The sequence below is a fragment of the Photobacterium aquimaris genome, assembly GCF_002954455.1.
In the GTDB taxonomy this organism is placed as follows: Bacteria; Pseudomonadota; Gammaproteobacteria; order Enterobacterales; family Vibrionaceae; genus Photobacterium; species Photobacterium aquimaris.
Genome location: NZ_MSCC01000001.1, coordinates 238,293 through 284,496, shown reverse-complemented (window position 1 = coordinate 284,496; position 46,204 = coordinate 238,293). Strand labels below are relative to the sequence as shown.

39 protein-coding genes (1 of these 39 running past the window's edge) are annotated in these 46,204 nt (G+C 40.2%); 18 read left to right on the top strand and 21 right to left on the bottom strand.

Annotation, left to right across the window (positions count from 1 at the left end):
* From BTN98_RS01135 to yjjX, 9 genes are all read left to right on the top strand, one after another.
* Positions 1-204, top strand: a 204-nt coding sequence (locus BTN98_RS01135) for a hypothetical protein (protein ID WP_167390196.1), incomplete at its 5' end; no start/stop codon positions are given.
* 664 nt (positions 205-868) lie between these two features.
* Entirely contained in the window at positions 869-1,111 is a 243-nt protein-coding gene (locus BTN98_RS01130; RefSeq protein ID WP_060996880.1) for a hypothetical protein, read from the top strand.
* Between the two features lie 254 nt (positions 1,112-1,365).
* Entirely contained in the window at positions 1,366-2,517 is a 1,152-nt protein-coding gene (locus tag BTN98_RS01125; protein WP_060997699.1) for an iron-containing alcohol dehydrogenase, read from the top strand.
* A 230-nt stretch (positions 2,518-2,747) separates the two neighbouring features.
* On the top strand, positions 2,748-3,284 hold the full coding sequence (locus tag BTN98_RS01120) for an HPP family protein (protein ID WP_060997698.1): 537 nt from the start codon (positions 2,748-2,750) through the stop codon (positions 3,282-3,284).
* Complete coding sequence (locus BTN98_RS01115; RefSeq protein WP_060997697.1) at positions 3,277-3,693, top strand: universal stress protein; 417 nt, start codon at positions 3,277-3,279, stop codon at positions 3,691-3,693. The genes BTN98_RS01120 and BTN98_RS01115 overlap by 8 nt, the downstream gene beginning before the upstream one ends.
* Positions 3,694-4,014: 321 nt before the next feature.
* Positions 4,015-4,572, top strand: coding sequence for an alkyl hydroperoxide reductase subunit C (ahpC, locus tag BTN98_RS01110; protein ID WP_060997696.1), 558 nt, complete (start codon positions 4,015-4,017; stop codon positions 4,570-4,572).
* A gap of 252 nt (positions 4,573-4,824) precedes the next feature.
* Positions 4,825-6,405, top strand: a complete 1,581-nt coding sequence (gene ahpF, locus BTN98_RS01105) for an alkyl hydroperoxide reductase subunit F (RefSeq protein ID WP_060997695.1) — start codon at positions 4,825-4,827, stop codon at positions 6,403-6,405.
* 660 nt (positions 6,406-7,065) lie between these two features.
* Entirely contained in the window at positions 7,066-7,704 is a 639-nt protein-coding gene (locus BTN98_RS01100; protein WP_060997694.1) for a helix-turn-helix domain-containing protein, read from the top strand.
* 137 nt (positions 7,705-7,841) lie between these two features.
* Positions 7,842-8,357 (top strand): inosine/xanthosine triphosphatase, encoded by a 516-nt coding sequence (gene yjjX, locus BTN98_RS01095; RefSeq protein ID WP_060997693.1) that lies wholly within the window; start codon positions 7,842-7,844, stop codon positions 8,355-8,357.
* A gap of 67 nt (positions 8,358-8,424) precedes the next feature.
* On the opposite strand, the gene trpR is transcribed toward yjjX, so the two are convergent.
* Positions 8,425-8,739 (bottom strand): trp operon repressor, encoded by a 315-nt coding sequence (gene trpR / locus BTN98_RS01090; protein WP_060997692.1) that lies wholly within the window; start codon positions 8,737-8,739, stop codon positions 8,425-8,427.
* Positions 8,740-9,297: 558 nt separating this feature from the next.
* Here trpR and BTN98_RS01085 point away from each other — a divergent pair.
* Entirely contained in the window at positions 9,298-10,182 is an 885-nt protein-coding gene (locus tag BTN98_RS01085) for an ATP-grasp fold amidoligase family protein (RefSeq protein ID WP_060997691.1), read from the top strand.
* Positions 10,183-10,347: 165 nt separating this feature from the next.
* On the opposite strand, the gene sltY is transcribed toward BTN98_RS01085, so the two are convergent.
* A complete protein-coding gene (gene sltY, locus BTN98_RS01080) occupies positions 10,348-12,285 on the bottom strand; it encodes a murein transglycosylase (RefSeq protein WP_231730673.1) in 1,938 nt (645 codons plus the stop codon).
* A 274-nt stretch (positions 12,286-12,559) separates the two neighbouring features.
* Here sltY and ettA point away from each other — a divergent pair, with 274 nt between their 5' ends.
* Both ettA and BTN98_RS01070 read left to right on the top strand, forming a co-directional pair.
* Positions 12,560-14,227 (top strand): energy-dependent translational throttle protein EttA, encoded by a 1,668-nt coding sequence (gene ettA / locus BTN98_RS01075; RefSeq protein ID WP_060997690.1) that lies wholly within the window; start codon positions 12,560-12,562, stop codon positions 14,225-14,227.
* Positions 14,228-14,498: 271 nt separating this feature from the next.
* The gene (locus BTN98_RS01070) at positions 14,499-15,482 is read left to right on the top strand and encodes a M23 family metallopeptidase (RefSeq protein WP_082732129.1); all 984 of its coding nucleotides are present in this window, start codon (positions 14,499-14,501) and stop codon (positions 15,480-15,482) included.
* 97 nt (positions 15,483-15,579) lie between these two features.
* On the opposite strand, the gene radA is transcribed toward BTN98_RS01070, so the two are convergent.
* Positions 15,580-16,971: a DNA repair protein RadA gene (gene radA / locus BTN98_RS01065; RefSeq protein ID WP_060997688.1), complete on the bottom strand. Its 1,392-nt coding sequence runs from the start codon at positions 16,969-16,971 to the stop codon at positions 15,580-15,582.
* Between the two features lie 150 nt (positions 16,972-17,121).
* On the opposite strand from radA, the gene BTN98_RS01060 reads away from it, so the two are divergent.
* Complete coding sequence (locus BTN98_RS01060; RefSeq protein WP_060997687.1) at positions 17,122-19,470, top strand: PilZ domain-containing protein; 2,349 nt, start codon at positions 17,122-17,124, stop codon at positions 19,468-19,470.
* 49 nt (positions 19,471-19,519) lie between these two features.
* On the opposite strand, the gene serB is transcribed toward BTN98_RS01060, so the two are convergent.
* On the bottom strand, positions 19,520-20,485 hold the full coding sequence (serB, locus tag BTN98_RS01055; RefSeq protein WP_060997686.1) for a phosphoserine phosphatase: 966 nt from the start codon (positions 20,483-20,485) through the stop codon (positions 19,520-19,522).
* Positions 20,486-20,748: 263 nt separating this feature from the next.
* On the opposite strand from serB, the gene BTN98_RS01050 reads away from it, so the two are divergent.
* Positions 20,749-21,363: a YtjB family periplasmic protein gene (locus BTN98_RS01050; protein WP_060997685.1), complete on the top strand. Its 615-nt coding sequence runs from the start codon at positions 20,749-20,751 to the stop codon at positions 21,361-21,363.
* 110 nt (positions 21,364-21,473) lie between these two features.
* Here the strand turns inward: BTN98_RS01050 and deoD are convergent, their stop codons facing one another.
* From deoD to BTN98_RS01020, 6 genes are all read right to left on the bottom strand, one after another.
* The gene (gene deoD / locus BTN98_RS01045; RefSeq protein ID WP_060997684.1) at positions 21,474-22,193 is read right to left on the bottom strand and encodes a purine-nucleoside phosphorylase; all 720 of its coding nucleotides are present in this window, start codon (positions 22,191-22,193) and stop codon (positions 21,474-21,476) included.
* A gap of 179 nt (positions 22,194-22,372) precedes the next feature.
* Positions 22,373-23,593, bottom strand: a complete 1,221-nt coding sequence (locus tag BTN98_RS01040; protein ID WP_060997709.1) for a phosphopentomutase — start codon at positions 23,591-23,593, stop codon at positions 22,373-22,375.
* Between the two features lie 10 nt (positions 23,594-23,603).
* Positions 23,604-24,935, bottom strand: coding sequence for a thymidine phosphorylase (gene deoA, locus BTN98_RS01035; RefSeq protein ID WP_060997683.1), 1,332 nt, complete (start codon positions 24,933-24,935; stop codon positions 23,604-23,606).
* A gap of 219 nt (positions 24,936-25,154) precedes the next feature.
* Positions 25,155-25,931: a deoxyribose-phosphate aldolase gene (gene deoC, locus BTN98_RS01030; RefSeq protein ID WP_060997682.1), complete on the bottom strand. Its 777-nt coding sequence runs from the start codon at positions 25,929-25,931 to the stop codon at positions 25,155-25,157.
* Positions 25,932-26,545: 614 nt separating this feature from the next.
* On the bottom strand, positions 26,546-27,835 hold the full coding sequence (locus tag BTN98_RS01025; protein ID WP_060997681.1) for a NupC/NupG family nucleoside CNT transporter: 1,290 nt from the start codon (positions 27,833-27,835) through the stop codon (positions 26,546-26,548).
* 215 nt (positions 27,836-28,050) lie between these two features.
* Complete coding sequence (locus BTN98_RS01020; protein WP_231730672.1) at positions 28,051-28,854, bottom strand: TatD family hydrolase; 804 nt, start codon at positions 28,852-28,854, stop codon at positions 28,051-28,053.
* Positions 28,855-29,021: 167 nt separating this feature from the next.
* Here BTN98_RS01020 and prfC point away from each other — a divergent pair, with 167 nt between their 5' ends.
* Positions 29,022-30,611 carry a peptide chain release factor 3 gene (gene prfC / locus BTN98_RS01015; RefSeq protein ID WP_060997680.1) on the top strand — a complete coding sequence of 530 codons (1,590 nt, stop codon included), beginning with the start codon at positions 29,022-29,024 and terminating at the stop codon, positions 30,609-30,611.
* 78 nt (positions 30,612-30,689) lie between these two features.
* On the opposite strand, the gene rimI is transcribed toward prfC, so the two are convergent.
* From rimI to ubiT, 5 genes are all read right to left on the bottom strand, one after another.
* Positions 30,690-31,145 (bottom strand): ribosomal protein S18-alanine N-acetyltransferase, encoded by a 456-nt coding sequence (gene rimI, locus BTN98_RS01010; RefSeq protein WP_060997679.1) that lies wholly within the window; start codon positions 31,143-31,145, stop codon positions 30,690-30,692.
* A complete protein-coding gene (locus tag BTN98_RS01005) occupies positions 31,135-31,536 on the bottom strand; it encodes a DNA polymerase III subunit psi (RefSeq protein ID WP_060997678.1) in 402 nt (133 codons plus the stop codon). The genes rimI and BTN98_RS01005 overlap by 11 nt, the downstream gene beginning before the upstream one ends.
* A 157-nt stretch (positions 31,537-31,693) precedes the next feature.
* Positions 31,694-32,791: a glycerol dehydrogenase gene (locus BTN98_RS01000; RefSeq protein WP_060997677.1), complete on the bottom strand. Its 1,098-nt coding sequence runs from the start codon at positions 32,789-32,791 to the stop codon at positions 31,694-31,696.
* Between the two features lie 202 nt (positions 32,792-32,993).
* Positions 32,994-33,500, bottom strand: coding sequence for a GNAT family N-acetyltransferase (locus tag BTN98_RS00995; RefSeq protein ID WP_060997676.1), 507 nt, complete (start codon positions 33,498-33,500; stop codon positions 32,994-32,996).
* On the bottom strand, positions 33,490-34,011 hold the full coding sequence (ubiT, locus tag BTN98_RS00990) for a ubiquinone anaerobic biosynthesis accessory factor UbiT (RefSeq protein ID WP_060997675.1): 522 nt from the start codon (positions 34,009-34,011) through the stop codon (positions 33,490-33,492). The genes BTN98_RS00995 and ubiT overlap by 11 nt, the downstream gene beginning before the upstream one ends.
* Before the next feature lie 220 nt (positions 34,012-34,231).
* Between ubiT and BTN98_RS00985 the strand changes: the two genes are divergently transcribed.
* The 3 genes from BTN98_RS00985 to BTN98_RS00975 all read left to right on the top strand — a co-directional run bounded on the left by BTN98_RS00985 (position 34,232) and on the right by BTN98_RS00975 (position 38,306).
* A complete protein-coding gene (locus BTN98_RS00985) occupies positions 34,232-36,271 on the top strand; it encodes a sensor domain-containing protein (RefSeq protein WP_060997674.1) in 2,040 nt (679 codons plus the stop codon).
* Positions 36,272-36,412: 141 nt separating this feature from the next.
* Positions 36,413-37,420 carry a ubiquinone anaerobic biosynthesis protein UbiU gene (ubiU, locus tag BTN98_RS00980; protein ID WP_060997673.1) on the top strand — a complete coding sequence of 336 codons (1,008 nt, stop codon included), beginning with the start codon at positions 36,413-36,415 and terminating at the stop codon, positions 37,418-37,420.
* Between the two features lie 10 nt (positions 37,421-37,430).
* Positions 37,431-38,306, top strand: coding sequence for a U32 family peptidase (locus BTN98_RS00975; protein WP_060997672.1), 876 nt, complete (start codon positions 37,431-37,433; stop codon positions 38,304-38,306).
* A gap of 93 nt (positions 38,307-38,399) precedes the next feature.
* Here BTN98_RS00975 and nlpI read toward each other — a convergent pair whose 3' ends face one another.
* The 6 genes from nlpI to infB form a co-directional block, all read right to left on the bottom strand.
* A complete protein-coding gene (gene nlpI, locus BTN98_RS00970; protein ID WP_174545305.1) occupies positions 38,400-39,302 on the bottom strand; it encodes a lipoprotein NlpI in 903 nt (300 codons plus the stop codon).
* Between the two features lie 104 nt (positions 39,303-39,406).
* Complete coding sequence (gene pnp, locus BTN98_RS00965) at positions 39,407-41,530, bottom strand: polyribonucleotide nucleotidyltransferase (RefSeq protein WP_060997671.1); 2,124 nt, start codon at positions 41,528-41,530, stop codon at positions 39,407-39,409.
* Between the two features lie 394 nt (positions 41,531-41,924).
* A complete protein-coding gene (gene rpsO / locus BTN98_RS00960; protein ID WP_006646210.1) occupies positions 41,925-42,194 on the bottom strand; it encodes a 30S ribosomal protein S15 in 270 nt (89 codons plus the stop codon).
* 201 nt (positions 42,195-42,395) lie between these two features.
* The gene (gene truB / locus BTN98_RS00955; protein WP_060997670.1) at positions 42,396-43,340 is read right to left on the bottom strand and encodes a tRNA pseudouridine(55) synthase TruB; all 945 of its coding nucleotides are present in this window, start codon (positions 43,338-43,340) and stop codon (positions 42,396-42,398) included.
* 2 nt (positions 43,341-43,342) lie between these two features.
* Positions 43,343-43,744, bottom strand: a complete 402-nt coding sequence (gene rbfA / locus BTN98_RS00950) for a 30S ribosome-binding factor RbfA (protein WP_060997669.1) — start codon at positions 43,742-43,744, stop codon at positions 43,343-43,345.
* Positions 43,745-43,842: 98 nt separating this feature from the next.
* A protein-coding gene (gene infB, locus BTN98_RS00945; RefSeq protein ID WP_060997668.1) for a translation initiation factor IF-2 crosses the window boundary here: on the bottom strand, positions 43,843-46,204 show its 3' portion. It continues 371 nt past the right edge of the window; only the last 2,362 of its 2,733 coding nucleotides appear in the window; its start codon lies beyond the right edge, outside the window; the stop codon is at positions 43,843-43,845.

Sequence of the window (46,204 nt, the reverse complement as noted above, 5' to 3'; positions counted from 1 at the left end):
CTGTCTTTGTATACACCGACATTGAAAGGTGAACAAGTTAAAACAACAGCAGAGCAAGCATTATGTACAATTAATGCTTCAGGTTTTTATGGGATTGGTTTTGTAAACAATAATAATCAATGTGTTCAACAACCTGAAGTCTATTGGTCAAATGGTAATCGGTGGGTATTTTCATCAAAATGGAGTGATTATAAATACCGTTAATTAATATGTAAGTTATCTGATTTTAAGGTTCTGTCGCAAATCTAGTTAGAGGTGTGACAGACCTATCCTACAGATCACACTTCTCGTCCATGTAAGCTGGCTAAGGCGCCTTCCATTGACTTCCAACCTAGAAAAGAACATTGGACAGCCATGTATTTTTTCAAATAAACCCTTTCACTAACAACAAAATGTAATAACTGCAAATAATGAGTACTTGATGATGCCTTAGTTGAAATTGAGACTTTCGTTTAATGGTATTCACGAATGCGCTGCTGAATCGAGATAACATCTGATTTTAAATCGCTATTATCAAAACGATCACCACATAAATATGCCCGCCATACATAGCAATTAATCACATGATAAATTCGGTAATTTGAGGATCTATCAATTTGCCTCTTGAGGTTTTAGGTTCACCTCAAACAACTCTTAAGTTGTACCAGCCACCACATACAACTTAAGAGTTGTATTTAATGTAACTGCTCTTTCTCGCACCTGCTTCTAAAACCTCATTCCTAAAAACCCCTTTTTCCAATTACAATCAAATTAGTAATAATCTTTTGCAATTTAACGAAATTGTTTTGTTTTCAGTAATTTTTAATATAACCCCATCGAAACGCAGACGGTGTTGACAAACAATGATAAAGATAAGGTTATACAACTCATGAAAACAGTTATTAAAGCAATTATCGCTACCGCTATTATCGCCACTTCTTACACTGCATCAGCACGTGATGGCGCATTCACAGGTAACGTTAGTTTCAATAACCAAGCAAATAATGCAGTTGTTGCTAGCCACTACGCTGTCAACGGCACAGCTGATAAATCACATTCAGGGATTGTGGTAACCAACAAAAACAGCCACATGAGCTTTAATGACAAACTATTATCAGCGGCTGATAAATAATAATAGAGCACTAGATTTCCCCTACTTTAGTTAAAAAACAATTATTACCTATAATTAAAAGTGTTTTTGTTTTTCTCTCTATTGTTACCAAAATAACGAGGTGTAGAATAGCTGCATCGACACAAACAATAACCACTAAGTTCGATATAACAGCAGCCGTTATTCGTTTTTGAAACGCGCAATCAAACAAATTCAGACTTATGGCTAACGCGGTAAGTCACTATAAATTAATAAATAATTATCGGAGCTTTACTATGAGCAATGTATTTTACATGCCACCTGTAACCTTAATGGGTCCTAACGCTATTCAATCTCTAGGTGCTGAACTTGCATCAAAAGAATTGAAAAAAGCACTTATCGTGACTGATAGTGTATTGGTTGAAGTGGGTCTGGTTAGCAAGCTAACAGATGAGCTAAAAGCACATAACTTAGATTTTGTTATTTACGATGGTGTGCAGCCAAACCCAACAGAGAAAAACATTGAAGATGGTCTAGCGCTACTAGCTGAAAGCAAAGCAGATTTTGTGATTTCATTTGGTGGTGGTTCATCTCACGATACAGCTAAAGGTATCGCATTGGTGGCAGCTAACGGTGGTCATATTCGTGATTACTCAAAAGGTGTGCATCTATCTAAGAAACCACAACTTCCATTGGTAACCGTGAACACAACTGCGGGTACAGCATCAGAAATGACTGTATTTGCAATCATCACTAACCAACAAGATGAAACTAAATACCCAGTAGTTGATAAGCACTTCACGCCGATTATTGCAGTTAACGATTCAGAACTAATGGTAGCAATGCCTACGTTCCTAACGGCAACAACAGGTATGGACGCATTAACTCACGCAGTTGAAGCGTATGTTTCAACAGCAGCAACGCCAATCACTGATGCATCTGCAATCAAAGCGATTGAGTTAATTGTTAACAACTTAGAAGCAGTAGTGAATAACGGTCAAGACCGAGCCGCACGTGATGCAATGCAGTACGGTGAGTACTTAGCAGGGATGGCATTCTCTAATGCTTCTCTAGGTTACGTTCACTCAATGGCGCACCAATTGGGTGGTGTTTACGACCTGTCACACGGTCTATGTAACGCAATCCTATTGGCTGAAGTTTCACGCTTTAACGCCAAACAAGTACCAGAACGTTTTGTGGATATTGCTAAAGCAATGGGTATCGACACCGCCGCAATGACGCAAGAGCAAGCAGTAAATGCCGCCCTTGAAGCGATTGATGCACTATCTGAAAAAGTAGGCACTAAGCAACGTTTAACTGATTTGGGTGTAACAGAAGACAAGTTAGCATTCATGGCACAAAATGCCCTAAATGATGCCTGTTCTTTAACTAACCCACGCAAAGCGAGCTTAGAAGAAATCGTAAATATTTTTAAAACACGGATGTAATTATCCTGACTATCGGTAATTAATCTGTCGAAAAGGTCGCTGATTTATCAGCTGTTTTTTTATATCTACAGCTTTGGCCTGAAATATAGTTACACATAATATCGGGCTAAATTAAAATAGGGATCATGACCGCATTCTTAGATAATACTAATAAAGCATTAATACCCCTCTCATTTAATTATACTTGTCATATAATATTAATAAATTGAACTAATAAGTAAGTATTACGAATGGATGATATACCAAAGGGGATCCATTATAAGATCACCCACCCAGCTCATAAACTTTGGATGATTGCATTAGTTGCCGCAGCTGGTTCTGCATTGTGTATTGGTATTCTTGCCTTTGTCGATGGTGTAGCCAAAGGAGACTATTTATTAGTCGCACCTTTTGGAGCCACCATGGTATTGGTCTTTGGTTTACCGCAAAGTCCTTTAGCCCACCCTAAAAACGTCGTATTCGGTCACCTAACGACAGCGATCACTGGCATTATATTTGCCAACTTTTTACCTGTCACATTTTGGTCTCTCGGCTTAGCGGTTGGTGTTGGAATATTTCTAATGATCATTCTCAATGTTACCCACCCACCAGCAGGGGGCAACCCGTTATTGATCATGTTAGGAGCCCATACCAGCATTCTGTTTGCGTTTTATCCCATTTTTGCAGGTAGCTGCATCATTGTTCTAATTGCACTGTTGTACCATGCATTAGTCTCTCGTTTAGAATATGCATGGGTTAATAAACCTAAAGAAGGCAAAGATGTATAAAAAAGTATTGTATGCGCTAGATATCGATTCAAAGCCCTATCTTCTCAAAGCGATTGCGTTAGCTGATCAACTTAATGCAGAACTGTTTGTGGGTTATGCCACCAATCTTGATGAACAGCTTTTTTCTGATGATGCATATTTAGGAAATACTGTTGGGAATGATATTGTTAATACCGAAAAAGAGGCGTTAGAAAAGAAAATAAAGGCCTTAATTACAGACACAAGCTTAAATAGAGATCATGTCTATATTGTTAATGGACCTATCGGTATGGCTATTGAACGATTGGCGACAAATTTATCGGTTGATTTAGTGGTTATGGCTAATTCTCACCATTATTTTAGCTTTTTATCAAAAAATGCCCTGCTAATAAAACTAGCAACTCATCATGATTTCTTAAGTTTATCTTGATGATAGCCGTATTAGCTCTGTTAAAAATGTCCTATTTTGTTATCAAATAAAATAGGACATTTTCATTAAGCTGAAACGTTCAAAACTCAATTAATAGCAATTCACTCTCCAGCATCACTACTTACCTATTCCCCACATTCCATTCTACGTAATAAAAACAAACCTCAAAAATATACCAACCCAACAATAATAGGTTTTGGCTATTGAATGTATCAGCTGTAACGATTTCCTTAATATTCCCATTTTGACGATAATGACTTCAGAGATTTGATTTGCACTACAGCATAAAAATTAAAATTATATTCAAAAGGATTCCATATTATGATCAACACAGAAATCAAGCCATTTAGTGCTACAGCATACAAAGAAGGCAACTTCGTAGAAATCACTGAAAAAGACGTTCTAGGTAAGTGGGCAGTATTCTTCTTCTACCCAGCTGACTTTACTTTCGTATGTCCAACTGAGCTTGGCGACCTAGCTGACCATTACGCAGAGCTACAATCTCGCGGTGTTGAAGTATTCTCAGTATCAACTGATACTCACTTCACTCACAAAGCATGGCACGACAGCTCTGACACTATCGGCAAAATCAACTACTACATGGTAGGTGACCAAACTGGTAACATTACTAATAACTTCAACGTTATGCGTGAAGGTCAAGGTCTTGCAGACCGCGCTACTTTCCTAATCGACCCACAAGGTGTTATTCAAGCAATGGAAATCACTGCAGAAGGCATCGGCCGTGAAGCTGAAGACCTAATGCGTAAAGTGAAAGCTGCACAATATATTGCTGCACACCCTGGTGAAGTTTGTCCTGCAAAATGGAAAGAAGGCGAAGCAACACTAACTCCTTCTCTAGACCTAGTTGGTAAGATCTAATCTTATTAACCTTTGATGATAATGTTTATTTTTGACATAGCGTCGAATTGAAATACTACTCATCCTGCTTTTAAGTAACTCATTTATTTAAAAGTAATAAGGCATCAAACATAAACATCATGTTTGGTGCCTTATTCATTCAAAGACCTTCAAACATATTTACGCCTTTTTATATAGGCAATATGTCGTATTACAGTAGACCCACATTGATTATCTGCTGTTAGGCCATGAACAAATTAAAAAGGCAAGATTATGTTAGAACAAAACATCAAGCAGCAGCTAAAAGCGTATTTAGAAAATTTAAAAACTGACGTACAACTGGTATTAAGTTTAGATGATAGTGACACTGCACAAAAACTGCATGAGTTAGCTTACGAAATTGCAGAACTAAACGATAAAGTTAGTGTTATTGAGAATAATAATGCCAGCGCACGTAAACCTGTTATGCAAGTGGTTCACCCAACCAAACAGACCTCAATCAGCTTTGCAGGTCTGCCAATGGGACACGAATTTACTTCATTGGTATTAGCGCTACTGCACAGCGGTGGTCACCCAATGAAATTAGAACAAGCGGTTATCGATCAAATCGCAGCATTAGATCAAGACATCGTTGTTGAAACCTTCATTTCACTATCTTGCCAAAACTGTCCTGATGTTGTGCAAGCGTTCAACATGATGGCAGCGATTAACCCACGTATTAAAGCAAGTATGATTGATGGTGCGGCTTTCCAAGCGGAAGTAACAGAACGCAATATCATGGCTGTACCTACTGTTTATGTAAACGGTGAAGTATTTGGTCAAGGCCGTATGTCACTAACTGAAATTTTAAATAAGTTAGACACTGGCGCAGCTAAAAAAGCAGCAGCAAGCCTTAATGATAAAGCCCCGTTTGACGTATTAGTGGTTGGTGGTGGCCCAGCTGGCGCATCAGCGGCTATTTACTCTGCACGTAAAGGTATTCGTACTGGTGTTGTTGCCGAGCGTTTTGGCGGTCAAGTAATGGATACCATGTCTATCGAGAACTTTATTTCTGTTCAAGAAACAACGGGGCCTCGCTTAGCAGCAAGCCTTGAAGAGCACGTAAAACAATACAACGTTGATATCATGAGTGAGCAACGTGTTAAGAATATTGTTGAAGCAACTGAAACTGAAGATGGTTATGCCCATATCAATCTTGAAAGTGGCGCAATTTTAAAATCTCGCAGTGTGATCATCAGTACTGGTGCTCGCTGGCGTGAAATGAACGTCCCAGGTGAACAAGAATACCGTAATAAAGGTGTTGCTTACTGCCCACACTGTGATGGTCCGTTATTTAAAGGTAAACGTACTGCGGTTATCGGTGGTGGTAACTCAGGTATTGAAGCGGCAATTGACCTTGCTGGTATTGTTGAGCATGTGACTGTACTTGAGTTTGCTGACACATTACGTGCCGACCAAGTGTTGATTAATAAAGCAGAAAGTATGCCTAACATCGACATTATTAAAATGGCACAAACCACAGAAGTGGTTGGCGATGGCACCCGTGTTACAGGTATTAGCTACAAAGATCGTAATACAGATGAAATTAAACACATCGAACTTGCAGGTATTTTTGTTCAAATCGGTTTAGTGCCAAACACTGAGTGGCTAAAAGAATCAGCAGTGGCATTAACACCACGCGGTGAAATTGAAATTGGTGCTCACGGTAATACTAACGTTAACGGTATTTTTGCTGCCGGTGATGTTACTACCGTACCTTATAAGCAAATTATTATTGCAATGGGTGAAGGTGCAAAAGCAAGTTTAGGTGCTTTTGATTACTTAATTCGTACTCCTGCACCAACTGCTAAATAATAACCTACCAAATAAAAACCTAAGTTATTAATACTTAGGTTTTTATATCTAAACTTTTCTTGTCATTCGATTTAGTAGCAATTTAGTCAATAAAAGCTTTATTTAACACTGTAGCCATAATTTCACGAAATTCATGGCCACAAAAAACATACCAAATAGACATACTGGCTTGTATTCAGCATCAATAAATCATGGCTATCATCAATCTTATCAATAACAACATTAATACCCATAAAAACTATTTAATTTTATTACTGAGCTAAGTATCACTAGGTTAGTCTATTTTACAAAATAAATTACAATTTACAAAAATAAAAAAACAAATAAACACATTTTATTTAACACTTCAAGGTTTACTTTTAAAGCATTAAAAATCATAACGTTACAAATATAGTTATTTTTTTTATCGAAAATTATCGTTTCTATACTCTTTTTTTTTACGTCTAATGATTACGTTTCCCGCCCTCAAACTTATTTTTTTTCGCGTATTTTGTTCCCTTTTTTACCCATCTTTCCTATGGGGTATATTTCTTTAACCAAATCAATCCCACTTTTTAAGTAACTCTGATTCCTTTTCTACACTTTTAAGTAATATGTTTTATAACTATTGAGAATGAATTTTTCATTCACACTCCCTATTTGAAGCAGGAAGCTAGTTACATGGAATATTTAGAAAGAATTAAGCGCTTGGCTAAAGTTCAAGGCATTAGTCAAAAACAACTTGGTGAAGCACTTAGTCTTCAGCAAGGTACAATGAGTCGTAAACTATCAGGTAAGTACGGTATTGAAGTACGCGAACTAGAAAAAATTGCTGAAACTCTAAATACATCAATTGGCTATATTCTGACTGGTCAAATTGATACTGGAACACAAGCAACAACGACTATCAGCACCCAACATGATAGTTCTGCGACCTGCACTTATATTCCGGTTATTCACCGTAAAGACTTTTCAGCTTATAATTTAGGTGACTCTGTTGAAGTAATCAGCAAACGTGCGATCCCACAACACTTAGAACGTGATGCATGTCTAGGCTTATTCATTGATAATGAAAACATTGCCCATTGCGCACCTGTAGGTAGCTACGCGTTAGCAACTAAAGAAGCTGCTTATCGTCCAAAGCAACCAGTATTTGCTTCTGTTCGTGGTAGTGAGCCTGATTTTTACCACATGACCCAACTTGCTGATGGTGTTGTGTTCTCGACCTCACAGCCAGATTTTCCTAACTTATTTGTTAATAACGGTGAGTTCCAAATTCACGGTTATATTATTCAATCAGACTGGGCTTACGACCGTTAATCACTACGGAATGCTCAACTAGGGATAAATACAAGCTCATCTTAATTAGGTGGGCTTTTTTATTTGCTGTAATTTTGTTCTTAAATACGCTACTTTCGTACTGTTTATTCATATTTTACTTTGACGAATAGTTAATTATGCCAACCATTATTGTCGCATCAGCTAACCCAGCCAAAATTACCGCTGTCAGTAATGCATTTAAGGATGCGTTTCCTCAGCAACAGTTTACGATCACAGGAGTGAGTACAGTCAGTGGCGTTCGAGATCAACCTTTAACCAGCGAAGAAACATTATTAGGTGCGAATAATCGAGTTGCTTATTGCCGTGAACGTTACCCAAGTGCTGATTACATCGTTGGTTTAGAAGCCGGCTTAGATTGTAATTTTACCTTTGCATGGATGGTAATTGAACATCAAGGCAAGAAATCGACAGCTCGCTCAGCATCATTACCATTACCACCACTCGCGTTAGCGAAAATAGCGCAAGGCATAGAGCTTGGAGATGTGATGGATGAAATGTTTGCTCAACAGAATATTAAGCAAAAAGGTGGTGCGATTGCGATGCTAACTCAACACTTATTAACTCGTAGTAGTGTTTATCAACAAGCGTTAATCTTAGCATTGATTCCTTTTTTAAATCCGGAATTATACTAAATATCACACAGCGTTTATTTATAATAGCGCTGTGCATAAACGGCTAAAATGATTGAATGACTAAATATTACAAACTGGATGAGCCATTTTTAGCCAGAAAATCAGCTAACCATGCTTTGGTGTCATCATCTTGATGCTTTAGCTCATTTGAACCTCGAGTAATTGTCGCAACACCCACACCAAGTAACTCACTAATTTTACGCTGACTACGTTCGCCATTAAGTAACTCGTGGACAATATTCACGCGAGCGATCAAAGCTTCTCTTTCATCATGAGTTAATAATACTTTAAACAGTAATTGATCTCTTTGTTGTGCAGATGCTTGCTGAAGCAAATCCAAAACCTGTTGCCAATCAGTATACTTCGGTGAGTCTACAGCCATTTTTATTTATCCCATCAGGTATTATCTCGGGGTTGCAGTGTACCGCGATTCCCACATCTGACCAAGCAAGTGTTATTTTTATATTTCATAACCTTATAAATAAATACTCATACTAATAGTGCTTATATTTATTGATAACGTCTTGGATTGATAACAATAACGATGCATATCACTCTTAATAAACATAGTTAATCATAATATATAACAAAATAGATCATGATTTTATTTGTAGTTATTATATCGATTTGCTAAAAATAGATTAATCTATGAAATTTTTCGTTAATGTTAAAAAAAAAAATCAAACGAAACATATACATTATTACTGTAACAATTACCTTTAAAAACAGCAGTTAATACACAAAATGTATACTAACTACCAGAAACATACAATATTATAATTGAAAAATGACATAGAGATAACATAGCAAATAGGATCAAAAGTTGTAATTTAGTTATACTAAGCTATTCATGAATAATACTGATGATCAGTTGATATATAAAGTATAAATAAATCTATTAAATTTGATTGTCAAATAAATAACAGGCAGAGAACCTAAGATGGAAAGCTTACAATATCGATTGTTTTCAGGAATAGTATCTAAACTTCCAATAAAATTACGCTTACAGCTTTTATATTACCGTAAATATAAAAAATTCATTAATTACTCACACCCAAAAACCTTTAATGAAAAAATACAATTAAAAAAGATTCATGATCGCAGTGAGTATTTAACAATTGGTGCTGATAAATTGGCAGCAAAAGAATTTATAAAAACAATTGCGCCAGAATTGTACATTCCAAAAACATTATGGGTTGCCAAATATATCGCTGATTTTGATATGTTCCCATTTAATAAAATGCCAAATGATTACGTATTAAAAGCTAACCATACTAGTCAAACGATTGAATTTGTACGTAACGGTAAACATTTTTCAAAGCAAGAGATGAAAGCGTTTGCTGGGCGTTGGTTTAAAAAAGATCAATCAGGTTCACTTGGTGAGTGGGGATACCAAAATATTCCACCACGTGTATTTGCCGAAGAGTTTCTTGATTTCAATGGCACAACTCCTGATGATTACAAACTGCATGTTATTGATGGTAAAGTAGAATTCATTCAATTAGACCAAGGTCGATTTGAAGAGCACTTCCGTAATCATTATGACCGTGATTGGAACGAATTAGGCATCACTGTGGTTTACCCTCGTCGTGTACCTGTGCCTGAAAAACCTGAATTTATTGATAAAATGATCGAAATAGCAGAGCGCATTGGTCAACATTATGACATGGTGCGGGTTGATTTATATTTCCATAATAATCAAATTACTTTTAGTGAGCTAACTATGTACCCTGCGGCGGGTTTTGCTCCTTTCCCTCAAGAGTGGGATGAAAAATTTGGTAAGCGTTGGATTTTAGATTACCCAACATATTCACAGAAAAAATAAACTCATAATTTATTTCATATCGGACTTTATCTATATTTTTGCTGCTGTATAGCTAACCGCTACTGTTATCTCTCTGCACAACAGTAGCGGTTTTATTTTTATAATTACAATAAATTTATTAAATAGATTGAACCGCAGCAATTGTCAATAAAACACCTAATACTATTAATAATGCGCATTTAATTCTTCAGGACTAAATAAAATCCCTTTATGTCCCATCAATTCATTGTAGTAAATATCAAACATTAATACATTTTGAACATAACCACGTGTTTCATTAAACGGTATTTGTTCAATGAATGAATAAACATCTAATTTGCCTGCGGTTATTTTTTTCCACTGCGCAACTCGACCAGGCCCAGCATTATAAGATGCAAAAGCATAAATACGATTACCATCGTTACGCTCTAACATCATCTTTAAATAAGCACTGCCTAAACGAATATTAACACTTGGATCAAATAAACTTTGTTTACCTTGGTATTTATAATCAAGTTTTTTAGCCGTTTCAGCAGCTGTAGCTGGCATCAATTGCATTAAGCCACTTGCGCCAACATGTGATCGCGCGTGAATGTTTAACGCACTTTCTTGACGCGCTAATGCCATCATGGTCGATGCTGGAATATTGCGTTGTTCACTGAAGAAATCAAATAACCATTTGTGCGCTAAAGGAAATCTTAAGGTCATATGATCCCATAACTTACCAGAAATAGTCGCCTGCACTGCCAAGTAATGCCATTGATGCTTTTCAGCATATACCGCTAACTGGCGCTTAGTTTGCACGTTGGTAATTTTAGAGAGCAAATACCCCCACTCACGATTAACCGCAGTCACTTTATCAAGTGCGATTAACTCTTTAACACGTGCTAGGCTCTTGTTATAAGGTGTTAATAAAGCAGTCGCCGTTGGCGCTTTCGTTAACGGGTACATAATTGGCTTATGTAATATCGTTGCCGCAGCCGCACTATAGAAATCTCGCTCGCCTAATAGTGAAGTATAAATTTTATCCGCTTGTTTTTTCTTGCCATTTTGCGCTAATAACTTCGCTTTCCAAAATGTCCAACGCGGCGTCTGTTGTGCTTCTTTTGGTAAGCGGTTAATCCATAATTGAATTTGTTTCCAATTAGCTTCACGGATCGCATTACGTATACGGCGCTCTAAAAGAGTGGCGTTATCGCTGTGGGCTAATTTACTGTCACGCCATTGGGCTAACGCAGTATCATTGGTCGACATTAATCGAGAGGCTACCGCATCAGCCAGTGTTTGCTTGGTCGCTTTATCAAAATGTTGCCCGCGCATTACTCGATCGTATTCAGCCACAGCTTGTGGCGTATCTTTACGGGCTAGAAATAAAAAAGCATTCTTGGTAAGTAACTGATTAAAAGGTGTTACTTTACTTTTCTTAGCAAATTCACCCACCTTTTGAGGCTGATTATATAGCGCTAATATGGTTTCACCAGTTGCTTTAGCGTCACCGGTTAACAACTTATCAAGGTAGCTTAATAAACTATTATTACCTTTAGCATAGGCTAATACCATTCGATCTAACACCATGGCATTGGTGCGTTTACCTGTGGCGCTCCAACTATTTAATAACGCATCACAACTGGCTGGTAACGAGCTTCCCGTTTGCCATAATTTTTCAGCTCCCTGCCATGCTAATGTCGCCTTACCTGTTTGGGCTTTTGCATAATAAAAAGCGCACTGTAGATCTATCTGTCTTGGTACAGCTGGTTGAATCGATAAAAAATCATGCCAACGTTCAGTTTTAACCAACTGATTTAAATAACGTGTTTTAAGTGTTTGGCTAAAAGGTAGCATTTTATACTTATTGATAAATACCTTTACTTGGCTAGCATTTTTAGTCGCTAGCTGGGCGTTAAATTCACGATATTCTAAATAAGGGTATAATGGATATCCTCCTAACTTAGTTTTTTGCTGATGAAATAATGCCATATCATTGGCTGAAAACGCATTTTGCGCTTGTTCATACCATGTACGCTGCTGATCTAATGTTGCCGCTTGAACACTCACAGCAGTGGTTAATCCGACGGTCAACAAAGCAAGTGAAAAAACTCGAGAATAACTAAATAGACGTGCCACGATTAACTCCATATAAAAAACGCCAAAACTTATCGATAAGCCTTGCTCAATGATAGCAAAAAAAGGCAATATCGTATCAATATAAGTCGTTACATACCTTAACGAATATATAATTTCCATTACGTATGATTGTGATGGTAAGCATTACAATAAACAATCACTTTTATCGCTAAAATACTTTACTGAGCCAACGAATAACCAACAATTCGAGTGAACTTTTAAAGATTATAGGTACTATATAAGCTTCATTTTAGAGTAGAGATCACACACGGATATGGCTGATTACGTCTATACCATGTCGCGAGTGGGCAAAATCGTCCCACCTAAGCGTCAAATCTTAAAAGATATTTCATTAAGTTTCTTTCCTGGTGCAAAAATTGGTGTTTTAGGCCTTAATGGCTCAGGTAAGTCAACTTTACTGCGTATTATGGCTGGCATTGATACCGATATTGAAGGTGAAGCTCGTCCACAAGCTGGATTAAAAATCGGTTACCTGCCCCAAGAACCTGTACTAGACGAAAGCAAAACAGTACGTGAAATTGTTGAAGAATCAGTGTCTGATGTTAAAGAGGCATTAATTCGTCTTGATCAAGTTTATGCAGCCTATGCTGAACCTGACGCTGATTTTGACGCTTTGGCAAAAGAACAAGGCGATTTAGAGTCGCTGATTGAAACCAAAGATGGTCATAACCTCGGTATGCAACTTGAGCGTGCTGCCGATGCACTACGCCTACCGGATTGGGATGCACCTATCAAGAATCTATCGGGTGGTGAGCGTCGTCGTGTTGCTATTTGTCGATTATTACTTGATAAGCCAGACATGCTGCTACTTGATGAGCCAACTAACCACTTAGATGCTGAGTCGGTAGCATGGCTTGAGCACTTCTTAGTTGATTACAGCGGTACTGTGGTAGCGATTACCCACGACCGTTACTTCTTAGACAATGCCGCTGGCTGGATTTTAGAACTTGACCGTGGTGAAGGTATTCCATGGCAAGGTAACTACACCTCATGGCTAGAGCAAAAAGATGCGCGTCTAAAACAAGAATCATCGCAAGAACGTGCTTTGCAAAAAACCATCGAGAAAGAACTTGAATGGGTTCGTCAAAACCCTAAAGGCCGTCAAGCGAAATCAAAAGCACGTATGGCGCGCTTTGAAGAGCTAAACACTAACGAACACCAAAAACGTAATGAAACCAACGAGCTATTCATTCCACCAGGTGAGCGTTTAGGCGACAAAGTTATTGAGGTTAATAACCTTACTAAATCGTTTGGTGATCGCGTACTGATTGATGATTTATCATTCAGCATGCCAAAAGGTGCAATCGTCGGTATTATCGGTGCTAACGGTGCGGGTAAGTCAACACTGTTTAAGATGCTAAGTGGTGAAGAGCAACCGGATTCTGGTTCAATTGAATTAGGTGAAACGGTGAAGTTAGCCTCGGTGGATCAATTCCGCGATAGCATGAATGACAACAACACGGTTTATCAAGAAATTTCTGAAGGTGCTGATATTATTAAGATCAACAACTTTGAAATTCCAGCACGTGCCTATGTATCACGCTTTAACTTTAAAGGCAGTGATCATCAAAAACGCATTGGCGACTTGTCAGGTGGTGAGCGTAACCGTGTTCACTTAGCGAAACTGCTAAAATCGGGCGGTAACGTATTACTACTCGATGAACCAACCAACGACCTTGACGTAGAAACACTACGTGCGTTGGAAGAAGCACTACTTGAGTTCCCAGGTTGCGCTATGGTTATCTCGCATGACCGTTGGTTCCTTGACCGTGTTGCGACTCATATTCTTGACTATCGCGATGAAGGTAAAGTGAGCTTCTTTGAAGGTAACTTTACTGAATACACTGATTGGTTGAAGAAAACATTGGGCTCAGATGCTGCTGAACCACACCGCATTAAGTACAAACGTATTGCAAAATAATTATACTACTGCGCTGTAATCAAAAAAGAGCTGTTTAAACAGCTCTTTTTTACTGAAAAAAAAACGACTTTAAAATCAAATAGTTTCAAAAATAACAGCAGAACAACATACTGTATTTCCTCATTTATGTGACGTCATGGCTAGCAATAATAAAAGCAACAACCTAGACTGAAAGACTTATTACTTATCGCTAGTTGATTCGATACGGACCACTCTCAACGGTCTTAATCTCTGTCAGCTTTCACTTATTTCTTAATAATAGCTATAGATTATGTCTCATATAGAACCATCATCGTCAGAGCCATCATTAACCAATAAATCGCCACACCCGCTACAACGCTATTATCGTGCCGCGATGATCATTACGGTCTGTGGTATTTTTAGCTATGGCAGTTATTCAATGTTTCACCTTTATCAAAATGCTAAAATTTCTCAAATCAAAGCTCAAAAATTAAGTGCCCAAGCATTAGCATTAAGTGCTTCACTATCTGAAGAAACGGCAATGAATCATGATCTTAACCAAGAATTAGCGAGTAAGAAAAAATCATTAGTTACCCTGAACCAGCGTATTGATGACATGGAAACAGTGCTGGGAATTGAGCCAGTTGATGAAACTCAAACCATCGCTCAACGGGTTGATACTGCTGCAATTAACTCCGCAGTCAGAGCAACGTTACTTCAGCTGATACCAAATGGCCCTCCGACACCAAATGTTCAATTAACATCTGGCTTTGGAACCCGCGTTCATCCGATCACCAAAAAGCGAAAACGCCATGATGGCCTTGATTTTGCAGCTAAAATTGGCACTCCGATCTATGCCCCCGCAGATGCTGTTATTGAGCGAGCTCGCAGCAGTAATTATGGTTATGGTAATCAATTAACCTTAAATCATACGATGGGGTTTATTTCGACTTACTCTCACATGAGTAAATTTAAAGTTAAGCAAGGTGAGTTTGTTAAAAAAGGCCAACTTATTGGTTGGACGGGTAATTCGGGACTATCAACCGGACCTCACTTACATTATGAAATTCGCTTTTTAGGCAAACCACTTAATCCACGGCCATTTGTTAAATGGAACATTGAAAACTTTGATGAGCTGTTTAAACAAGAAAAGAATGTTCAATGGACATCGTTGCTAGACACCATCAATGGCATGGTTGCAATGCAGGTACAATTGACCGGCGATGAAAACCACGATATCGGCATCACTACTGTTAATTATACCAAGCCTATAAACAACCAAGACGATCTTTAATAACAGCCCTATCTATTTAGCATCCATTAAAAAGGCCAATCATATGATGATGATTGGCCTTGCATAATCTAATCGTAACTCACTTATACCATTGGTGTTAGTTAATGAGCTCAATCAGTTCATGGATGGTTTTCACTGCGACAATTTTAGCCCCAAGCCCTTCCATTGATTTATGATAATTACGATAAGGAATAAAGATTTCAGTGAATCCATGTTGCGCCGCTTCTTTAACTCGCGGTACGCCACTATCAATCGGACGCACATCACCATTAAGACTTAACTCACCCATGATGCACGTTGTGCGTGGCACCACAAATTCATTTAAACTACTCAGTAATGCTGCCACTAATGCCAAATCAATACAGGTTTCTGATTCGTCAATTTTTAAACCACCCACAATATTAAAAAATGTATCGTGAAAGATTTTGGTCTTGGCGTGCTTACGTAGAATTCCGGTTAACATCTTAATTCTATTCATATTTAATCCAACACAGACCCGCTGTGGAAACTCACCTTCAGTTTCTGTGGTTAGACATTGAATTTCTAATAAAATATTTCGATTACCTTTACGAATACAGGTGATCGCAGAGCCTGATGATTCGGTGGTAGAACCCGATAAGAATATTTCACTTGGGTTATCAACACTGAGCATACCGCGCTCTGTCATACGAAAAATACCCACTGTATCAACGTCACCAAAGCGGTTTTTATTGGCGCGTAAGGTACGCACTTGGCCATCATTGGTGTCGATATGCAGTAACGCATCAACAATGTGAACCAGTGTTTGAGGCCCAGCAATTTCGTTATTTTTATTCACATGCGCAATCAAAAACATAGTAACGTTGTTTTGTTTACAGTATTGCGTCAGCGCTTGTGCTGCTGTTTTTACTTGTGATGGTGAACCAGGACTACCATTGGCTAATTCTGTTGATACTGCCTGAATCGAGTCAATAACCGCAAATTTAATCTGTTTTGCCTCTAATTCAGCGATGATCGCTTCAACACTAGTTTCAGCCATCAGATATAAATTATCTTCATTACAGTCTAACTTTAAGCGATTAACACGGTTTTTAAACTGTGATAGTGATTCTTCCGCAGTACAGTACAGTGATGGCATCAGTTTAGACATTCGCGCCACTAGATCTGATAGCAAGGTTGTTTTACCCGCACCAGGATCACCTGAAATAATGTTCACAGAGCCTGTGGTTAATCCTCCACATAACACTCGATCAAGTTCACCAATACCAGTTAACATTTTCTGAGCATCAACAGCTTCAACTTCGTGCAGCTTTTTAGAGCCACCACCAGCAATACCTGCATAGCCTGACAAACTTGAACGTGCAGACGTTACACTGCCAGTTTTAGTGTTAGGAATCGTAAATTCAGTGATGGTATTCCATGATTTACACCCAGAACATTGGCCTTGCCAACGCGCAAAGTCCATACCACAGTCGCTACATACATACGCTCGTTTTGCTGCTTTTGCCATTCTAGTTCCTACATCACTCATTATTCACAATTGCTAATCAGATTAGCGTCAAGAATTTATCAAATAACGACAAATACATGTCAGTTAACACTAAACTTTTTGTTGTTGTAACCGATAAGTCTATCTAGCCACTCATTAATAGACCTACTCATGCATCTCGACGATTATAAAGCCCTGATTGAACAGTTATTGCCAATCTATAACCAGCTTGATTTTGAGCCCATATTCAAATTATTAACTGAGCACGAAACGGGGCCGGTACGACTACAAATAAAAATGGAAATCAATCGCTTGATGGCCCCTTGCAATAAAATTATTGATCTTCGAGGGCGGGTTAAAGGTCAGTGTCGACTGTATACTTTTAATGGGTATGACCATTGGTTAGATGATGTCGCTATCAATATTTATCATCGCCGCAGTCGTGTGTTTGGCGGTCAGTATTGCTATGGACTTTACGAAGAGTTAATTAACACTCATAACAATTTTCGTATTATCCACCAACAGCAAAAACAGCCACCAACAGAAGCTGTAGCAGCAGACACTCAGTACAGTTTATTTCAAGCTCAATTGATTCAATTTGGATACTACCTCAGTCGTGAAGAAAAGAGGCTCAGTATCGCAACCCCAATGGCATTAACATTAACTAATAGCCAACAAGTACTGGCGACAACGGTCGATCTTTCTCTTTCTGGTGCAAAATGTAAAGTGCCTGCGGCGTTTGATTACCAACTTGGTCAAACAATTACTGCTTCGTTTCCACAACTGGCACAACAATACCAAGATGCGCGTCTTAACCAAAGTCACCACTATCGTATTTTAGGTATTGATGATATTCAAGATAACGACAGCATTAAATGGTTACGCTTATTGGCATTAACTGAAAATACGGCACTACAGGCGATTATTAAGCATGATCAGCATCAATCGTTCAGTCGTAATAACCATGACGATAAGATTATTCAATTGCGCACCCAAGGGTTTGAGCATTGTTACCTTAAACATACGACAACAATGCCATTATTTTTTGCCGAAACTAGCCTTAAATACAGCTTGTTAACCGATCATAATCAACACCAATGGCAATATTGGCATGATGAACGTAACCAACCGGTTATTAATCATCTGCTATCAGTCTCTCGTATCAGTAACCTCGGTCTAAGTAAGGTTTCACAAACCAGCACCTTAATTTATAGCTTCTTTCATGAGCATCAAGGCCAGCGTTATTTTTATTCCGCAGCATTGCCTGAAATGACTCGCCAACAACGGTTGTTATTTTGGCAGGTTGGTGCAAAACGTAAAAGTTGGCGTGTAATGCGATTAACACTCTACCCTTTAACCACTAACGATAAGCAAGCATTAGCCCAACTGACACCCGAAATGATGCCATATTGTCAGGATTTATCGCATATTGGTACCTTGCAAGATTTAACTCACTCGCAAGTCCAACCGGATTATCTTGGTGGCGCAGCATCAACCTTAATGGCTCAAGAATTACATCAATTCCGTCACTATCGTAACCCGATTAGCCAAGCAGAAGCGATTCATTTTGATCCTAAACCACTGCGCAGTGAATCTCGGTTTCAATATCAAACAACCATTACCCTTCAACAAAATAATGGCATAATCAGCGGCCATTCAATCGATTTTTCCAGTCGTGGACTGAATATTAATTTAGATCACCCCCTGCGCTGTAAGCAAGGTGACACTGTGATCATCGAGTTTACAGATTTAGCCCGTAGCACTAAAAATAGTATTTTAAAGAGAATGCCTTATCAGGTTATTCGCACGAGCCCTAATGGAAAAAATATTCAGTTAACGACCATTGAAAATGAAGACGGCTTATTAGGCGGGCAATTTCTACAAACGTTAATTACTTCTAATCTAGAGAAGCTGTCGGTATGCAAAGAGCCGCAACCTTCTGCGGCGATGTTGTTTGCGATGCACCAAATGTTGCTGACTCGATTGCATTGTTTGCCTTATTTCGCCGAAAAAATTGACCATAAAATCAAGGTAAAAGCGGTTGGATCCAATTTTCCATTATCTCCACTGGCAAACATTCTCCACCAGCTAAGTGATAATGATCGCTGTGATCTTGATATTATTTTCAAACAACGAGTCAAACAATTACTCGCCGGTCCAATGCGACCGCGAGACAAACAACCGCCTCCTGTTATTCATGAGTTATATTTAGCAGTTGAGATGAAAGACAATAAAGTGCATAAAGTTGACACTAAGCTCCGCCAAGATTTTGATGATGTTGCTAGCCAACGGGCATATATTGAACAAGCTCGCCAACATGGAGAGTTATTCGCATTGCGGATCACCGCATTACCCGTGCTGAATCCGCTTACGATCTTAATTGGTGAAAAACTCAGTAAATTAGCACGCTTAACATTACATCGAGCGCGAGCATTAGAAATGGAGTTCACGTCATTAATCGGTTGTGGTGAAATTTTAGATATTACTGATGAAGTGTTAATTCGGCTTGAAATTCATTAATGTGATTAACCATTCGCACCGATTATAAGGTGCGAATGCTGCATCAAACCTACCAAGCTAACCGTTGTTCGGCGAGGGATGCCGACAAGATACAAATGACCGCCCCTAAATCGGCATGACGAATTGCGACGTTTGCCTGTTGTTCAACTAGGGGTTTAGCATGATAAGCGATACCGAGCCCAGCAACATCCATCATCAGCAAATCGTTAGCACCATCACCCACAGCAACGGTATTATGCGGTTCAATATCAAACTCTTCAGCTAATGCCAATAATATTTCTGCTTTGGCTTTGGCATCAACCACTTTGCCAATCACCTTACCGGTTAACTTGCCGTCAATAATTTCAAGCGTATTGGAAGTTGCTGATACCAAATTAAATTGTTGCTGAAGATGATCGGAAAAATAAGTAAACCCGCCAGAAGCGATCGCTACTTGCCAACCATAATGATGCAAGGTCGCAATTAATTGGGGCAGCTCTGCCATTAACGGCAGTTGTTCTCGCACTTGCGCTAAAATCGCTTCATCTGCGCCAGCTAACGTAGCTACGCGCTGACGTAAACTTTGCTCAAAGTCTAATTCACCAGACATCGCCCGCTCTGTAACCGCCGCCACATCTTCACCAACACCTGCAAGTTTCGCGATCTCATCAATACACTCAATCTCAATCGCGGTTGAGTCCATATCTAATACCACAACCCCAGGCATTGATAAATCAGGAATATCACTCACATAAGCAAAGTCTAATTGCTGTTCTATCACTTTTTGCTGTTGCTCTAACGTTAGCTCACTGGCAATTAAAATTGCATCATATGCGCCGACTTTCCAAGCTGCGACAATATCAATAGCACTCAAACCAACATCATTAATCGCCTCAATATTATCAGTGGTAATTTGCTTACCATAGACTAACCAATTCGCTTGGCGCTTACTGGTATTCGTGACAGATAAAATCTCGGGAAAGCGTTTAAACAAGGTCGGGTGTTTGTTGATTTTGAGTACGTTCGCAACGTCCATTATGTCATCCTTAACAATTTGATTACTATAAACCTAACGATTGTACTCATGAAGAGCAAGTCAAATTGTAAAATGACAGTTATATCACTAATAACAAAGAAATGTTTATATCTATAAAATTAGTTACTTACGTGAAATTCTCTTTGCAAATCATTACCACCATCCATTTGTTAACAAAGTTTAACAATTACCTATAGGTGAAATAATCATCTATTATTTTTTTAGTGTAGAATAACCGTCATCGAAGTAATCGAGAGCTCTCAATGATCCAATGGAACACCAAACGGTGGCAACGTCAGCGACTGCATAAAGCCGTTATATTGCTAATATGCCTATTAACATTTATTGGCATTCTTCAATACGGTGCTTCACTTAGCCAACAAAACTATCAATTGTTAAGTGAACAAACTCAAACCTTATCACAAATTATTGTACGCCAAGCAGCTCAAAATTCAGCGCTAGATATTGAAAATAAAGACCAAGATCAACTGCAATTATTAGTTCAAAATTTAACAACTGAGCCATTAATATTGGATGCTAGTATTTACAATATTGAGGGAGTGGTATTAGCAAAAACCAAAGCCGCAATGCCATTAGAACAATTAACAGGGCTGTCGACGCCACTGGCAATGGCGAGTATCGGTCGCCAACAAATTGCAGAGCCAGTATTGCTCAATGGCCATATTATTGGTTTTATGCGGATCACGCTCGAACACGATAAATTACTGACTCATGCTTACGCTCAAATGGCGACCATGACCGCTATTATTCGAGGCTTAATGATAGCGGCATTGATTCTAGGCGGATTATTGATGTTGGTCTTTAGTCGTCAGCATTACCAAGGACATTTTCCATTCCTGCGTAATCAGCACCAATAACAACAATTAGTGACCATAAAAAAGCGGCAACAGTTGGCACTGTTACCGCTTTTTTATTTAACTTTCCTCATTAAAATAAGAACCTATAAACGGCCTTATTTCAACGACTATTACTCGGCATCACCAAGCAATACTGATTCTAATGCGATTTCAATCATCTCATTGAACGTTAATTGACGCTCTTCAGAAGTTGTTGCTTCACCACGTAGAATATGGTCAGAAACAGTACAGATAGTCAGTGCTTTAGCACCAAATTCTGCTGCTACGCCGTAGATACCAGCGGCTTCCATTTCAACACCAACGATGCCGTACTTATCCATTGTTTTGAAGAAATCAAAATCTGGGTTGTAGAACAAATCAGCAGAGAAAATATTACCTACTTTAACTGGAATACCTTTTACTTTTGCTGCATCTACAGCATTTTGTACCATACCAAAGTCAGCAATTGCTGCGAAGTCGTGGCCACCAAAACGGATGCGGTTTACTTTAGAATCTGTTGATGCACCCATGCCGATAACAACATCACGTAATTTAACGTCATCACGTACAGCACCACAACTACCAACACGGATAATTTTCTTCACGCCAAAGTCTTTAATTAACTCTGTCGCATAGATAGAACAAGAAGGAATACCCATACCGTGGCCCATAACAGAGATCTTACGACCTTTGTAAGTACCAGTGAAACCAAGCATGCTACGTACGTTACATACTTCAGTAACATTCTCTAGGAATGTCTCTGCGATAAATTTAGCACGTAGTGGATCACCAGGCATCAGCACGACATCTGCAAAATCACCCATTTCAGCATTAATATGTGGAGTAGCCATCGTTATATCCTTTTGTTAATTGAATCAGTTATCAGAAATGCTAGCATTTGATTTAAAACGCACTTTAGTAATAACTAATAATCGCTATCATATAAACAAGCACATTTTTATAATAATCAAGGCGATTAATCCAATGATTCCTCGCCTTGGTGATGAGAATAATAGCTGTTTATTCGTATTTATAGAAACGACTTACCGTAAGCCATATCTGAAGTACCAAAATGCTTAGCAAGGCTTTGGCCAATGTCAGCAAATGTTTCACGACGGCCTAATGAACCCGCCTTTACTTTTGGTCCAGTAACAATCACTGGAATATGCTCGCGAGTATGATCTGTACCCGGCCATGTTGGATCACAACCATGGTCAGCAGTAATAATTAGCACATCATCTTCTTTTAGCAAGGCTAAGATTTCAGGTAAGCGACGATCAAAGTATTCTAACGCTGCGGCATAACCTGCAACATTACGACGGTGACCATATGCTGAGTCAAAATCAACGAAGTTAGTAAATACGATACTGTTATCACTCGCTTGGTCAATTTGTGCTAACGTTGCATCAAACAATGCTGGAATACCGGTTGCTTTAACTTTACGAGAAATACCGCAGCCCGCATAGATATCAGAAATCTTACCGATAGAAATTACTTCACCTTGCTTTTCTTCAACCAACTTTTGCAGAACAGTTGCTGCAGGTGGCTCAAGAGACAAGTCACGACGGTTACCCGTACGCTCAAACTGACCTTTACCAGCGCCAGTAAATGGACGCGCAATAACACGACCAATATTGTAATCTTCTAGCTCTTCACGAGCGATATGACAAAGTTCCATCAACTTATCAAGACCGTAAGTCTCTTCATGACATGCAATTTGGAATACAGAGTCAGCAGATGTATAGAAAATTGGTTTACCTGTTTGCATGTGCTCTTCACCCAAATCATCCAGTACTTGAGTACCAGATGCATGGCAGTTACCTAAGTAACCGTCTAAGCCTGCACGTGCAAGAATGCGATCTGTTAGTTCTTTAGGGAAACTGTTAGTTTTATCGCTAAAGTAACCCCAATCAAACAATACTGGTACACCTGCAATTTCCCAGTGACCAGAAGGGGTATCTTTTCCTGATGAAATTTCTTTCGCGTGGCCATAAGCACCCACGATTTCAACGTTACTATCCATACCTTCAGGAAAACTACCACATGATTCTTCACATGCTTTTGCTAAACCTAATTTAGTTAGGTTCGGCAAATGTAGAGCACCGCTACGATCACCATTATCAGCTTCACCACGCGCACATGCTGCCGCAATATGGCCAAGAGTATTTGCGCCTACATCACCAAAATCAACCGCATCTTCTGTCGCGCCGATACCAAAAGAATCTAAAACTAAAATAATTGAACGTTTCATTTTTGCTCCGTTATACATCTTGTTTGCCAATACGACGGTATACTTCAGGGGTTGCTTCTGACGTTGTATCTGCAACGGTAATGTTAGCTCGTACTGCTTTCGCTGCTTCTTGCCATTGCGCTTCAGTGCGCGCATGTACCATTGCTAATGGTGTATCAGCATATACTTCATCACCAAGACGAATCATATTTGATAGACCTACTGCATAATCGATACTATCGCTAGCAACACGACGACCACCACCCATGCCGACAACAGCCATACCTAAACCACGCGTATCCATTGCACTTGCAAAGCCGGTTGTTTCAGCAAATACAGGTTTAACAATCTCTGCCTTATCAAGATAGTTATCATAATTATCGATAAAATCAGTTGGACCACCAAGACCTGCAACCATTTTGCCAAAACGTTCTGCTGCTTGACCATTATCTAACACTGCTTGAAGTTTGGCACGTGCTTGCGGTAAATCTGATGCAAGTTTACTGATAACTAACATTTCAGCACACAATGCCATCGTTACTTCATATAGACGCGGATTACGGTATTCACCGGTTAAAAACTGTACCGCTTCACGTACTTCAAGCGCATTACCCGCTGTTGATGCTAATACTTGGTTCATGTCAGTTAATAACGCTGATGTACATGTACCTGCACCATTAGCAACTGCAACTATCGATTTTGCTAACTCTTCTGATGCTGCGTAAGTTGGCATAAATGCGCCAGAACCTACTTTTACATCCATCACTAAGAAGTCTAAACCAGCCGCTAATTTCTTAGACAAAATAGACGCAGTGATCAATGAAATATTATCAACCGTTGCAGTTACATCACGGGTTGCGTACACACGTTTATCAGCAGGGGCTAAATCACCCGTTTGACCGATAATTGCCACGCCTGCTTCTTTGGTTACTTTACCGAACACTTCATTGCTTGGCGTAATGTTATAACCTGGAATCGATTCCAACTTATCTAACGTACCACCAGTATGACCAAGACCACGACCTGATATCATTGGTACATAGCCACCACATGCCGCTACCATAGCGCCCAGCATTAAAGAGGTCACATCACCCACACCACCGGTTGAGTGTTTATCAACAATTGGACCATCAAAGTTCATATGGCCCCAATCAATCACCATACCAGAATCACGCATTGCACATGTTAATGCGACCCGCTCATCCATAGTCATATCATTAAAATAAACCGCCATTGCAAATGCTGCGATTTGACCTTCAGAGACAGTGTTCTTCGCTACACCTTGAATGAAAAAATTAATTTCATCTGCTGTTAAAGCAATATTGTCGCGTTTTTTACGAATAATTTCTTGAGGTAAGTACATGACGATCCTCTTACTGATATAAATTTCAATGGGGAAAATTAATTATCTAGCGGTCAAATTACGCTATTAAGCCGCCAAAATTGGCCAGCAAAAACCCGTCACTGACATTTAAATATCATTGATAAATACGGTTAAATAACCTAGATAATTGTCACTAATATAAAATAATTAGTGTTAAGAAATAATAAGGTGGCATGAGGCCACCTTATTCAAAGACGCTTAGTAGCCGCCTTGTGCTGCTTGCTCGCCTTCACCTAACGAGTGAAGTAAGTTAGCAAGTAGGCTTGATGCACCGAAACGGTAATGACGGCTATCAGCCCACTCATCACCAAGAATAGTGTTAGCCATTGCTAGGTATTGTTGTGCATCTTCAGCAGTACGCACACCACCAGCAGGCTTAAAGCCAACTGTTTTTTCTACGCCCATGTCTTTAATCACATTTAGCATGATTTCAGCATATTCAGGTGTTGCGTTTACAGGCACTTTACCTGTTGATGTTTTAATAAAATCAGCACCTGCATTGATACAGATTTCAGACGCTTGCTTAATAAGTGCTTCAGTTTTTAGTTCACCTGTTTCGATGATAACTTTTAGAAGTACGTTATCGCCACACGCTGCTTTACATTGCTTAACAAGCTCAAAGCCTACTTCTGCATTACCAGCCATTAACGCGCGGTATGGAAATACTACGTCTACTTCATCTGCACCGTAAGCTACAGCTGCTTTCGTTTCAGCAACAGCGATATCAATGTCGTCATTACCATGTGGAAAGTTAGTCACGGTTGCAATACGTACATCTGGTGTACCTTGTTCACGTAGCTGCTTTTTAGCAACAGGAATAAAACGTGGGTAGATACATACTGCGGCAGTGTTACCAACAACTGTTTTTGCGTTCTTACACAGTGCAATCACTTTTTCATCAGTGTCGTCTTCATTTAATGTTGTAAGATCCATTAATTTTAATGCACGTAATGCCGCAGCTTTTAAATCGCTCATGACTCTCTCCAGTCGTAATGTTTGATCGAGATAGCATTAATTATACTATCTGAATACTCGATATGAATTCAGCAGTGAACTCATCAAATTCACTGCAATGCAACGACATTGATTATCGCTGTCATCTATGAGCGGACGTTGTTCCTTGAAGACCCAGTTATCAATTAACATAATGCTGGTTGCTATCCTTAGCACCGCGCGTGCGACCTAAAACAAAGTTTCGTTGATCAACTTGTTTAGGTTTTACCTACTTATAATATCAACTCAACCACGACTCGACCATTAAACTCGTGTTTCCTGTGGTGGATAATATGTTTACTGAAATAAAAACTGATATCGCAACTCATGCAACTTGATCATAAAAAAAGCCATTTATTGCATAACTTATTATTAATGATGCAAATAACAGCCATAATTTATTATCAATAATAGTGGTACTGTTTCTATTTGAGAATAATAACAGAGTGAAAATTTAGAAAGGCGAACGCAATCGATTTTATTACATTAAATTCGGTTAATTACGTTTAACCCATACCTAACCGTATAACAAAAAAAACGCCACCGCTAATGCGGTGGCGCTAATAATAGTGTGTTATTTGTTGTTGCTGAGATTATTACGCTGCAAGAGCAATAAATAGACCAGCAATCGTTGCAGACATAAGGTTAGATAACGTACCTGCTGCCACTGCCTTCATACCAAAGCGAGCGATTTCAGCACGACGTGTTGGTGCAAGGCTACCGATACCACCCAGTAGAATAGCTACTGAAGATAAGTTAGCGAAGCCACACAATGCAAATGAGATGATAGCTTTAGTCTTATCAGACATTACTGCACCAGTCTCTGCTACTAACATACCGCCGTCAGCCACATCTTTCAGGTAAGGGGCAAAGTTTAGGTAAGCAACGAATTCGTTAACAACAATCTTTTGACCGATGAATGAGCCAGCAAGTTGTGCTTCGCCCCATGGCACACCGATTAAGAATGCTAGTGGTGAGAAGATGTAACCTAGAATTAATTCTAGTGTTAACTGAGGCATACCGAACCAACCGCCGATACCACCTAACATGCCGTTTACTAATGCGATTAGACCGATGAATGCAAGTAGCATTGCGCCAACGTTTAGTGCTAATTGCATACCTGATGATGCACCCGCAGCTGCCGCATCAAAAATATTTGCTGGTTTTTCTTCAGCTTCATCAACGTTATCACCTAGCTGCTCAATTGGCTGCTCAGTTTCAGGCTTGATGATTTTTGCAAATAATAGACCACCAGGTGCTGCCATGAATGACGCAGCAATCAAGTATTCTAGTGGTACACCCATTTGTGCATAACCTGCTAGTACACCACCAGCAACAGACGCCAAACCACCACACATTACCGCAAACAACTCAGACTGAGTCATCTTAGGTACGAATGGGCGAATAACTAATGGTGCTTCTGTTTGACCAACAAAGATATTTGCTGTTGCAGACATTGATTCTGCATGTGAAGTACCCAGAACTTTACGTAGTCCGCCACCAAGAATATTGATAACAACCTGCATAATACCTAAGTAGTAAAGCACGCTAATAAGAGCAGAGAAGAACACGATAACTGGCAGAACACGTAAGGCGAAAACAAAACCACCACCACCGAACAGCTCAAACATCTTGTTTGAAGTCAGACCGCCAAATAAGAAGTTAATACCGTCATTACCGTAAGCAATAACGTTAGCAACTGCTTGTGACATACCGTACAGCACATCACGGCCTACAGGTACATAAAGTACAAATGCACCCAACAGGAATTGGATAGCAAATGCGCCACCAACAGTACGTAGATTGATCGCTTTACGGTTATCAGAAAGTAGTACAGCAATTAGTAGCAGTACCACCATCCCAACAAGGCTCATTAGCAGGCTCATGATTTATGGAATCCTATAGTTAAGTTTTGGCGTCTTGACAGTTCGGCTCTTTAAGAGTTGGCGCATTATACTCATGGAGCTGATGATGATGTAATGCCAAGATCACAGTTTATGAGGAAACTTCATGTATTAGAATTCGCTATTGTGATCGGTATCACATAACAAACATAGCAATATGCAAACGATTAGCGCAATCGTTTGTCTTGGCAGCAAAATCACAGCTTGATTTGAAATAATTCAGCCGTTGTTAAGGTTGTTGCTTGTGCTATATGTGCATAAGTCTCACCTCGAAGTTGAGCTAATACGGTCACAATATCAACTAAACGCTCAGGTCGATTCGGTTGACCTTGATAACCCGCAACGGGCATATCTGGTGAATCAGTTTCCAATAACAGCGCAGATAACGGTAACTTAGTCATCGTAGCGCGAGTTTTCTGCGCTCGACTATAAGTAATTGTGCCGCCTACCCCGATTTTGATGCCGAGATCAACTAGCTGAGTCGCTTGTTGGTAACTACCACTAAAACCATGATAAACACCTCCCGCTTTTGGTAACTGCTGGCGCAATAACTGTATTAGTTCAGGGAACGCTTTACGACAATGTAATATCACCGGTAATTGATATTGATTCGCCAATATAAGTTGTGCCTGTAGCCACTCAAGCTGTTGGTCACGATTAACGTTTGCTACTGCAAAATCTAACCCACACTCACCAACGGCCACACAACGATAGTCATCTTTGGCATCAATAAGTGCGGCGGTTAATTCCGTCATCACCTCAATACTGTGTTGATGACTAAAAAAAGGATGGATACCTAAGCCATAATACAAACCTGAAAATTGCTGACATAAGCTCGCAACTGTACCCCAATTGCTATTGCCGACAGTTGGAATTACCATCGCTTTTACGCCAGCTTGCTGCGCTTGTGTCCACGCTTGAGTTGGATTTTCAGCAAAAGGGGCAAAATCAAAATGGCAGTGACTGTCAATGATTACTGAATTATTGCTCACTACAGACATAGTTTGAATCTCTATCAAGGCAGGTATTGTGGCTATTATTACTCAAATTCAACCTCAAATACGCCATTCTTTATCTTTGTGAGTAATTCTCCTGTGGCTAGATTGAGTCTAAAGGTAAAATCAGCGACAATAGCGAATAACGCACTCCATTCAAAAAGAACATGCTAATGTCGCAAACACTGTTTCAAGGCGAAGTATCGAAACGTCGTACTTTCGCTATTATCTCCCACCCCGATGCGGGTAAAACCACCATTACTGAAAAAGTATTGTTGTTCGGAAACGCGATCCAAAAAGCGGGTACCGTAAAAGGTCGTGGCTCTAACCAGCATGCAAAATCTGACTGGATGGAGATGGAAAAAGAACGTGGTATCTCGGTAACTACATCTGTGATGCAGTTTCCTTACAATGCTTGTTTAGTTAACTTGCTTGATACTCCTGGACACGAAGACTTCTCAGAAGATACTTACCGTACCCTAACCGCTGTTGACTCTTGTCTTATGGTTATTGATGCCGCTAAAGGTGTCGAAGATCGTACCCGTAAGCTAATGGAAGTTACTCGTCTACGTGACACACCTATCGTTACCTTCATGAACAAATTGGACCGTGAAACACGTGATCCAATGGAACTGCTTGATGAAGTTGAAGTTGAACTAGGTATGGCATGTGCTCCAATTTCATGGCCAATTGGTTGTGGTAAAGAGTTCAAAGGTGTTTACCATATTCACCGTGATGAAACGATTCTGTATAGCACAGGTCAAGGCCACACTATTCAAGAGCAACGCATCATTAAAGGCTTAGATAATCCAGAGCTTGATGTTGCAATCGGTAACGATTTAGCAGCCAATTTACGTGAAGAGCTAGAGCTTGTAATCGGCGCATCTAATGAGTTTGATCTTGAGCTATTTTTAGCCGGTGAACTAACACCAGTATTCTTTGGTACTGCACTGGGTAACTTTGGTGTTGACCATATGCTTGATGGTTTAACGGAGTGGGCTCCAGCACCATTACCTCGCCAAGCAAATACGCGTGAAGTTGAAGCTACAGAAGAGAAATTCTCAGGCTTTGTATTTAAGATCCAAGCTAACATGGATCCTAAGCACCGTGACCGTATTGCATTTATGCGTATTGTGTCTGGTACTTATAATCAAGGTATGAAGATGAACCATGTTCGTACCGGCAAAAGCGTTAGTATTTCTGATGCGGTAACGTTTATGGCGGGTGACCGTTCACGCGCAGAAGTTGCTTATGCTGGTGATATTATTGGTTTACACAACCACGGTACCATTCAGATTGGTGATACCTTCACTCAAGGTGAGAACCTTAAGTTTGCCGGTATTCCAAACTTTGCGCCTGAATTATTCCGTCGCATTCGTCTAAAAGATCCACTCAAGCAAAAGCAGTTGCTAAAAGGCTTAGTGCAACTTTCAGAAGAAGGTGCTGTACAAGTATTCCGTCCACTACAAAACAACGATCTGATCGTGGGTGCTGTAGGTGTACTTCAGTTTGATGTGGTTGTTGCCCGTCTTAAAGCTGAATATAACGTTGAAGCGATTTATGAAGGCGTTAACGTTGCTACTGCGCGCTGGGTTGAATGCAGTGATGTTAAGAAACTTGAAGAATTCAAGCGTAAGAACCAATCTCATCTTGCACTAGATGGCGGTGATAACTTATCTTACATCGCGCCAACCATGGTTAATCTTAACCTTGCCAAAGAGCGTTTCCCTGAAGGTGATTTCCGCGCGACCCGCGAACACTAATCCCCTAACAGGTTACTAATACCAAAAAGGCCGTATTCATCTGAATACGGCCTTTTTATTGGTCTCTTTTGTGCTAAATCAGCTAAAAGGCATAAACATATAAGCCATGATCAATGCATCTTCACGGCCATCAACAGCTGGGTAATAACCAACTCGACGATTGGTTTCATTAAACCCTGTTGCTTCATAAAGCTTGTACGCACCGAGATTACTTTCACGTACTTCTAACCAAATCTCTTCCGCTTGCTTGGCTTCTAATGCATCAATAAAACCATTGAGTAATAATTTACCGTAGCCTTTACGTTGCTGAGCAGGATCAATGGCAATATTTAATAACGTGCCCTCTCCTGCAACTAATTGTCCAAAGCAATAACCCACTACTTGCTCATCAACTACTAAGACATAGTTCGCAGCAATACGGTTAGGCTCTTTACGGATCATTGACTCTGCCCACGGAAAGGTGTTAGCAGCTTGTTCGATACGCCAAACATCATCAGTATGATGTGGTTCTAATGGAATAATTTTATGCGTCATAACTACAAATCTGTTGCCATAATGCCTTCTTTGACGAGGGATCATTATGCATAAGTTTTAATGAGGCCGAATTCAGTACCTGACAACCCGTAGGGTGCGCCCCTTGGCAACCCGCAAACCAACACCAAGTTAAATGGTGTTCTGCGATTTGATCAAGTGCCGATAGCGGCAAGGATAATGCTTGCTGTGACGTTAATTTCATACTTGATAAAATTCGCCCAAATAACCAAGCATCATGCTCATCCAATTCCTCTGCCGCAATAAAAAGCAGCTTACACTCAGCGGGTAGATTGATCACAGGCAGCACTTGATTAGGAAAAAGCTCAGGCTTTCGCACTTGCCAATAAGTGATCCCCATTTCCTGTAACACCTGAATATCGCGTTGCTTCATATCCTACCTGCTATGGAATATAAATGGAGACTGATCCTAGCAAATCCGCACTGCTTTGTACTCATAAACTATCATCTTCTGTTCCTAATGGCTTAAAAACAACAATGCCGACATGATGCCGGCACTGTATTTACTCATCAGTCATTAAACTGAAAACTTAGTCATGATAACGTTGTGCTAATGCATCGGCTGCAACCATCGCTTGGTAAACGCGATCAGCATTTACTTTAACCGCCATATTACACATAGTGTCACCTTCGGCACACGCAATCTCTGCTACTTGACGCCATTCAGATTCCACCATTTCTTCAATACCGAAATCAGCTAACGTTAATGGTAAGCCCGCTGTTTTCATCACGTAAATAACGTTTTCAATTTCTTCAGCATCGGCTTTTTCTAACACTAATTGAGTGAGCAAACCAAACGCCACTTTCTCACCATGTTGAATATGGTGTAATTGTGGAAGTGAAGACATACCATTACTCACTGCGTGTGCTGCCGCTAAACCACCTGACTCAGCACCGATACCACTAAGGTAAATCGTTGCTTCGACCATTTCTTCTAATGCTGGAGTAACCACATGACGACGTGCTGCATCCATTGCCATTTCTACGTTTTCAACAATCAATTCATAGCACATTAATGCCATACCAAGACCGGTACGTGATACCCGTTTTTGAACAAGGTTTAAACCATCAGCATAACAACATGCACGCGCTTCAAAGAAAGTAGCTAGTGCATCACCAATTCCCGCAGCAAAGAATTTAGTTGGCGCAGCGGCAATAATCCCAGTATCGGCAATAACAGCATCTGGGTTTTGCGGTAGGAATAAGTAACGGTCAAACTCGCCATCATCTTTGTATACTACTGATAACGCTGTACAAGGTGCATCTGTAGAAGCAATCGTTGGAAAAATAATTACCGGAATGTGAGCAAAATGCGCCACTGCTTTGGCAACATCCATAGTTTTACCACCACCGATACCCACAACAACATTAGCACCAAGGCGTTTAACTATCTCATGGATACGACCAATTTCAGTATCAGTACATTCATATTGAAATTGTTCTGCATGAGCAGTAATACCCGCTTGTTGTAGTACCGGTAAAGCCTCTGTTTTTACTTTATTAAGAATAAATTCATCGCAAATCAATAAGGCATTATTACCAAAATCTTTAATAAATCCATCTAACTGTGGTAACAGGTTTTGACCAATAATAAATTTTTTAGGTGAGGTAATACTACGTGGGATCATTGCTGCTATTCCTTAGAGTTATTTATTAGCAATAAAATACCACCACTAAATATGAACCCAAATGACAAATAAAGAGTTCTTACTTCCCAATATTAAAACAATTACACTTAATTATTAATAACTTATGAATAGAAACCAAAAAGCTGCAATCTGAGGTTCATCTCTGATTGCAGCTTTTTTAATCGTTATGAGTCGATTTTTATTACGCTAGAGCATTAAACTCTTCACAATATTCAACCAAACCTTGATGTTGTTGTATGCTACCTGGTGCAATTTCTAACACCATAAAAACCTCTTCTGTTGCTGGCCAACAACATGTTAAGTCATATTGTAATGCTGCTTGATAACCTGCACGGTGATAATAATTAGGATCGCCTAATACCACTACCGCAGGATAATCAAAATCAGCTAACGTCGCTTGTGCTTCTGCTAATAATGCTAGACCAACCCCTTGATGACGATGATCTTCACGTACCGCTAGTGGCGCAAGACCTTGCCAATTAGTTTCTTGTCCAGCCACTGTAACCGGACTAAAAAAAGCATGGCCAATCACTTCACCGTCATCAGTACAAGCGACTAATGATAACGTGCGACAACCATTTTCACGCAGACGCATCACTAAATTAGCTTCAGCATCAGTCTCAAAAACAGTTTTTAATAATCTATCTATCAATAAAATATCAGCAGGAGCTTCAGATCTAATGAGCATGTACTACCTCGTTGTCAGTCACGTTAGCCTGCATTCCCTGATGAATAAAATCAGCTGATTGCTGTAACACAAATTTCACTGGAGCAGGCAAAGAATCAAGATCGATACTGTCCATCAAATTCTTTACTTCTAATCCGAGTTCGGTATCACCTTCAATACGCAGACGACGTTGAAAGAACAGTGTATCAGGATCTTCTTTACGTGCTGCAATTAATACTAAATCATTACACTCACCACTAAAGCTCACATCATGATGCTCACATTGCTCAGCAACGACTAATTTCTCGTCTTGATAGCTAATAAACCACTGTAATTCTAAATCACGTACTTCCACTTTTAACCAGCGATCTTCAAGGAACTCAAAATCACCGTCTTCTAATGCTTCTTTAAAAACCATTGCTAAGCCATCTAGCATCATTTTCTTTTGAATAGCGAACGGGGTCAGTTTTACAGGGACGCGTAATAATGCAGGGCCATGTTGAACCAATTTTTTTCTAAGTTGAGCAATCACTATGTGTATTCCTGTTTAAAATCGAACGCTAAAAATGAATTGTATGGCAATCTTGACCATTTGTTTTATGCCTTGAGTCAAAAAAAATCAACTGCATCGCTAAAACTAAGCATTATTTTGTTAATAAACATTATATTTACGCTAACTAACATTTACACTGCTGATGGAAGACTTCACCTTATCATTAATATCTCAATATAGCGTCAAGGATCAGACATTCATGCACCTAGAGCAACTTGACTATTGGTTTCCATTACTAACAAATAATAGTCCTTTCCTATTTGCTATTCTTGATGACCGGCACAACTATTGTCATGTTAATGAGCGTTACTGTGATATCAGTGGTAAACCGCAACATGAACTGCTCGGTAGTAACGATATCGACACTCTAGGCAGTTATTATTACCAATGCTTAAAACCCTATTATGACCGTGCTTTTAAAGGTGAGGTGATTGAGGCTGAAATTATAATTAACGACACCTCTCAGCACACCAGTTTGCATATCAGTCTGGCACCATTAACTAATAATGACGGTAATATCAGCCACATTATTTTACATTCGGTTGATACTTCAGAACGGCATATTCTGATTAATTCCTTACAAGAGTCGGAACACCAACTCAATCAACTACAAAACTTAATGACAGATGGCATCTGTGTGGTTGAAAAAAATATCATCATGAATGCTAACCAGCGAGCCATTGAATTATTAGGAATAACGTCAAAAAATGCGCTATTGGGACAAGCGCTGAGTAATGTCTTGCTTAATAATAAGAAGCAGCCTTGTCACAGTACACAACTGGAGAATATCACCCATAGCGATAATCAACATTATTATGCCGCACATGGTGAGAATAATTCACCACTACTATTAACCACGACTCCCATAACTATAATGGGTGAAGCTGCGCTATTAATAAAACTCATCGCCGCCACTCGCAGCGATGACCAGCAGCATAAAATAGAGCAACTAATGCAGCTTGATCCATTAACAGGGCTTTATAACCGCTATGGTTTTAGTCGCCAATTAGATCTGTTAATGAAAGCCAATACACCACTGTTTATGCTGTATATAGACATTGATAACTTCAAAAATATCAATGATTCATTAGGACACCATATTGGCGATAAAGTGTTGCAAGAAATTGCTCAACGTTTGCAACAGCTATTACCTAAAAATGCGTTAATTGGTCACTTAAGTGGTGATGAATTTGCGGTACTGGTTGCTTATCCCGAACATGAAAATAGCGGTGAAGTGATTGCAGAGAAAATCATTGCCTTAGTTAACCAACCTTTTGATTTACGCTATTTTAGTAAACACCTTGCCTGCTCTATTGGCATGGTTAAGTCTCCAGGTAATGGTCATGATGCTCGAATGATGTTGCAAAATGCTGATACTGCGATGTATGAAGCCAAAAACCGTGGTCGAAATCGATTGGTGGTGTTCAGCGACGCCATGAGTAAAGAAGCTCGCATGCGTTTATGGCTTGAAATCGAACTTCAAAAAGCGCTACAAAATAACGGCCTCGAAGTGTGGTATCAACCTAAGGTTAATGCTAAAAACTTTGAAATTGATGGCGCTGAAGCATTAGTTCGTTGGAAGCACCCTGTTGAAGGTTACATCAGTCCAGCGCAGTTTATTCCCGTTGCTGAGCGTTCAGGTCTTATCGAACAATTAGGTCGAGTGGTGATGCGAGAAGTCTTTACTACCGTTAACCAATGGAAAAAACAACAGCTTTTAAAAGGCCGTGTCGCGATTAACTTATCATCCCAACAATTTGAAAATCCTAAGTTAATCAGCTTTGTCGATCAACTGCGTCAACTCACAGGCATTAATGCGGCTGACTTTACCTTTGAGCTAACTGAAAGTACGGTCATGAGTGACGGAGAGCATACTATTCAAATGCTAAATGCAATTAAAAAACAAGGATTTGCACTATCAATTGATGACTTTGGCACCGGTTATTCTTCATTGTCTTATTTAGCCCGCTTTCCCCTTGATGAACTTAAAATTGATCGGGCGTTTATTAAAGACATTGATACCATTCCCAAACAAATTACCCTGATTGAAAATATTATCAATTTAGGCAAATCACTTAACATGAGTGTAGTTGCTGAAGGGATTGAGACTCGCCAACAAGCGACACTACTATCAAACCTTAATTGTGACTATATTCAAGGGTTTCATTTTCATCGTCCAATGCCTAAACAAGAACTTGAAGAGTTGTTATTAAAGGAAAAAATTTATCTGACTGGTTGATATCAGTCTAAAAACACGATCATTTAGTAACAATTTTATTGTTTAATATCAACAAAACCTGCCTAGCATCAAGATCTACGACAATAAACACTTTTACTATAATAACATCGCTTTTATGCAAAGATTGGATAATAAAATAACATGGAGCTTCTTTGCCCAGCTGGCAATTTACCAGCATTAAAAACGGCTATTGATAATGGTGCAGATGCAGTTTATATCGGCTTTAAAGACGATACTAACGCTCGCCACTTTGCGGGTTTAAACTTTACTGATCGCAAACTTGAAAAAGCAGTGCAGTATGTAAAAGATCATGATCGTAAATTGCATGTTGCTTTAAACACTTTTGCCCATCCAGATGGTTTTAGTCGTTGGACTAAAGCAGTTGATAATGCTGCAGCAATGGGCGTGGATGCGCTGATTGTGGCTGATATCGGTGTACTTGAATATGCCGCTACCACCTACCCCGATTTAGAATTGCATCTTTCGGTACAAGCATCAGCAACCAACATTGCTGCGATTGAATTTTATCAACAAAACTTCAATATCAAGCGAGTAGTATTACCGCGCGTACTGTCTATACACCAAGTAAAGCAGTTAGCACGTAATACCGATATGCAATTAGAAGTTTTTGCTTTTGGTAGCTTGTGCATTATGTCTGAAGGTCGCTGTTATTTATCTTCTTACATGACAGGTGAATCACCCAATACTGTTGGTGCTTGTTCACCGGCTAAATATGTTCGCTGGCAAGAAACACCACAAGGGCTAGAATCACGCTTAAATGAAGTGCTAATTGATCGCTATGCTGCGGGTGAAAATGCGGGTTATCCAACCTTATGTAAGGGTCGATTTGATATTAATATCGATGGTAATAACAAGCGCTTCCATGCACTAGAAGAGCCTACCAGTCTTAATACATTAGAGATTCTACCTGAGCTTTTTAAAGCCAATATTGCTTCGGTTAAGATTGAAGGCCGTCAACGTAGCCCAGCGTATGTAGAACAAGTGACTCGCACTTGGCGCGCTGCGATTGACCACTATTTAGCAAATCCTGAAGGCTACAGTGTTAATCCTGCGTGGAATGCATGCCTAGGTAATTTGTCTGAAGGTAAACAAACAACGTTAGGTGCATACCACCGTAAATGGCAATAAAGGATCATTAATGAAATATTCACTTGGACCATTGCTTTACTTTTGGCCTCAGCATGATGTTGAAACATTTTATCAACAAGCCAAGCACAGCAATGTTGATGTGATTTATTTAGGGGAAACGGTGTGTTCTAAACGTCGAGCATTAAAACCAGCCCAATGGATTGATATCGCCAAAGAGCTCGCTGCAAATGGTAAGCAGGTAGTGCTGTCAACCATGGCGTTGCTAGAAGCACCTAGCGAAGTCAACATCATGAAAAAATATATCGATAATGGCGACTTTATTGTTGAAGCTAACGATGTATCTGCGATTCAACTTGCCTCACAAAGCAAAGTGCCATTTGTAGTAGGGCCAGCGGTAAACTGCTATAACGCACAGACGTTGAAATTGTTTGCTAAACAAGGCATGACCCGTTGGTGTATGCCAGTTGAACTGTCTCGTGATTGGTTACGTAACACACTAATCGAATGCGAAGCACTTGGAATACGTCAACAATTTGAAACCGAAGTGTTCAGTTATGGCTACCTTCCATTAGCTTACTCTGCGCGCTGCTTTACTGCTAGGGCTGAAAATAAAGCTAAAGATGATTGCGAAACTTGTTGTATTAAGTATCCGCAAGGGATCACAGTTAACAGCCAAGAAGATCAAAAAGTCTTCACCCTTAATGGCATTCAAACCCAATCCGGTTACTGTTATAACCTGATTAACGATTTGAAAGGCATGAAAGATATGGTCGATGTAGTGCGATTAAGCCCAATGGGACTTGATACCCTGACACTGATTGATGATTTCCGAGCCAATGAACAAGGTGATATTCATCACTCACTTGCTGATGGTCATCAATGCAATGGTTACTGGCATAATCTAGCAGGATTAGATATTCGCTAAGGTTCGAGGTTCGAGGTTCGAGGTTCGAGGTTCGTTTAGAATAAAAAAATAGCCGCTATGATAAGCGGCTATTTTTATAGAAAATCATCAGCGCTATGCCGTTGGAGAGGCCGTCTCTACAGCCGTTGCATTTTGCTCTGCGGTAAAAATACGATTTAGTTCAAGTAACGATAGTCGATGTTCAATAAATTCATACACATTGCCTGATAATGCCAATTTATAAAGCATGATCGCAGTTGGATAATCTTGCTGCTGTTGGTAACGTTGCGCTAGATAAAAATACCCTTCTGTCAATCGCAGCGCTAATTGCTCGTTATCTTTACTCTGCTCTGCAATATCTGTTAAAAACTGCTCTTCACTGACCTCACCAAGGTACATCCGCACAATCTGCCAGCCCCAATCTTTTTTATCACTCGCGGCATAACGCTGTTGAAGCAATGTCTGTGCTTGCTGAGGCACCAATTTTAAATCATTGATATACAGCCAGATAACACGGTAAGGATCATCAATATCTTGCTGATAATGAGGTAATAAATCATCGTTAGCGAGCTCATAACGCTCACCGTAATACAATGCGATACCGCGATTACGATGTGCATAAGGATGATCTGGGGCTAAATCCAGCGTTGAATCAAATGACTCATAAGCTGAATCAAACATCCCCATTTGAGTAAATATCACCCCGGCAACATTAAATAAGTCCGGTTGATTTGGGTTTAACTTTAACGACTTATTAAAATCTAACCGCGCTAAATCGCGTAGACCTAAACTGTCATGCAATAAACCACGATCATAATAAATGGTTGCTAATGTTGTTTGAGGAATATTAGGCTGCTGTAATATTTGCTCAATCCGTGCCAACTGAATCTGCTGCGGCAAACTAGGTTGATAAGGGATCGCCATTGGCGGATGGCTCCATGTTGTAGGCATTACCGAACATCCGCTTAGCATTAATGCAGATGCAATTACAACATATTGAAGATGGCGTATTATCAACTCAGTTCTCCCTGTGACATCAATGACGATCCAGCGTCTATGATAATATTTAGATCAAAAAAAGGGGCTATTAGCCCCTTTATATCATGATATTAGCAAAACGCTTAGCCTTGTGGCTGCTCGTCTTGTGCAGGAGCTGCGGCTGGCGCTTCTACTGCTTCTTTCATGCTTAGACGAATACGGCCTTGACGGTCGATTTCAAGTACTTTAACTTGAACTTCTTGACCCATTTGTAGGTAATCAGACACTTTCTCTACACGATCTTGTGAGATTTGAGAAATGTGAACTAGACCTTCTTTTGCACCGATAACTGATACAAACGCACCGAAGTCAACGATACGCATTACTTTACCAGTGTAAACACGGCCAACTTCAACGTCTGCAGTGATTTCTTCGATGCGACGGATTGCTTCTTGTGCAGCAGTACCTTCAGTCGCAGCGATCTTCACTGTACCATCGTCTTCGATCTCGATTGTAGTACCAGTTTCTTCAGTTAGTGCACGGATAACTGCACCACCTTTACCGATAACATCTTTGATCTTCTCTGGGTTGATCTTCATCATGTGAATGCGAGGAGCAAACTGAGAGATCTCTTCACGAGGAGAGTTAATTGCATTATCCATTACGCTAAGGATGTGCTTACGCGCGCCTTTAGCTTGGTTAAGTGCAATTTCCATGATCTCTTTAGTGATACCTTCAATCTTGATATCCATCTGAAGTGCTGTGATACCGTCGTCAGTACCCGCTACTTTAAAGTCCATGTCACCTAGGTGATCTTCGTCACCAAGGATGTCAGAAAGAACAACGAAATCATTGCCTTCTTTAACAAGACCCATTGCGATACCCGCAACAGACGCTTTAATTGGCACACCAGCATCCATAAGTGCTAGCGACGTACCACATACAGAAGCCATTGAAGATGAACCGTTAGATTCGGTGATTTCTGATACTACGCGTACTGTGTATGGGAATTCGTCAACAGATGGCATTACCGCTTGAATACCACGCTTCGCCAACTTACCGTGACCAATTTCACGACGCTTAGGTGAACCAACGAAACCAGTTTCACCTACACAGTATGGAGGGAAGTTGTAGTGAAGAAGGAAGTGATCTTTCTTCTCACCCATGATGCTATCAATGATTTGAGCATCACGTTGTGTACCCAATGTTGCAGTAACAAGTGCTTGAGTCTCACCACGTGTAAATAGTGAAGAACCGTGAGTACGTGGAAGTACACCAGTACGTACGTCTAGCGCACGAACCATGTCTTTTTCACGACCATCGATACGTGGGTGACCAGCAATGATACGGCCACGTACAACTGTCTTCTCTAAATCGTGGAAGATAGTGTGGATTTCTTTCGCATTTGCATCAGCATCTTCAGCAACAATCGCGTCATTTACTTCAGCTGCAATCTCATGAATACGGTCGTAACGCGCCATTTTCTCTGTGATTTGGTAAGCTTCAACAAGCTTAGCTTCTGCAAGTTCTGCGATCTTAGCTTTAAGTGCTGTGTTCTCTGCAGGTGCAGTCCAATCCCAAGCAGGAGTCGCAACTTCAGCTGCAAACTCATTGATTGCATTGATAACAACTTGTTGTTGGTCGTGACCAAATACAACAGCTTGTAGCATTTGCTCTTCAGATAGACGGTCAGCTTCTGACTCAACCATCAATACTGCATCTTTAGTACCAGCAACAACAAGATCTAGACGGCTTGTTTCTAGCTCTTCATTGCTTGGGTTAAGAACGAATTGATCGTTAATGTAACCTACACGTGCCGCACCGATAGGACCATTAAATGGAATACCAGAAATAGCAAGTGCTGCAGAAGTACCAATCATTGTAACCATATCAGGGTTAACAGCAGGGTTTACAGAAACCACTGTTGCAATAACTTGTACTTCGTTTTTGAAATCATCTGGGAATAACGGACGGATTGGACGGTCGATTAGACGTGCAGTCAGTGTTTCGCCTTCAGAAGGACGGCCTTCACGCTTGAAGAAACCACCAGGGATTTTACCTGCAGCGTAAGTACGCTCTTGGTAGTTCACTGTTAGTGGGAAGAAGTCTTGACCTTCTACTGCTGTTTTCTTACCAACAACAGAAACGAACACTGATGTGTCGTCCATGCTAACCATTACTGCAGCAGTCGCTTGACGTGCTATAACACCAGTCTCAAGAGTAACCGTGTGGTTACCGTACTGGAAAGTCTTTACGATAGGATTCACGTGAATTTCCTTAAATATATTCCGCTTTCTATTTGCAGGTCAATTATAACCAACACAAACATAAGCGTCATGTAATTGATGTCCACTTTATTATGATTTCACGTATCGCGACTAATCAAAGTTCTCATATGACGAAAACTTTTATTAGCCGCGACCTGAAGGTCGACGAAAACGACTCGCAAAGCCATAAAAATAGTGGAAATGTGCAGTTATTTACTCACCACCTATCATATCTCTGCGTAAGCATTCATACAACAAACTTGAGCTTAACTCCGGTACAGATAGTAGACGAAATTAGAAAAGATGACAGGAAGGCGAATCAATAATAGCGGTATCAGTAATAAAAAGAGCAGATAAAAAGAAAGGAGCCTAGGGCTCCTTTCTTAAAGCAATCTTAGCGACGTAGGCCTAGACGCTTGATCAAGTCTTGGTAACGATCTAGGTTTTTACCCTTAAGGTAATCTAGAAGCTTACGACGACGAGAAACCATACGTAGTAGACCGCGACGGCTGTGGTGGTCGTGCTTGTGGTTAGCAAAGTGACCTTGAAGGTGGTTGATTTGCGCTGTTAAAAGTGCAACCTGAACTTCAGGAGAACCAGTATCATTTTCACATTGTGCGTAATCTGCAACGATTGCTGCTTTAGTTTCTGCATTCAGAGACATAACTCATTCCTAATACAAGATGTTTTAATTTGTGCCGCCAATCTCTGATTCAGCCGACACCCAAGCCGCGGATTATACTGATCAGCGCTACGAACTACAAGCGAATAATTAACCAGCGTTATTTTTAATCTCAAGCAACTTATTTACCCTAATCAAGCTGATTAATGATTGACTATTACTTGTGATTTACTGGAGTCATTATTACTGTTGTTCATTTGCCATTACTCGCTTTGGTGCCAACATGCCTTTTGCATCAATGGTACCAACGCCAATAAATTCAGCAGTATTCCCAACCGTAATACGCACTAATGTGCCTTCAGCTGGAACAACCTCGGCAACGACAGGATTACCGTGTAGAACATGAACCGCAGCTTCTGCGGTGATATTCACTGCTGGTAAATCTTGTACTGCAGTATCAGTTGGTAATAATAACGCATCTAATACTGTACCTGGCTCAACATCATTAGCTTTAGCATCATCGAGCATCGCTTGTAACTGCTCAATGGATACCATGCGCTCATACGGGAAGTTAGAAACACCAGTACGACGCAACATAATAACATGAGCACCACAACCTAGCATTTCCCCCAAGTCATCAACGATAGTACGAATATACGTACCTTTTGATACATGAAGTTCCATTTCAACTTCATTGTTATCAAATCGCAATAGCTCAACCGAATACACAGTAATCTTACGCGACTCACGAGGGATTGAGATCCCTTCACGTGCGTATTCATACAATTTACGGCCTTGATATTTTAATGCTGAGTACATTGATGGAATTTGATCAGTCGTGCCACGAAAACGGTCGATGCATGCTTCAAGCTGATCGCGATCAACATTAACCTCACGGGTCTCAACCACTTCACCATCAGAATCAGAGGTATCGGTACGTTCGCCTAATTTGGCAATCACACGATAACGCTTATCAGAATCTAATAAAAATTGTGAAAATTTGGTCGCTTCACCAAAACAAAGCGGTAACATGCCCGTCGCTAAAGGATCAAGCGCACCAGTATGGCCCGCTTTTTGTGCAAAAAAGATACGTTTCACTTTTTGCAGGGTATCGTTAGAACTAATGCCGGTTGGTTTATCAACCAAGATCACACCGTTAATTGGACGACCTTTACGACGACGTGCCATGCTTACTCCTCGCCTTTTTCTACTTCGTCTTCATCACCACGACGATCTTCATCGTCACGTACCGCTTTTGATACTAGGTTAGAAATACGCATACCTTCAGTTAACGATTGATCAAAAATGAAGTTAAGCTCAGGTGTTACACGTAGGCGAATTTCTTTACCTAGTAGTGAACGAATGTAAGGTGCCATTTCACGTAGTGCTGCCAAGCTGCCTTCGGCAGTTTGCTCACCAATCGGAAAGAAAGTTACATAGATTTTGGCGTAGTTCATATCACGCGATACATCAACACTTGAGATTGTTGTCATTGCGATCGCTGGATCTTTGATTTCACGCTGTAAAATCACTGCTAATTCTTTTTGTAGCTGTTGTGCTACACGTTGGGTACGGCTAAATTCTTTTGCCATTGTCTTGCTCTCTCTAAGAATAATGCTCTTGAAAGAATGGGGAGCCGAAGCTCCCCATTATCATTATCATGTTGAAAAACAACTATCTACACTGATTATTAGTCAAGTGTACGTTGGATTTCAATAATTTCGAATACTTCGATCTGGTCGCCAACGCGAACGTCGTTGTAGTTCTTAACGCCGATACCACACTCGTAACCGTTCTTAACTTCAGCAACGTCATCTTTAAAGCGACGTAGTGACTCAAGCTCACCTTCGTAGATAACTACGTTTTCACGTAGAACACGAATAGGGTTGTTACGCTTAATAGTACCTTCAGTTACCATACAACCAGCGATTGCGCCAATCTTAGGTGACTTAAATACGTCACGTACTTCAGCAAGACCAATGATCTCTTGCTTGAACTCAGGAGCCAACATACCGCCCATCGCCGCTTTAACTTCGTCGATTAGTTGGTAGATGATTGAGTAGTAACGTAGGTCTAGGTTTTCATTTTCGATTGTTTGACGCGCAGACGCATCAGCACGAACGTTGAAACCAAGTACGATTGCGTTAGAAGCTGCTGCAAGTACTGCATCAGTTTCAGTGATTGCACCAACACCTGAACCTACGATGTTCACTTTAACTTCATCAGTTGAAAGCTTACGTAGTGAGTCAGCGATTGCTTCAACAGAACCTTGAACGTCTGCTTTAAGCACAACGTTTAGTTCAGCAACTTCACCAGCTTCCATGTTAGCAAACATGTTTTCTAGTTTAGCTTTTTGTTGACGTGCTAGTTTAACATCACGGAATTTACCTTGACGGTAAAGTGCAACTTCACGTGCTTTACGCTCATCACGTACTACAGTCGCTTCATCACCTGATGATGGCACACCAGAAAGACCAAGGATCTCCACAGGAATCGATGGACCTGCTGATTCGATTTCTTGACCTTGTTCGTTGCGCATTGCACGAATACGACCATGCATTAGACCACAAAGAACGATATCGCCTTTACGCAATGTACCTTCTTGAACAAGTACTGTTGCAACTGGACCACGGCCTTTATCAAGACGAGATTCAATAACAACACCTGATGCCATGCCTTCTTCAACTGCTGTTAGCTCAAGAATTTCTGACTGAAGAAGAATTGCTTCTAGTAGACCATCGATGTTAGTACCTTGTTTCGCAGAGATGTGAACAAACATGTTCTCACCGCCCCACTCTTCAGGCATAACGTCGTATTGAGCTAACTCGTTCTTCACGTTATCTGGGTTTGCATCTTCTTTATCGATCTTGTTTACCGCAACGATCAAAGGTACACCAGCCGCTTTTGCGTGCTGAATCGCTTCGATTGTTTGTGGCATTACGCCATCGTCTGCAGCCACAACAAGTACAACGATATCTGTCGCTTGAGCACCACGAGCACGCATAGCTGTAAACGCTGCGTGTCCTGGAGTATCAAGGAACGTGATCATACCGTTTTCAGTTTCAACGTGGTAAGCACCAATGTGCTGTGTAATACCACCTGCTTCGCCAGAAGCAACGTGTGCTTTACGAATGTAGTCAAGTGTTGATGTCTTACCATGGTCAACGTGGCCCATGATAGTAACAACTGGTGCACGAGAAACTTTCAATAGATCAGCTGCGTTACGATCAGAAAGCACCGCTTCTTCAAGCTCGTTTTCTTTACGTAGAATAACTTTGTGACCCATTTCTTCAGCAACTAATGTTGCTGTTTCTTGGTCGATAACTTGGTTGATAGTCGCCATAGCGCCCATCTTCATCATTACCTTGATAACTTCAACGCCTTTAACAGACATTTTGTTCGCTAGCTCAGCAACTGTAATCGTTTCACCGATAACAACATCTTGCTTAGCAACTAGTGCTGTCTTATCGAAGCCATGTTGCATTGAAGCTGGTTTGTTCATTTGTGGCTTACCGCGACCACGTTGGTTACGACCGCCACGGCCACCACGTTCGTCTTGCTTAGCCGCTGGCTTTTTCTTTTTACGACGGCGAGAAGTTTCTTCTTTGCGGTCTTGTTCATCTTCTGCAGCACGAGCATAAGTAGATGTCGTTGTATGGTAATCAGATTTTTCCATACTTACTGCTTGCTCAGGTTTTACCCCGTTTTTCTCGTTCTGTTCTGCCATTTTGCGAGCCTCTTCTAGCTGACGCTGACTTTCTTCTTCGGCTTTTCGCTTGGCTTCCTCTTCCAGACGACGCTGTAGTACTTCAGCATCTAACTTAGCCTGTTTGTCAGCGACGGTGCGCTTAGCTTTTTCGTCAGCTTTGCGCTTATCCTGTTCGGTACGATTCGCTTTATCCTCAGCGGCACGCTTTAGTTTCTGTTCTGCTTCACGCTTAGCAGTTTCTTCTGCTTTACGCTGCTCTTCAGCTTTACGTAGTGCAGCTTCCTCTGCGCTACGTTTTGCTGCTTCTTCTGCGGCTTGTTTGGCAATCATGTCAGCTTCACGT

Coding starts and splice junctions, on each gene's coding strand:
- BTN98_RS01130 (WP_060996880.1), top strand. CDS start 869: ATGAAAACAGTTATTAAAGCAATTATCGCTACCGCTATTATCGCCACT.
- BTN98_RS01125 (WP_060997699.1), top strand. CDS start 1,366: ATGAGCAATGTATTTTACATGCCACCTGTAACCTTAATGGGTCCTAAC.
- BTN98_RS01120 (WP_060997698.1), top strand. CDS start 2,748: ATGGATGATATACCAAAGGGGATCCATTATAAGATCACCCACCCAGCT.
- BTN98_RS01115 (WP_060997697.1), top strand. CDS start 3,277: ATGTATAAAAAAGTATTGTATGCGCTAGATATCGATTCAAAGCCCTAT.
- ahpC (WP_060997696.1), top strand. CDS start 4,015: ATGATCAACACAGAAATCAAGCCATTTAGTGCTACAGCATACAAAGAA.
- ahpF (WP_060997695.1), top strand. CDS start 4,825: ATGTTAGAACAAAACATCAAGCAGCAGCTAAAAGCGTATTTAGAAAAT.
- BTN98_RS01100 (WP_060997694.1), top strand. CDS start 7,066: ATGGAATATTTAGAAAGAATTAAGCGCTTGGCTAAAGTTCAAGGCATT.
- yjjX (WP_060997693.1), top strand. CDS start 7,842: ATGCCAACCATTATTGTCGCATCAGCTAACCCAGCCAAAATTACCGCT.
- trpR (WP_060997692.1), bottom strand. CDS start 8,739: ATGGCTGTAGACTCACCGAAGTATACTGATTGGCAACAGGTTTTGGAT.
- BTN98_RS01085 (WP_060997691.1), top strand. CDS start 9,298: ATGGAAAGCTTACAATATCGATTGTTTTCAGGAATAGTATCTAAACTT.
- ettA (WP_060997690.1), top strand. CDS start 12,560: ATGGCTGATTACGTCTATACCATGTCGCGAGTGGGCAAAATCGTCCCA.
- BTN98_RS01070 (WP_082732129.1), top strand. CDS start 14,499: ATGTCTCATATAGAACCATCATCGTCAGAGCCATCATTAACCAATAAA.
- radA (WP_060997688.1), bottom strand. CDS start 16,971: ATGGCAAAAGCAGCAAAACGAGCGTATGTATGTAGCGACTGTGGTATG.
- BTN98_RS01060 (WP_060997687.1), top strand. CDS start 17,122: ATGCATCTCGACGATTATAAAGCCCTGATTGAACAGTTATTGCCAATC.
- serB (WP_060997686.1), bottom strand. CDS start 20,485: ATGGACGTTGCGAACGTACTCAAAATCAACAAACACCCGACCTTGTTT.
- BTN98_RS01050 (WP_060997685.1), top strand. CDS start 20,749: ATGATCCAATGGAACACCAAACGGTGGCAACGTCAGCGACTGCATAAA.
- deoD (WP_060997684.1), bottom strand. CDS start 22,193: ATGGCTACTCCACATATTAATGCTGAAATGGGTGATTTTGCAGATGTC.
- BTN98_RS01040 (WP_060997709.1), bottom strand. CDS start 23,593: ATGAAACGTTCAATTATTTTAGTTTTAGATTCTTTTGGTATCGGCGCG.
- deoA (WP_060997683.1), bottom strand. CDS start 24,935: ATGTACTTACCTCAAGAAATTATTCGTAAAAAACGCGACAATATTGCT.
- deoC (WP_060997682.1), bottom strand. CDS start 25,931: ATGAGCGATTTAAAAGCTGCGGCATTACGTGCATTAAAATTAATGGAT.
- BTN98_RS01025 (WP_060997681.1), bottom strand. CDS start 27,835: ATGAGCCTGCTAATGAGCCTTGTTGGGATGGTGGTACTGCTACTAATT.
- BTN98_RS01020 (WP_231730672.1), bottom strand. CDS start 28,854: ATGTCTGTAGTGAGCAATAATTCAGTAATCATTGACAGTCACTGCCAT.
- prfC (WP_060997680.1), top strand. CDS start 29,022: ATGTCGCAAACACTGTTTCAAGGCGAAGTATCGAAACGTCGTACTTTC.
- rimI (WP_060997679.1), bottom strand. CDS start 31,145: ATGACGCATAAAATTATTCCATTAGAACCACATCATACTGATGATGTT.
- BTN98_RS01005 (WP_060997678.1), bottom strand. CDS start 31,536: ATGAAGCAACGCGATATTCAGGTGTTACAGGAAATGGGGATCACTTAT.
- BTN98_RS01000 (WP_060997677.1), bottom strand. CDS start 32,791: ATGATCCCACGTAGTATTACCTCACCTAAAAAATTTATTATTGGTCAA.
- BTN98_RS00995 (WP_060997676.1), bottom strand. CDS start 33,500: ATGCTCATTAGATCTGAAGCTCCTGCTGATATTTTATTGATAGATAGA.
- BTN98_RS00985 (WP_060997674.1), top strand. CDS start 34,232: ATGCACCTAGAGCAACTTGACTATTGGTTTCCATTACTAACAAATAAT.
- ubiU (WP_060997673.1), top strand. CDS start 36,413: ATGGAGCTTCTTTGCCCAGCTGGCAATTTACCAGCATTAAAAACGGCT.
- BTN98_RS00975 (WP_060997672.1), top strand. CDS start 37,431: ATGAAATATTCACTTGGACCATTGCTTTACTTTTGGCCTCAGCATGAT.
- rpsO (WP_006646210.1), bottom strand. CDS start 42,194: ATGTCTCTGAATGCAGAAACTAAAGCAGCAATCGTTGCAGATTACGCA.
- truB (WP_060997670.1), bottom strand. CDS start 43,340: ATGGCACGTCGTCGTAAAGGTCGTCCAATTAACGGTGTGATCTTGGTT.
- rbfA (WP_060997669.1), bottom strand. CDS start 43,744: ATGGCAAAAGAATTTAGCCGTACCCAACGTGTAGCACAACAGCTACAA.